The sequence below is a fragment of the Phyllobacterium bourgognense genome (genome assembly GCF_003337575.1).
GTDB classification, from domain to species: Bacteria; Pseudomonadota; Alphaproteobacteria; order Rhizobiales; family Rhizobiaceae; genus Phyllobacterium; species Phyllobacterium bourgognense.
Window position 1 is genome coordinate 457,169 of record NZ_QPJM01000002.1, and the last position, 55,109, is coordinate 512,277.

Genomic DNA, 55,109 nt, shown 5'->3' on the forward strand with positions numbered 1-55,109 from the left:
GCTGGAATTCAGGTTCATCAGTCTTTTCACATGGGTGCCCAGCACCTCAAATTTCAAAATATACGGTTGGATTCCCGAAACAACGGGCCTTGAGGAAGGGGTCTATACGGATACTGTTCAGGCCACGTTCCGTTATGATGAATCCGGAGGATGGTTCTTTCCTTCAGGTTGCAGCTTCTCAGGCGGCAAGACAGCAACGACAACGTTGCAGGTCCGCGTTCACGTCAAGTCATTTTGTACATTGGATGTCAGTCAGCATATCGATTTCGGAAATTGGCAAGAACTGGACCAGCCTCGCGATCAGCAGGGTGCCGTGACGGTGCATTGCGACGCAAGCACGAAATATGCTGTCAAACTCGGATGGGGTGGTCAGGGCGACGTTAACAAGACCCGCAACATGGCGAATGGCAATGAGAAGATCAGCTATAATCTTTACAGGGACGACAAGCGAAGCCAGCCTTGGGGCGACAACGCAACGACAGGTTTTTTGAAAGACCAGCAAGGCGAGGGCAAAAAAAAGGTAATTCCGATCTATGCGCGCGTCCCGAAACAGGCGACTCCTTCGCCGGGAACCTACGCGGATAATGTAGTCGTTACGCTCGAATACAATTGACGGAAAGACGATGCGCAGGCGAGTCGGGCGTCATCGAACTGTGGCGATTGAAAAAGCAAAAGGCCGGGAGCTACCCGACCTTCCTAAGCTTACCTCGACACCAGTGCCAGTACATCCGTGGTCAAAAATGGAAATAAGCTATTCGCTATGTGTAATCATTAGCCTGCCATTGCGACGAATTGATGACGAGATTCACGCCATGGCGGCCTGCAAACGGCGCTTTTCTGTGTTCCGGTGCTCACGTACCAAAATGTACGCCGCTCCGCGCTCGAAAACCACCGTTTTCGCCTCGCCCTGACATGAATCTCGACACAACTTTGGAAATTGGAAGCGCGTACGCCGTACAAATCGCGCTTGAGAACAAGGTGAATGATCAAGGTAAAGACAGGGTTAATGGATCAATACAAATCCAAACTATCCGGGCCGGGCAGGGCCGAGCAATACATCGGCAGGTCCGCGCGTGCGGTCACAACGATAGCGCACCTCGTAGCGTGGGTCGAGGATAAGGGTGACATCCTGCGCGGTGCAGTTGCGCTCGGTAGACCGCAAATACTGTTCGGCAGCATCGCGGTAGACGACAGGAGGTGTGGAACCGAGACCAAGACCTTTGACGAACCCTTCAGTTGCAGAAGCGCTGCCTGCCGGCCCGATCATCAATCGGCTTTGCGCGATATTGTCATAGATGGTGTATCTGTCGCCATTGGCTGCTTTGTACTGCTGGGGTGAAATCCCCGCATAATTATCCTTGGCATATGAAATTGCGGCGCATCCTGCCAATGCAGCCATTAACATCGGGGCAATCGTTCGAAACAATATTCTCATAGTCAATCTCCTCAATCCCAAGGTTCGCGCTCTGGCGAATTGCAAATGGCGTTTTTCTGCGCGTCGGTGCTCGAATACCACCATTTTCGCCACTTCAGAGCGCCAATCTCAACAGTCCTGGTTGCGTTGCTGGAACCATCACTCCTGAACCAAACTCCCCAACAAATCTGAAAGAACAAACGCTGCTGCTGCAGGAAGATCCTCGGCAATCATGCCAAAACGCAGGCGGCGTGCCGCAGCGCCGTGAATGAAGACCGCCGCACAGGCGGCCTCGAATGCGGGCATACCCTGCGCCATCAGACCTGCGGCAAGTCCCGCGAGAACATCGCCCGACCCGGCCGTCGCCAAAAGCGGAGTTCCATTGGTATTGATTGCGGCGCGTCCATCAGGCGATGCGATAACAGTGTCGGCGCCCTTGTAAATGATGATCGCATGGGCACGGGCAGCGGCGGCGCGGGCCCGTTCGACCTTTGAAGGCACGTCTTTCTCGTCAATATCGGGAAAGAGACGCTTGAACTCGCCGTCGTGCGGCGTCAGCACCAGACGGATTTCCGGTGCGTTGCATGAGGCGTTGAAAAGGATGTCCGGATGATCCCGAAACGATGTGATCGCGTCGGCATCGAAGACCAGTTTCGCATCCTGGTTCCGCAGCAGGGCAAGGGCAAAGTCGCGGGCTTTTTCACCAATACCGAAACCAGGTCCGAGGACGAAACTTGAGGCCCTCCGTGTTTCGATAAAAGATCGCAAATCTTCCGGGTGGTCGCAGCGGCTGAGCATGATCGAGGTGAGATGGGCGGCATTGACGCCTAGCGCTTCCGCCGGCGACAGAAGTGTCACAGCGCCCGCACCACTTCTTGCTGCCGCCAACGCCGATAGCCGCGCGGCGCCTGTTGCGGTTGCACCGCCGGAAAATACCGCAACGTGACCACGCTTGTACTTGTGGGTATTGGCTTCCGGCGCAGGCATCTGGCCTCGCCAAAGGTCGGGCGTGTTTTCAAAACAGCGTGGCTGGATATCGTGCAGGACGTCGTTGCTTATGCCGATATCTGCGACGGTCAACTCGCCGCACAGATGCCGCCCCGGATACAGCAGGTGGCCGGGTTTCTTGCGAAAAAACGTTATTGTGCTTGTCGCCCTGAAGACCGGACCGAGCGGCTGGCCCGTCAAGCCATCGAGCCCCGAAGGCACATCGACAGCAACGCGCCTTACCGAAGCTTCGTTGGCACGCCCGATTGCGGCGGCCGCTTCGCCTGTTACCTCTTTGTTCAATCCTGCGCCGAACAGCGCATCGACAACGAGACTGCCGGAGTTTGGCCGGAACTCCCCGATGGGACGCGGCTGGAGCGGACACTCCTGGAGCACTCGTGCGGCGTCGGTCTGCGGCTTCGGTGTGCCGGATGACCAGACATCTACCGTCGCACCGCTCTCGGCGAGCAGCCTTGCAACGACATAGCCATCACCGCCATTGTTTCCGGGTCCGCACAGGACATGAAACCCGGAGGTGCCGCCATGTTTGGCGAGAAGGTGGCGGGCAATAGCCGCCCCGGCATTCAGCATCAGCCCGTATCCATCGCAAGGGCCGGCCGCGATCGACCGCCTGTCCGCTTCACCCATCTCTCCGGGCGTCAAAATTTCGTGGGTCATTTAGGGTCAGGACCTATCGGTATGATCGAAATGGAATTTCTGCGAACAAAGTAGAGGTTTCGCAACTGCCGCGTAACCCTTCAACGCAGCAATGCATCCAAAGTTCATTTCGAGCGTTCCTGTCGTGCAACTTCTGGAGGTAAGTCATGGCTGTAACAGGCATCAAAGAAAATATGGAAGTCATCGGAGCGGATGGTGTCCATGTAGGTACAGTGGATCACGTCGATGGGGCCCGCATCAAACTGACGAAAAAGGATAGCGGGGAGGGCTCGCACAGGGGCCATCATCATTATATTTCAACGTCGCTGGTGGCGGAAGTGGAAGGCAACAAGGTTCGGCTGTCGGCCAATTCGGATGTGGCGGTGATGTTTGAAGAAGAGAAATCCGAAAAGTAATCTTTATCGCCTGAAGAGCTCTTCAGGCCTGTCAGGCAGCACCGAGCCGCGCCAGCACCGCACGTGGAATGCCGTAGTGGCGGATTGCGTCGTCGTGATTGCGCAAGCCGCATAGTTCACGCTGGATGAAATATGCGTGGACTGCTCGCGCCGCGGCTTTAAGCTCGGGCAGTCGCTCCGGTTCCGGTGCGGCGTGAAGCTTTTCCAACGTCTGTTCGACCTTTTCTCCAGCACGGCCAAGCGCGGCGGCCATTTCCGCCATGATTTCCATATCAAGCGCGTTTGGCGGGCTGCCCCGGTCGAACCTGGCGGCTATGCTTTGCGGTGGTCTGAATGACATGGCGGTCTATCAATTTTTGGCTACGGGATGACGGCGATTCGAGCATAAAGCTCATGCGCGCGCAAGAAGCGGCGGAACATTAGCGGACGCGTTGGATTACCTTTGAAAGGAAGGAGGTTACAATATGGGCGATCCAGCACCAATTCCGAAGCCAGGACCAGACACGAACCGGCCGGTTGATCCGGGCCCCGTGCCGCGGCCCGAAGAACTGCCCCCCGAACCCAATCCGCTGCCAGGCGAGATTCCGGTGGAAGAACCGCCTCCCGACCGCTTGCCCGACGAAATGCCGGTGCCTAACCCCGACGAGGTGCAGGAACCGCCAAAGCACGTGTGACGGTTCGGGCGCCGTGGATTTTCGCGACGCCCAGCTATCATCTCAACTAGCGTTGCTCATTGCCGAAATATCCGCCTGGCCTGCTGACTGGAGGAATGTAGATATCGGGCTGGCTTGGTGGTCGACTGTCATTTCGCGATGGCCTTGCAGGACGCGGCGTATCGGGACGGTCTGCACGAGCTTGTTGCCTGCGGCGCCAGTCATCACGGCTACCTGAATTGTCGCGCCAGTCATTGCGACGGCGGTAGTCATACCGGTTTCCATCATAACGGCGGTAATTGTAGCGGGGCCTGTTATAATAACGAGGGCCGTTATAGAAACCGTCATCATAAATCGTTGTACCGTAATAAGCGCCATATCCGCTGTACCCGCCATAGTAGGGACCGGTCGTTTCGACGCAACCTGAGGCGGACAAGCCCGACAGGCCGACTACGGCGGCGATCATAAGTGATTTTATTGACATCATGAGTCCTCCCGACTGGTGCTCAGTCGCTGTGATTTGTTCAACAAATGCACGACAAAAAGGTTCCAGCGTGTTCATTGGTGAAAATGCGGTCGGTTTCGAGCGGGCGAGGTTCTATCCTGTGGCGTTTACCCGCAAATCTATGGCTTTGCCAAGCTGCACGCCGGGCCGTTCGATAAAGATATGCACTGCGAGTGCGCTAACGACCAATAGTGCCAAAGTCCCGAACACAACAACCCAGTGTCCCGCGTCGGATATCTGGGTGAACCGTCGCACCGGAGCGATGGCAAAAACAAGGTAGAGAGCGGGTCCCTGCAGGAGGTAGATACCGTAACTGATATCGCCCAGCCGGACTGACGGTTTTGCAGTCAGCAAACCGAAGAGGGTAGCACCGCTTACAAGCAAATAGAACACGACACCTGCGAGCACGGCGACCCCTGGCTGATAGGCGGTGGAACAGGTCCAGAATATCGTTACGAGAATGGCGATGCCTATGGAGGAAAGGGCGGCCGGAGGAAGTTTCAACAGGACGTCTTCAAATTCAAGAGATGCACAGACCATGCCCAGTCCGAACAAGGTAAACAAGGTCCAATCCGGAGCCGCGCCCATCAATGCGAAAACAGTACAGAAAACAGCGAGGAAGATCGCAAAGGGCAGATGTGTGCCGTTGCTCCTGGCAAAGAGCGCGAGGACGGGCAGGGCGAAGTAAAAGTACCATTCGTACCGGAGCGTCCAGGTTACACCCGCAACGATTGTGTAGGAGCCGGTGTCACCATTCATGTCGACGAGTGGAAAAAAACCAAGTGCCAGATTATTTGCCACCTGAAGAAAGTATGCTTCGGGCGCAATGTTCAGCTGACCGCCTGCGCGGTAAAACGCAATGCAGACAGCAAACCCGATCGCGAAAAAATATACGGGCCCAAGTCTGAAAAAACGCCCCATCATCAGTTTGGGAAAGTCAAGCAACCCCTTGGCCCGGATGATTTTTCTCCAGAAAAGATAGCCGGTGATGATGAAGAAGAAAGATACGCAGACCTGCCCGACAAGGGTGTAAAACTGCGAAGGCGGCGCAGCCCAAAGGCCGGTCCGGAGAAACTGGTAATAGATAGCCGAATGATGAAGCGCCACGCCAAGGGCCAAAAATCCGCGAACTCCATCGATTGAATTGACCCTGAAGCCAGTCGACGCAAAACCAGCCCTGCCAAAGACAGGAAGACGGGCCAAAAGCAAAAGGAGCACCGTACATGCAAACGCCGGCCAGATGTCATAAACGCTCATTGTGCCCCCGCGTTTGAATTGCAAGGGCTCTAGCTGAATGATTGCCGGTGTCAAGATCGGGAAGCGCGATAGATCCTGACTACTCCGGACTTGACAGGCTTTGCGTTTTCAGAAGTGATTCGCTACCATGCTTTTTTCGTAGGAGTGAGTGCCATGCGTATTGCATCCCCGCGATCTGCCGAAGACGATGAACAGCGCGAAGCAGAATGGCGCGAGGCACTGCGCGACCAGTTCCTCGACAAGGTTTCATCGAAAGAGATGTACGCCATCGCACAAGACGCGCTGGCTGCCGGATGGGGATTGCAGGAGGTTCAGCGCGCGATCGATGCTTTGGTCGAGGACAAGGCTCGCGAGGCAGGCGCGGGCTCCTGTTGAGGAGCTCGCCTGTTCACCCCGTCATCGGCCCTGAGACGTGTCCTTTCGATCGGGGTACAACTCCGGAATTTTTACGACCTTTACCTTGCGGAAGGCGGTGTGCTTCTTGATGGAGTAAGCGCCCTTCGAGCGTTTCAGAACGTCGGATAACCTCTCCGGTTCATGTCTGGTCTTGGGCATGTGCTGCTTGCTCGCATCCATAAGATGCCCGGGTGCAGTCGGCATTCTCCGGACAAAATGTTGTGATGATCCTCCCATGGCAGTCACTCCTTCCCAAATTGCAATATTATACAACGCCGGTGGCCGGTGAAAGTTGCCCGTTTTCTTTATGAAAGCCGCCGCCGTGCCCTGTGGGACTTCTTCGCTTTGCCTGCTGGTGGCAACCGCTGCGGTTCATCGACGTAGTTGCCAGCTTCTTTTGCGGCTTCGATGAAGGCGACGCGTGCGGCTCCGGGGGAGAGCTTACGTTCAAGACAGGACAGGAGGGCCTCCCTCGCGACGGAAAGTTTCTTTCCCTGCTCGATCGGCCAGTCGTTCAAAAGACACTCGGCAGCGCGCAATGCGGAGGTGACCACGCGCATCCTGCCGGGCTGGCTTGTCATGATCCTCACGGCGTTGAACGGTCGATCATCCATCGACCCGAACGGAAAACCAACGGACCGAGTTCCGCACGTCCCGGTAGTCAATTGGTACTAATCAGGACGATTCCGCCCCCGCTTGGGCAACATTTTTTTCATCGCCCGACTGATCCGCCTCAGGGAATTTCGCAAGCGCCTTCGATGTTTCATCCTCAAATAACTCTGAAGGTTTTTGCCGTTGTCCGCCATATCTCGCCCTCGTGTCAGCCATCAGCATTGCCGCCCTGTGCCCTGAGCAATGGGGAGCAGGGTACCAGCCAAACAATGCCCAACGCAAATCCACAAGCAGAGGCGCATTGGGGAAAACATTGGGATAGCAGGCCCGGAATGTAAAAAAACCTAGCGCTTTTCAAGGCACTAGGTTTTGAAACTGGCTCCCCGGGCCGGATTCGAACCAGCGACCGATCGGTTAACAGCCGATTGCTCTACCACTGAGCTACCGGGGAATAGCTGCTTATTTCATCAGCGAAGTGGCCTATAGCAAAAGGGTTTCGCTTTTGCAAAGGACCATTTCGCTTTTTTTCGACTTATGTGCATAACAGAATGATGACATGGGGCGAAAGCGTTCCTACATCAGCCTTTTGGTGCGATTTAATCGAAAGAGAAGTTTTTTGTCGGAAGACCGGAAAGATAACGAAAACCAGGCGAATTCCGCGCATCACGGCCACCGGAGGCGCCGGCACATGCGCCTTTTTGGCCGCCATATACCCGTTCCACAATCGGTGGCGATGCGTCGCACGCTTGGCGGCGCTCTGGTTGCGGGAGGTGCGCTCGGGTTCCTGCCTGTTCTCGGTTTCTGGATGGTCCCGCTCGGTCTGGTCGTCCTTTCACAGGATTCGGCGCTGGTACGACGTAAACGCCGTCAGATCGAAGTGAAACTCGGCCGTCGCTGGAAAAGCGGCTGGTTTGCATCGGACAAGGACAAAGGCTGAACGCTTCTGTGGCAAGCAACGCCGAGACAGCTACGATTGTTTCGCGGCGTCTCATTTTACGTATTGCGGCACAAAACAAAAACGGCTATTCGGAATGCCGCAAGTGACGCTGTTCGGAAATGAATTTTGTCACTTCCACAAGTAGTTAATTTCATTAGCTATTTTGACTTTGAGGCCTCGTGGCGGAGTGGTTACGCAGAGGACTGCAAATCCTTGCACCCCGGTTCGATTCCGGGCGAGGCCTCCATTCACCAAAACCTTTCCCATAAGTAATTGATTTTCTCAGGTGTGGCGGGATCAACCCACTCAACTGGACGTGACAGCACCCCTATTGAAGCGTGCGGTCAACGCAACCGTCCCGTCGTCGAGCCGGTTTAACGGATAGAACAAAAGAGTTCGCCGCCGTTCTGCGGAGTTTCCAAGAGAGTCGACCAATCGAACCAAAATGCCTCCCAAACGTTGGCTTGATGTTTGAAGGGAGGCGCAAAAATGTTCATTGTTCTAGGTGCGACCGGTCACGTTGGATCCGAGGTTGCAAATGCACTTCTCGCCGACGGCGAAAGCGTCACGGTGGTTACGCGCAGCGAAAAAAAAGCCAGGGATTGGCAAGGAAAGGGCGCAAACGCGGCGATAGTCGACGCGCTCGATAGAGAAAGACTCGCTGCTGTTTTCCGGCGTGGAAAGCGGGCATTTCTGCTCAATCCCCCTGCGGCCGTCTCGACAGATACGGACGTGGAAGAGCACGAGACCGTCCAAGCTATCGTAGCTGCACTTGACGGCTCGGGACTGGAAAAGATTGTCGTCGAATCCACCTACGGCGCGCAGCCCGGCGAACGGTGCGGCGATCTCAATGTTCTTTACGATTTCGAACAGGCGCTGACGAAGCTGCCGATCCCGGTGACGGTTCAGCGCGCCGCCTACTACATGAGCAACTGGGATGCGATGTTGAAGCCCGCCAGCGGCGGTACGCTTCCTTCGATGTTTCAGGAAGAATTTGTGCTGCCGATGGTCGCGCCTGCGGACCTTGGCAAGGCGGCCGCCCGCTTCCTGAGGGAGCCGCCGGAAAAGACAGGCATTCACTATGTCGAAGGCCCCCAACGCTATTCGATTGGCGATGTGGCCCGTGCCTTCTCAAACGTCCTTGGAAAACCGGTGAAGGTTGTGGTGACGCCCCGCGAGGGATGGGTGGGTGCTTATCGAAAGCTTGGTTTTTCCGAGGCCGCAGCCAGGTCCTACGCCCGAATGACAGGCGCCACGCTCGATGGAGCTGCGATGCCGGATCATCCGGTGCGAGGCACGACTTCCCTTCAAGCTTACATAGCTGGCCTTGTTCACGGGTCGCATCATCTGGAGAAGGCGTACCAAACCCAATGAATCGCCTCGAGCGCGTATCGCGCTCTGGAGCTTTCTTGACGTGAGTTCAGAAGGTGTCATACTTTCGTCTATAGGCATCTTTCCTGGGGGTAGTGCCATGCAACACGTAGGGGACAAGCTTACGAGCGCCGTTACGCAGATTACACAGCGTGAGAGGGGGCCTTCCTCATATCTCGCTTGCCGGTGGTCTGCGTTCAAGACTGCTTCTGTATCTATCTATTGCCGGCTGGTTGACGCTTTATACTGATATTTATATTCAGTCTGAAAGAGTAGGCCTTCCTGGCAGACGACTGCACCTGTATTGCACCTCGGCTGGACGGCGATCCTTGAGAAGGTGGTGAATGTTCGTTTCTGTCGAGAAGAATTTTATATTCGTCCATGTTGCAAAGACCGGTGGTCAAGCGTTGAAGCGGGCGCTGCGTCCCTATGCGGTGAAGAAAGCCTCCGGCCAATGGCGACGACTTCTGTCGCACCTGCCTGTCGCGGAAGATGTCGACATCCAGTTCGGCCCGCATGCGTCTGTGCGCTGGGCAAAGCTGAAGCTGCCACGCGCTTTCTTCGAAGGGGCCTTCAAATTCGGGCTCGTGCGTAACCCTTACGACCTTGCTGTCTCGCGCTACGCTTTCGTTCGCAGCCAGGGCAACCATCATCGCCACAAAGACGCCCAGAAGCAGAGTTTTGCGGATTTCCTGCGCCAGGAGCGCCGCCGCGCGTTGTGGCGCCCCCGCGATCAAAGCTCGATGCTGTGCGATTTCGACGGCAAGCTGCTGGTGGACAAGGTTTATCGCTTCGAACGAATGGAAGAGGCGTTCGCCGATATCGTGACCCGGCTGGACCTGGACGAGCCGCCGGAACTGACGCGCAAGAATGCCAGCAAGCGCGGTGCCTATCAGGACTATTATACGCCCGTCGAACGCAAGCTCGTCGAGCAGATATGGAAGAGAGACCTCGAAAAATTCGAATACGAATTTTAGGGCCTGTTCTATTCACGCTCTGACGGCCTGCAAATGGCGTTTTTCTCCACTCCGGTGCTCACATACCTTAAAGTACGCTGCGCTCCGGTGCTCGAAAACCACCATTTTGGTCGCGTCATAGCACGAATTTCAACGCCCCTTGAGCGGAGAACCTACAAAGGGAAATCGTTCTGCCAGAGGGAATCTGGTTCAAGACTAGCTGGAACGCCGCTCCGAATATCGGCGATAGACGCCTTTGCCGGCTTTCTTGGCAATATAGAGCGCAGCATCACCGCACCAGAGCAGGCTTTCCGGCGTATCGCCGTCACGCGGTGCGAGGGCTGCTCCAATCGTGACACTGATGGCCACAGGCTCGGGACCGCCGAGATCATAGGGTTGCGACACCGATCCGATAATACGGTCGGCAACGCTGGCGACCTCATTGGATGTCGCCTGCAACAGCACAATGGCAAATTCATCGCCGCCCATGCGATAGACAACATCATTCTTGCGCAGGCATGATTGCAGACGATCTGCCACAAGTTTTAAAAGACTATCGCCTTCGGCGCGTCCGTATTGATCGTTGAATTTCTTGAAGCCGTCGAGATCAATACAAAGAATAGCAAATTGCAAACGGTCATCGAAGTCACTCTGGGCATAGGAACCACAAAGACTGTCGAGATGGTCTTCCAGTGCAGCTCTGTCCGCCAGCCCGGTCAGCTCATCCTGGCTTATAGGGAAGTCATTGAATCCCTTGATCTCAATCATCTGCTTTGCATTCCTACCGTTCGCAGAACGACTCCCATCTGCAAGTATAGAATGACAGGTGCGGCCGATCTATTCAATCCCGGAATAATCCTACGGTTAAAGCAACTATCACAGGGTGGTGCGCGGATGCCTCATCAGGAAATTATCGCAAGCCGGATCAGCGTGCGGCGTTAGTCATTCATTGACGCTGATGGAAATTTTTGCCACATCCTCTGATAATTATCGCTTCTGGTCACGGATGGGTAACCATAAAGGCCGTAAGGTCTGTACCTATCGTCAGGAGCATGTCACGCGCTTGCAAGCGCTTTGCGTTGCGAGTGCCTTGAAGAGAGCTTGTAGACCATGACGCTGAATTTTGAAGACCTGCGGATCAAGATGGTCGACAATCAGTTGCGCACGACTGATGTTACCGACAAACCCTTGCTCCAGGCCTTTCTTGACGTGCCGCGCGAGAAGTTCGTGCCGAGTTTCCGCATGCCTCTCGCTTATATCGACGATGACGTCCTGGTTTCGGCTGGCCGTTATCTGATGCAGCCTTCGCCTTTCGCCAAGATGGCACAGCTTGCCAATATTCAGCCGGAAGATGCCGTGCTCGATATCGGATGCGCTACCGGCTACTCCTCGGCAGTGCTGTCGCGGGTCGCGCGTTCGGTCGTAGCGGTCGAATGCGACGCCGAACTTGCGGGGCAGGCGGTCTCGAATCTGGCGAGCCTCGGGTTCGATAACGTCGTCGTGGTGAATGCGCCGCTCGAAGGCGGCTGCGCGTCCGAGGCGCCCTATGATGTAGTGCTAATTGAGGGTAGCGTTGATCACGTTCCTGCGTCATTATTTGATCAGTTGAAGAACGGGGGACGACTCGTGGTTGTTGAGGGGGCGGGAAACTCTGGAAAATCAATGATTTACGTGAAAAATGACGGAATCGTTTCGGGGCGCCGTGCATTCAATTCTGCGGTCAAGGCGCTTCCCGGCTTCGAAAAAATAGCTGAGTTCGAGTTCTGAAACCCGTTGCATATGAGACAAAAGTGCAACGGTCGGCCACTTTGTTTGCATTTTAGGAATGCCGCTGTGGCCAACCCGGAAATTGACAGCTATCTAAGGCGCACTGTCGAACCGAATGGTTCGGTCGGAATATTGAGAGAATGAAGGGGTTTATAGTGTTCATAGCGGGCAAGCGATTTTTAACCGCAGCGCTGTTGTCAGCCACGGTACTAACCTCTACGCCTTCGATGGCTGAGACAATATTCGGGGCAATGGCCAAGGCCTACGAGAGAAACTCCACCGTCAACGCGGACAGGGCCGGCGTACGCGTCACCGACGAAGGTGTTGCGGTTGCAAAATCGGCATATCGTCCGACCATATCGGGAAACGCCTCCCTGCAGTCGACCTGGACCAAGCTGGATGAGGCCACCGGGCTGAGCGGACGGCGTTCAGGGCGCAGCGACACCGGGACGTTCGGCATCAGCGTCAACCAGCTGTTGTTTGACGGGTTCACCACAAAGAACAACGTTGCTTCGGCGAAAACACAGGTGCTGGCAGCGCGCGAAAACCTGCGCAACAGTGAACAGAACACTCTGTTTCAGGCCGCACAAGCCTTCATGGACGTCTACCTCACCCGACAGATTGTCATCTTGCGGCAGAAAAACCTCGAGTTCCTCGACGAACAGTTGCGCGCAGCGCGCGCACGTTTCGACGTGGGCGAGGGAACGCGCACGGACGTTGCACAAGCCGAAGCTTCCAAGGCCTCTGCCATCGCCACGCTAGCTGCGGCGAAATCCGACGAAAAGAACGCCGAAGCCGTGTATATCCAGATTGTCGGAGCGGAGCCTGGCCGTCTTACGGCCGCGTCTATGGCATCGAAATCGCTGCCGAGATCAATGGATCAGGCATTCAGCATCGCCGCCAATAATCATCCGGCGATCCTGGCTACGCAATATGCGGTCGATGCAGCCGGATACAATGTGAAGGCGCAGGAAGGTCAGCTCCTGCCGCAGATCGGTCTTGTAGGATCGGTTACACGCGACGAGATTTTCTCGCCTGGCCTGAGCACCACCACCACGGATTCGACACAGGCCTCTGCCGGCATCCAGATGACGATCCCGATCTATAGCGGCGGCAGGACATCGGCGCTGGTTCGCCAGTCCAAGGAAACGTTGGGACAGCGGCGTATCGAAGTCGATGTACAGCGCGACGCAGTCCGTCAGGCGATCGCCAACGGCTATTCGACCATGGAATCGGCGAAAGCGCAGATCGTTGCACAAAGGTCGGTGGTTGCGGCGGCGGAGCTCGCCTTGAACGGCGTCATCGAAGAACGCAAGGTGGGGCAACGCACGACACTCGACGTGTTGAATGCCCAAGCTGATGTGTTGACCGGACAGGTCAGCCTCGCGCAGGCCGAACGTGACAGTGTCGTGGCGAGCTACGCTGTCCTCCTCGCCGTAGGTCGCCTAAACCCGGGCCAAATCGGCTTGCAGGTCGCGGAATACCGTCCTGAAGAGCATTACGACGCTGTGAAGGACAAATGGATCGGCCTGCGTACGCCCGACGGCCGCTGATCATCACGTCATTCGACCAGGAATAATCTTTGCCGTCAGGTCAGACCTGGCGGCAAATTTGCTTTTCGGGGCCTGTTTTCAGAAAAGTCTGTGGGTTAGCCCCAAACAATCCTCGCGGGGATTCTCAAACACAATGCAAGCCTCTACACTGGATACAGATTCGTTGCAGCGCAATGAAACAAGATGTAGTGGGCAAAAGTATCATGGCACAATCATCCAGCGTCGCCCGGGAACCCTCCATGGAGGAGATTCTCGCATCGATCCGCCGTATCATCGAGGAGAGCGATACGGGCCGGCCGGACGAAGGCGCGCCTCAGCCGGTCAACTCCGATGAGCCGCCACGTGCTACCGTTCCAGAGCCTCAGCCTACGGCGCAGTTGAGCGAAGAAGCCGAGCTTTCGCCGCGCGAAGGTATCGCCGTCACGCCACCCGCAGCCCGGTCCTATGAGACCGCATTGGGACGCCCAACGTCGCCGCCGCAATCGAAGATTGCCGAGCAGGAATCTGCGCGGTCAGCACCTGCGGCTGAGAGTCGGAAATTGCCAACAACTCCCGCTGGACCGCAGACAAATCCAGTCGAAGATACCGTCACGCCAGCCGCAGATATTCCGGAGGGTTTTCTGGCGCCAGAAGCAACCCCGGAACCGGCGCCAGAACAGGAGTTCATTGCTGAACCTGTCGAGGTTGCGAGCGAAATCGATTTCGCGGAACCGGACGAGCCCAAGGCGACCGAACCGTCAGTCGAGAGCGCAGATGACGGAGTGTCGCTCGATCTGCAGCGCGCTCTTGAGCCGATCCTGTCCGAGACCGCCGAACGTCAGGTCAGCGCCGCGTTTGACGATCTCTCATTCGCGGTCAGGAGCGAACAGCGGCGCTCATTCGACGAGATCGCGCAGGAAATCATGCGGCCTCTGCTGCAGGACTGGCTCGACAACAATTTGCCGACACTGGTTGAACGCCTCGTGCGCGAAGAGATCGAACGCGTGGCGCGCGGCGGCAGGCGGTAAGCCAACCCGCGCGCATTCGCCTGGCTAGTTGCGCTCAGCGGCCCTGGATTACTTTGAGCATATTGGGAGTGAGATTCCCCTTGTAGACAGAATTGATGTCTTCGCGGGTCATTTTCCCGCTCGCCACTCCCTGTGCAAGCCGTCTGCAAAAGGTTTTGGGCATGTTTGCAACCGACGTGCCCGCCAGTGTAGCGAAGGTCTGACGGCGCTCCGGTGACATGTCACCCATCGTTGTCGAGCAGCTTGCAATTTCGGCCCTCTGCTGGACAGGGTTTTTCATGGTCGTCTGTAGCTGAGCATAGCGGTTTTCGGACATGGTACATCCCGCAAGCACGAGCGATACGAGACATGATACAACCAGATTGAATGTTTTCACTTAGATCCCCCAAAGATGCGCCACTGTTGCGCGGCTCATTGGTCGAGCGTCCATCGTGATTCGTCAAGCCGTTGCGGTCGCATTCAGCACGTCAGCATTGACTTATCTCCGGCCATTGGGTTTACACCGTAACCAATCCCCTTTCCGCAAATGACGGACACTTTCGCATGCTTGAGAAGACGTATGATGCCGCGGCCGTAGAGCCTGAAATCGCAAAACGCTGGGACGAGGCCGGCGCCTTCAAGGCCGGGGCCGGTTCCAAGCCGGGCGCCGAGGCATTTTCCATCGTCATACCGCCGCCAAATGTGACTGGTTCACTGCATATGGGCCATGCGCTCAACAACACGGTCCAGGATATAATGGTGCGTTTCGAACGCATGCGCGGCAAGAACGTGCTTTGGCAGCCGGGCATGGACCATGCCGGCATTGCCACACAGATGGTTGTCGAGCGGCAGTTGATGGAGCGGCAACAGCCGGGCCGCCGGGAAATGGGCCGGGAAAAATTTGTCGAACGGGTGTGGGAATGGAAGTCGGAATCCGGCGGCATCATTGCCGGCCAGCTCAGGCGCCTTGGCGCATCGTGCGATTGGTCGCGTGAACGCTTCACCATGGATGAAGGCTTGTCGAAAGCCGTGCTTGAGGTTTTCGTCACACTCTACAAGCAGGGCCTGATCTATAAAGACAAGCGGCTGGTCAATTGGGATCCGAAGCTTCTGACTGCGATTTCCGACATAGAAGTCGAGTCGCGCGAAATCAAAGGCCATCTATGGCATTTCCGTTATCCGCTCGAGAACGTCGCGTTCGACCCGGAAAACCCGCATACCTTTATCGTAGTCGCAACGACGCGTCCCGAAACCATGCTAGGCGATACAGGTGTTGCGGTTAATCCCGATGACGCGCGCTATCATGCGTTGGTCGGTAACAATGTGGTCCTGCCGCTGGTCGGGCGTCATATTCCGATCGTTGCCGACGATTATGCCGATCCGGAAGCGGGTTCCGGTGCGGTCAAGATAACGCCGGCGCATGATTTCAACGACTTCGAAGTCGGCAAACGCAACGATTTGCGCCAGATCAATATCCTGCACACGGATGCCTCAATTTTCCTCAAGGAAAACAATGAGTTTTTCGAAGACCTTGAGAAATCGAGTCTTCTCGACCAGCTGGTTCATGCCCTTGATGGCAAGGATCGGTTTGTGGCGCGCAAGCTGATCGTCAGCATGATGGACGAGCGCGGCTACCTCGAAAAAGTCGAGGATCATACGCATTCGGTTCCGCACGGCGATCGCGGCGATGTGCCTATCGAGCCCTATCTTACCGATCAGTGGTATGTGAATGCGGGCGAACTTGCCAAGCCGGCGATTGCCAGCGTGCGCGAGGGCCGCACCAACTTCGTGCCCAAAAACTGGGAAAAAACCTATTTCGAATGGATGGAAAACATCCAGCCCTGGGCTATTTCGCGGCAGCTCTGGTGGGGTCATCAAATCCCGGCCTGGTATGGACCCGATGGACAGGTGTTCGTGGAACGCACGGAAGCAGAAGCACTCGACGCTGCCGTCCAGCATTATCTGGCGCATGAAGGGCCGATGAAGGCTCACGTTCAGAACCTTCTGGAAAACCTCAGGCCAGGTGAAATCCTGACCCGTGACGAGGATGTGCTCGACACCTGGTTTTCTTCGGCGCTCTGGCCTTTCTCGACACTTGGCTGGCCGGACAAAACTCCCGAACTTGCGACCTATTATCCGACAAGCGTTCTCGTCAGCGGCTTTGACATCATCTTCTTCTGGGTCGCCCGGATGATGATGATGGGCCTGCATTTCATGGGCGAGGAGCCGTTCCACACGGTCTATATGCATGCTCTGGTTCGCGACAAGAACGGCGCGAAGATGTCGAAGTCGAAAGGCAACGTCATCGACCCGCTGGAACTGATCGACGAATATGGCGCGGATGCGCTGCGTTTCACACTTGCCATCATGGCGGCGCAGGGGCGCGATGTTAAGCTCGATCCGAGCCGCATTGCCGGTTACCGCAACTTCGGCACCAAGCTGTGGAATTCGACACGTTTTGCCGAAATGAACGGTGTTGCCCGCGATCCCTCGTTCCGTCCGGAAAATGCCAAGCTCAACGTCAATCGGTGGATCCTGACCGAACTCACCAATGCCGTACGCGATGTCACGGATGGTATTGCCAGCTACCGCTTCAACGAGGCGGCAAGTGCGGCGTATCGCTTCGTCTGGAACCAGTTCTGCGACTGGTACATCGAGCTGTTGAAGCCGGTGTTCAACGGCGAGGATGCGGAAGCCAAGGCAGAGGCGCAGGCCTGCGCGGCCCATGTGCTCGACGAGATTTACAAGCTGCTGCATCCGTTCATGCCGTTCATGACGGAAGAGCTTTGGGCGCTTACAGCGGGCGAGGGCAAAAGCCGTGAGACGTTGCTGTGCCATGCAGGCTGGCCGGATCCGGATTTCGTCGACGCCGAGGCGGCGGCTGACATCAACTGGCTGATCGACCTGGTTACCGGTATTCGCTCGGTCCGTGCCGAGATGAATGTCCCGGCATCGGCGGTTGCGCCGCTCGTCATCATCGGCGCCAATGGAGTGACGAAGGAACGCTTGCAGCGCCACGATGCTTCGATCAAATGGCGCGCACGCGTCGAGACGATTACCCTTGCAGACGACGCGCCAAAGGGCTCGGCGCAATTCGTTATCGGCGAGGCGACGGCTTCACTGCCGCTCGGCAGCCTGATCGACGTCAATGCGGAAATCGCGCGTCTGACCAAGGAATCCGGCAAGATTTCCGATGAGAGCGACAAGATCAGCAAAAAGCTCGGCAACGAGAAATTCGTCGCCAATGCCAAACCGGAAATCGTGGAAGCGGAACGCGAACGCTTGGCTGAACTACGGGCAGCTGCAGAGAAAATCGAAATTGCGATCCGCAGGGTTCGCGAAGCGGGCTAGGTGCCTGGCGCGCCGGAGCGAATCCGGCGCGCGTCCAACGGGTTTTCCCGCCTCTGAAAGACCGTAACTTCCCCAATTCAGCCCGGCAAAAGCCCCAATTCCGTCATTTTTGGCCGCCGTTGCATTTGAGCAACAAGAGGGTTTTTCGGTCGAAAATCCATCGATTTGGTCGCTAATCATTTCGGATTAGCGGCAAATACGCAAAATTTTGGCCGCGTGCTTGCGATTTTGCGGCTTTTTCCGGTGTTGGAGTGTTCAATACACAAAACCAGTGATTTTCTGGTGATTGCGTGCACGCCGCGATTTGTTAGGTATTACGTATTGGTAACAATTTTCCTGAACTGTGTGGGGATCAGGAAGTTTTTAAGGCTTCGGGAGGGACTTAATGTCTAAGGCTATTTCAACGATTTTGGGTGGGGCGTTGCTTTTGACAAGCGTGGCTTCTGCTGCACAGGCCGGGGGGCTGGAGCGCAACGGCTACAATTGGGACCTGCTTTTCGATCAGGACCGTTTTGCTTCGGAAGCCGGTGTGATCTATGTCATGCCGGATCGCAAGATCAAGAATGCCGTTGATACAGACCCGAGGGACGGTCTGGGGGCAAACGGTATCGGTGGCGGCTCCACATCGACACACGAGACCCCGAACTATACGGTTCCGCGCTTCGGCGCAAAGGTTGGCCTCACACCCGACGCCGATTGCCTGGCCTCCTACAGCCAGCCATGGGGCGTCCATACCAATCCCGGTGCGGATTGGGTCGGCGCAAACCAGAACATCGAGACCGACATCAGGAGCAATGATTACGGACTGACGTGTTCGTACAAGTTTGATGTTGGCAAGGGTCAGCTCCGTGCAATTGGTGGTGTTTCCTACCAGGCAATTTCAGGCTACAAAAACCGTCTGGTCGTGGGGCCGGCAGCCTTCGGGCCGGCAGCTGCATTGTTCGATGGTCAAGGCAAGCTTGACCTCGAGGCGGACGGCGTCGGCTGGCGCATTGGTGCTGCTTACGAAATTCCGGAAATCGCGTTTCGTGCCAGCTTGATCTACAACGCCGAGATCGACCTTGGCCAGATCAATGGTACTGTCGACCTGACCGGGCTGCCGCCAATGTCTACGGGGCGCCTGGCACCCTTTGCGAACCGTATCACGGACGTTTACGGCACTGCTACCATGCCGCAGTCGCTCGAATTCAAGCTGCAGACCGGCATCGCACCTGACTGGCTGGCATTCGGTTCGGTCAAATGGGTAGACTGGAGCGTTCTCAACGTCGTCTCGTTCTGCCCGACGTCGACCAAGGGCATTGTCAGTTGCGGCCCGACATCGCCAGTTCTGCTGACAACACTCGATCTCATGTTCCAGGATGGCTGGACGGTCGCTGCCGGTATCGGCCACAAATTCAATGAGCAATGGAGTGGATCGGCGCAGCTTAGCTGGGACCGCGGCACTTCGACGGGTTTGACCACACAGACGGATACCTACCTGCTTTCCGGCGGTGTCTCTTACGCTCCCAGCAAGAATGTCGAACTGCGTTTGGGTGGAGCTGTTGGCATGCTGACAGCTGGTTCCTATGGCCCGACGTCTTGCCCCAAGACCGGCGGCTGCGGCAACGACGTGACCTATGATTTCGGCGACGATTTCGTTGGCGCGTTATCGCTTTCAGGTAAAGTCAAGTTCTAAACCAAATGGTGAAAATTGAAGAAGCCCGGCCAAGCGCCGGGCTTTTCCATGTGCGGCCCCTTCGGAGCGATCAAATTTTGTGACGATTCAGCAACACTGTGGCGCGATGATCGTCCAGGCTCTGATGGAGACAGAATTTGCCCATTTTGCGCCACAAACCCGGAGCAACTCGAAAGGGCGGCAACCTTGGGTGGTTGGTACCATCGAGTAACGGTACAGATGTTCCGCTTGGGGAAGTGATGGACACGATACTTGTTTCACAGGCAAAAACTTCAAGCCGTAAGTTGATACACGGCCCTTCCACGTTTGTTGCGTCATCACGCCGTTCATATGCTTTCGACACAAGTGTTTTCTCTTGTTCTAGCCGTACTATCGCCGGAAAGCGGTCAAATGTTCGCTGGAATGGCATGCAAGATTTGGATTTCCCTTTGCTGGCTGGCGCAATGACGCGCTCTGGCGGGATTTGGGCCCGAGCCGTTCGTATGGCGCGCGGTAACGCTGCGACACCTACGGTGAGGGTAAAGGAAGACTATAGTCATGCTCATCGCTGATCGTTTTTTTGGTCCAATTGTCGGGTTTGGTCTTTTGATGAGCGCCATGACCATGCCTTGTTTTGCGTTCGATACGCAAAATGAGGTGAAGGAAGACTCCAGCCCGTTCGCACTCTTCAAGTTTGGTTTCTCTGCATATAAAAACGGCCATAAGGACGAAGCGGTCAAGGCACTGCGGTTTGCCGCTGAAAAGGGACATCAGGGCGCCAACTGGAAGCTTGCGCGCATGTATGCTGAAGGCGACGGCGTCAAGGAAGACGATTACCAAGCCTACAAGATGTTCGAGCAGGTCGTCCATGAAGGCGCCGATCAGGGCACGGAGAACGAAAGCTACGTGGCCGATGCGCTGGTCGCGCTGGCCGGTTATGTCAAACGCGGCATCCCGAATTCGCCCATCAACTCCAACCCAAGTGCGGCGCGTGATCTTTACCTGCAGGCAGCATCGAATTTCGGCGATTCCGACGCGCAATTCGAGCTCGGCAAGATGCTGATGAAAGGCGAGGGCGGACAACCCAGCCCCAACCAGGCTGCACGCTGGTTCCGTCTTTCGGCGCAAAAGGGCCATGCGGGTGCACAGGCCATGCTCGGCAATCTGCTGTTCCAGGCCGGCAAGACCGTGCGTGGGCTTGCCATGATGACCGCCGCTCTCGAGCATGCCAACAAGCAGGATCGCGCCTGGATCCGTGATGTGCAGGAACAGGCGTTTTCCATATCCGACGAGGCCGACCGTCGCACCGCGATGGTGCTGGCCGAGGACATCATCAAGACCGGCGATTTCTGAACCGGAATAGATGCTTGCCGGCAAGACCTGTCAATTCACCGAAGGTCTAAGCCAAATCGCCATAAATTTGTTGCAGATCAGGCGATTGAAATCGCGACCGGCACGTGGTCCGATGGCTTTTCCCAAGCGCGGACATGCTTTTCGATACTGGCGGATTCGAGCATGTTCGCCGCTTCCGGCGATAGCATCAGGTGATCTATGCGAATGCCGTTGTTCTTCTGCCAGGCACCCGCCTGATAATCCCAGAATGTATAGACGTCGCCTTTGTCGGTAACGCTGCGAACCGCATCGGTGAAGCCGAGATTTTCGAGCCGTCTGAATGATTGGCGGGTCGCCGGCTGGAATAGGGCATCATTGACCCAGGCTTCCGGCACCTTCGCATCTATAGGCTCGGGGATGACATTGTAGTCGCCAGCCAGGATAAGCGGCTCTTCAAGCGCCAAGCGCTCTTCGGCCCAACGCTCCAGCCGCGCCATCCAGCCTATCTTGTATGGAAATTTCTCGGTATTGATGGGGTTGCCGTTGGGCAAATAGAGCGAAACAACGCGCAGCGGGCCCTTTTCGGTGGAAAATACGGCTTCTATGAAGCGCGCATGATCGTCGGCATCGTCGCCGGGGAGGCCGCGATTGACCTCGTCGGGGGATTGCTTCGACAAAATGGCAACGCCGTTGAAGCCTTTCTGTCCGTTCGTCTCGACATGATAGCCCAGCGCTTCCAGTTCGAAGCGCGGAAAACCTTCATCGACGGATTTGATTTCCTGCAGGCAGACAATGTCCGGATTGGACTCCTGCAGCCATGTCGTCAGCACCTCGATGCGGGCTTTGACGCCGTTTATATTCCAGGTAACGATTTTCATGGATTTGCGCTCTGGTTGCAACGGCGATAAATTCAAGAAGAGGTCAGACGGAGAAGCTTGTCCCGCAACCACAGGAAGAGGTCGCGTTTGGATTGCGGATCTGGAATGACTGGCCCATCAGATCGTCGACGAAATCAATCTCCGAACCGCCGATATAGGGCAGGGAAATCTGATCGATCAATACCTTGGCGCCGAGTTTTTCGATGACGATGTCATCGGCATCCTGCGCGTCAACCAGATCGTATTTGTAGGAAAAGCCCGAGCAGCCGCCGCCCTCGACGGAAATGCGCAAGGCGGTCTTTTCCGGATCTGACTGCAGAATCGCCGAGATGCGCTTGGCAGCGGCATCGGAGACGGAAACACTTAGCACTTCGGTCATTCTTTATGGTTCCTTCGCGGATTGCTCCGCCACGCTCGACAAAGCATTGACATTGTAATGTCACGCCTTGCCGTTCATCATACACCATAGCTAAGAATTGGCGACTGTGAAGTCAACGTCGTGAGTGGATGGCAGATAAGATGTGCGTGGTTCGACAAGCTCACCATGAGGGATGTGGTTCACTGCAATGACAATCGCCAACATTGCAGATACTGGCACTCTGCACCTACTTCCCTCATGGTGAGCTTGTCGAACCACGCACATAGTCATGCAACCCGGGCTAAGCGCGAACGAAAGAATAGTCGAGTATGTCCATGCAGGGTATCGGTTTCGGTTACAGGGAGAGGGCGCCATACGCCTGTGATCCCGAGAAAAGCCGCGGACGGCTGGTGCCCGAAAGCGAAAGCCCGACGCGCACGGTGTTCCAACGTGATCGCGACCGCATCATCCACTCAACGGCGTTCCGGCGGCTGAAGCACAAGACGCAGGTTTTCATCGCGCATGAGGGCGATCATTACCGCACGCGGCTGACACATACGATCGAAGTGGCGCAGATCGCCCGGGCGCTTGCACGGTCCATGCGGCTCGACGAAGATTTGGCCGAAGCAATCGCCCTGGTGCACGATTTCGGCCACACACCGTTCGGTCATACGGGTGAGGATGCGCTCAACGAAAAAATGCATGATTTCGGCGGTTTCGATCACAACGCGCAATCCCTGCGCATCGTGACAAATCTCGAACGGCGCTATGCCGAATTCGATGGGCTGAACCTGACTTGGGAAACACTGGAGGGTTTGGTCAAGCACAATGGTCCGCTGACCGGCAGCAAGGGCAAGGGTCTGGAGCGCCCGGTGCCTGCTGCAATCCTCGAATATAACGCGCAGCATGATCTCGAACTTGCACGCTTTGCCTCGCTGGAAGCGCAATGTGCGGCCATTGCCGATGATATCGCCTATAACGCCCATGACATCGATGATGGGTTGCGTTCAGGTCTGCTCACACTCGACGCGCTTGAATCCGTGCCGATAATCGGGGATATCCTGCGCGCCGTCCGGCAGAAGTATCCAAGTCTCGATGATGTGCGCACGTCGCACGAGATCGTCCGGAGGCAAATTACTCTTATGGTCGAGGACGTTATTCGCAGTGCGCAGGCCGATCTGAACACATTGAAGCCTCAGACGCTCAGCGATATTCATGATGCAGGACGAACGCTAATAGGATTTTCCGTACCTCTGCGTGATCAGGAGAAGATGCTCAAGGCGTTTCTCTACGAGAACCTTTATTTCCACGAGAGCGTTGTGCGGGTGCGCAAATCCGCCGACCGAATTGTGAGAGAGCTGTTCGACGCCTATCTTGCTGATGAGCAATGCATGCCCGAAGGATGGCGCGATGGCCGGACAAAGGGCGATTTGACCTCACGCGCTAGGCTGGTAGCGGATTTTCTGGCGGGCATGACCGACACCTATGCTGTGCGCGAACACCGACGGTTGTTTGACGACACGCCCGATTTGGCCTAGAGACCTCTGCAAATCCACCCCGATGGCCATCTGATGCGATTTTCTACGCTTCCGGTGCTCACGGACCAACAAGTCCGCTGCGCTCCGGTTCTCGAAAATCACACCACCTGCCTCACCGGGCTGAATTTTCAAATGGTCTCTGAAGGCGATCGCAACGTCGGCAAATAGCCGGTAATTTTATACAAACCCCGAATGAGTATGACGTCATGAACATCTTCGCCGATTTCGACGCGCGGATTAAGAACGCCCTGCAAGCACTTGATTTGAAAACCACAAATGGCGCTGCAGTGGATCTGTCTCGCGTCGGCGTTGAGCCGCCGCGCGATCCCAGCCATGGTGATATCGCGACGAATGCTGCAATGGTGCTCTCCAAGGCAGTTGGCCAAAACCCGCGCGAACTTGCTGTCAGAATCGCAGATGCACTGAAGAATGATCCCGACGTCGGCTCCGTCGATGTTGCGGGCCCCGGTTTCATCAATCTGCGGCTAAAGGATGTGTATTGGCACCGGCAACTTGCCGTAATGCTGGGTGCCGGGCTTGATTATGGCCGGTCAAAGCTCGGCTACGGCCACCGGGTCAATGTCGAATATGTATCGGCCAATCCGACCGGCCCCATGCATGTCGGTCATTGCCGGGGGGCGGTAGTTGGCGATGCGCTGGCCAACCTGCTCAAATTTGCAGGTTATGACGTTGCCAAGGAATATTACATCAATGATGCCGGCGCGCAGATCGATGTGCTGGCAAGCTCTGTGATGCTGCGGTATCGCGAGGCGCTCGGAGAGCAGATCGGCGATATTCCTGCAGGGCTCTATCCTGGCGACTATCTCGTGCCGGTCGGGCAGGCGCTCGCCGCCGATCATGGGACGAAACTACTCGAAATGCCGGAGGACGAAGCTCTTGCCATCGTCAAGGACCGGACGATCGACGCGATGATGGCCATGATCCGGGATGATCTCGCCTCGCTCAACGTTCATCATGACGTGTTCTTTTCCGAGCGGACGCTGCATGCCAGCAATGCCAAGCTGATCCGGTCTGCTATTAACGACCTGACGCTGAAAGGGCATGTATACAAGGGCAAGCTGCCGCCGCCCAAGGGCCAATTGCCGGAAGACTGGGAAGATCGGGAGCAGACGCTGTTCCGCTCGACTGACGTTGGCGATGATATCGACCGGCCGCTGGTGAAATCGGACGGCCAGTTCACCTATTTCGCAGCCGACGTTGCTTATTTCAAGGACAAGTACGACCGGCACTTCGACGAAATGATCTATGTGCTCGGCGCAGACCATGGCGGTTACGTCAAGCGGCTCGAGTCCCTGGCGCGTGCCGTATCGGGCGGAACGGCGAAGCTGACGGTTCTGATCTGCCAGCTCGTCAAGCTCTACCGGAACGGCGAACCCGTGCGGATGTCAAAACGGTCGGGCGAGTTCGTCACCTTGCGCGACGTTGTGGAAGAAGTTGGCCGGGATCCGGTGCGGTTCATGATGCTGTACCGGAAGAACGACGCCCCACTCGATTTCGACTTCGCAAAAGTCACCGAACATTCCAAGGACAATCCTGTTTTTTATGTTCAGTATGCTTCGGCCAGATGCCATTCGGTTTTCCGCCAGGCAATGGAACAATTGGGGATTGGCGAAATCCAGTTGGCGGCGAGTTCACAGCACTTCGATTTGCTGACGGATGAAAGCGAAATCGCGCTTATTCGCAAGCTTGCCGAATACCCGCGATTGATCGAAACAGCGGCTTTGCATCAGGAGCCGCACAGGCTTGCTTTCTACCTTTACGATCTCGCGAGTTCGCTGCATACGCAGTGGAATAAGGGAACCGAAAACCCGGACTTACGTTTTATTAAGGTTAACGATCCAAACTTGTCCCAAGCCAGGCTAGGGCTGGTGCAGGTTGTTTCGAAGGTCTTGACGTCCGGATTGTCCATAATAGGTGCGGACGCCCCGACCGAAATGCGTTAGTAAACGCTGAAAAGCGTAGCAATCCTGTCAACTTTTGCCCACATTGCGCTGGTAGGGCCAATGCGGTGGCGATTTCGGTCGTCCCACAGTTGAGAGTACAGGATTAACGCTATGGCGGACAACTATCTTCAGCGTTCTCACCGGCAGGATGATTCGCGATCAGGTAATAACGACCCTCTGATGGAGCTTTCCCGTATCATGGGAACGGTCGAAGCAGAAGGGCCGGCTACCGAATCCAACGATGATTTTGCTATGGATCTCGAACGCGAGCTGATGGGGGGCTTCGATGAACAAGCCGCGCCTCAGTCCGCTGCCAATGATGCCGACGATCAGCTTGCCGCTCAGGATTTTCAGGAATCCATCGAGCGCGAGTTGGCCGCGGAACCGTCATACGAATTTCACGAAGCCCCTGTCGAATCCGTGGCCGCCTACGAAGAGCCGGATTACGCCGATTACGAGCCGGACCCGGTTTACGTGGACAGCGAAGCGGGCGAGGGTGCTGGTGCTCCGATAGAGCAGGCCGTCCCCCACTACGAGGAGCGTCCGGCTGTCGCAGCGCCATCACTCAGTCTCGAGGATGAGCTCGAAACCTTGCTTGCCGGATCGGCGCAGCCGGTCGTGCAACGTTCGGCAAATGCTTCCTGGGGTTATGGATCGCAGACGCAGGTCCCCGGACGAACAGAAATTGCCCCGTCGATCAGCCGGTCGACGTCATACCAGCAACCATCCCATGCGCCGGAATCGGTTACCCAGGTCCCCGAGCCGGAGCCTGTAGCTTACGCAGCTGCCGAAGAAGAGCAGGTTCAGGATGCGGCGATCGAGGATTTCGACACCGACGAACTGATGGCAGCGTTTGATGATTTCGACGTAACGTCTGATCAGGACGAGGATAGTGAGCCGGTTGCAGAAGCAGCCCCGGTTTTCCCGCTCTATCAGAGCGTGGAGCAGTCCCCGGCGCCGGTTCATGAACCAATCGAAGTGCCTGTTGCCACCCCTGTTGCCAGCGCACCACGATTGCCCGAGGTCCACGAGCTCAGCGACTATGCCGACGAGCTCGATCGCGCCGCGTCGGCGATCACCGCCGCCCCCGATGTGGATACGGTAGCGGTTACAGAAAACCGGGTTGATTATACCGAGTCGCTCGATCTTCCGGCCGTGAACTATGAGGACGATGTTCCCCAGCACAATGGACTGAACGAGCTGGATAATGAATTTGCCGAGGTGTTCGGCTCGATCGAAGCGGACGATTCGCGCGGCGCCTATGTCGCCGCGGAAGATCCTGGACCGCAAGAGCCCGAGAAGGACCAATACGCGGAAATTTTCGCCGATGTCTTCGGCAACGAAGCAGATCAGAACAAATACAACCCGGCAGGCTATGCGACAGCGGCAGCCGGCGCTGCGGCCATGGCCGCTGCCAGCTCCAAACAAAGCCGGGCCACTCCGGCCTATGGTCCGGAAGAGGATCTGGATTTTGGCTATGATCCTCGCCAGGACAATGTCGATATAGCCGCAACGCCCTATGGGCAAAAGGAAACACCTGCGCGTCGTCGCAGTAACCTGTTTGTTCCCGGCGTGGCAGCGGCTGTTGTTTTGCTCGCGGTCGCCGGTGCCGTCGCCTATAAATGGACAGGCGGTTCGAACGGCGAACCTGTGGTCATCATGGCAGACAAGACGCCGATCAAAGTTCAGCCGGAAACCGCCAGCACGGCCGTTGTGCCAAATCAGGACAAAGCGGTTTACGACAAGAGTGCGACGGCTGCTCCGGAAGCACCGAAGCAGGATCAGCTCGTAACAACGCGGGAGGATCCTATCGATCTTCCAGCCGATGAGGATGGAGGCGCGTCTGTTGCGGATATGCTCGCCGCCGATGCGCCCCCCACCGATGCGCCTGGCGCGGGCGACAAGGTGGAGGCGCGTGTTGATCCTGCCACCGCAGACGATACGGCCGACGCCGCACCAGCGGAACGCAACAGTGCGATTGCACCGCGCAAGGTGCAGACCATGGTCGTCAAACCGGATGGCACGATGGTCGCCTCCATTCCAGAACCGGCTGATCCGGTGAGTGCCGGCCCTGCCGCTGCCCCGGCTGATCGCCCCGCTGCTCCGCTCGACACAAATGCAACCGCGGCGCCGGCAACAACTGGCGACGACGAAATTGGCGCATTGATGCAGGACGCCCCGGCAGCTGCGCCTGTGCAGACTGTACCGCCGGCACCCGAAGCACCTGCTGCAACTGCAGCGGCGAAACCGGCGCCGGCTGCTGGCAAGTTGCCTCCGAAGCCCGTTGCGACCAAAAAGATCACTCCCGAAACGGTTGCTTCCGTTACGCCGAAGAATATTCCGGTGGTTGAATCGCGTCCGGCAGATCAACCGATCGATATTGTCGATCGCGTTCCGCCAAAGAATGCAGCGGGCCAGCAGGTCGCCTCCGCCGCTCCGGCAGCGGGTAGCTATCTGATCCAGATTGCCTCGCAACCGAATGTCGAGGGCGCGCAGAAGACATACGCTTCGCTCTCCCAGAAATATGCGGGTGTGATCGGTGGCCGCGGTGTCGATATCAAGCAGGCCGAGATTGCCGGCAAGGGCACATTCTTCCGTGTTCGTATTCCGGCTGGCTCCAAGAGCGATGCGAACGCTCTGTGCGCCAAATACAAGACTGCAGGCGGCAGCTGTTTCGTTACGCAGTAAAAACCTCGCGCATCTCATTGAAAGGGCTCCGCCATTGGCGGAGCCTTTTCTGTTTGCGCAAACCGAAGTTAACGCTATTCTTCCCGAATATTTCGGCGGTTTAAGCCGCCCATTGATATTTCGTATCTATTCGGATACACAATGTATACTGTACGAAGAACAGATGAATTCGACGGTTGGCTTCATGCTCTTCGTGACAGAGAAGCCGCATTTCGTATTCTTAACCGTTTGAGAAATATGGAGCGTGGCAATTTTGGTATGGTTGCGCCAATTGGCGAGGGCATATCAGAAATGAAAATCGATTACGGTCCTGGGTATCGCGTGTACTACACACGCATTGGAGAAGTAGTTTTTCTCCTGTTGGCAGGCGGAGATAAATCCTCTCAACGACGCGATATCGTCAAAGCCAAGCGGATGGCAAAAACAATACGGAGTGCCACCAAATGAAAACAACCATCAAAACAGCACCTTTCGACGTCTCGGAATACTTGGTCGATGAGGAAATGATTGCGGGATATCTTGCAGTTTCGGCTGAAGATCCTGATCCTGAGATATTTATTATGGCGCTTGCCGATGTGGCCAAGGCACGAGGCATGACGCAAATTGCGAAGGATAGCGGATTGGGTCGCGAGAGCCTCTATAAGGCTCTTGCCCCCGGTTCGAAAATTCGTTTTGAGACTGTCCGCAAGATTATGAATGGGCTTGGGGTTAAATTCACCGTTTCACCGTTGTAAAAATGCCAGACAGCTTCCTCATTGGCGGTTGACACACTAGACTTGTCCCATGAGCGAATCAAAAGCATGGATTGCCGGGACGACCGGTTTGAAACTGACCCCAGACGAAATCGCGTTCTTTCGAGACGAGAGGCCGTGGGGTTTTATTCTTTTTGCCCGCAATATCAGCGAGCCAGCACAGATCGAAGACCTGTGTGCGCATTTGCGTGATCTGGTGGACCGCGATGACGCACTGGTGCTGATTGACCAGGAGGGCGGGCGCGTCCAACGACTACGGCCGCCGCTCGTGCCGGATTACCCTTCAGGATCGCAGCTCGGCGCGCTTTTCCGGGAAAATGAGGAACTCGGATTGCGTTCCGCATGGCTCCTGTCGCGCCTGCATGCATTTGATCTCCTCAAGCTCGGCATCAATGTCGATTGCCTGCCGGTGCTCGACGTTCCCGTCGAGGGCGCCAATGACGTTATCGGCACGCGCGCCTATGGCAAGCATCCGGAGATCGTAACGGCCATGGGCCGAGCCGCTGCGGACGGCCTGCTTGCAGGCGGCATGCTGCCAGTGATCAAGCACATACCGGGGCACGGCCGCGCCTTCGCCGACACACATCACGAATTGCCGACGGTTGCGACGCCGCTCGAAGAACTCGCCGAACATGATTTCGCGCCGTTCCGGGCTTTGGCTGACCTGCCGATGGCGATGAGCGCGCATGTGATCTTTTCGGCCGTCGACCCGAAGAACCCGGCGACGACCTCCGGTAAGGTGGTCGAGGAGATCATTCGGGACTATATAGGCTTTGACGGGCTGCTGATGAGCGACGATGTCTCCATGAATGCACTTTCTGGGGATTATTTCGACCGGACCAAAGCAATCTTTGCGGCGGGGCTTGATATAGTGCTTCATTGCCACGGCATCATGGATCAAATGAAAGCCGTTGCGGCTTGCACGCCGGAGCTCGAGGGCAAGGCGTTCGAGCGGGCGCAGCGCGCAATCGAATATCGAAAAGAACCGGATACGTCCAACGAGGAAGAACTCCGGGAAGAGTTCCAGCGCACTTTCGAGGCGGTGGCATAGAAGCGAGAGAAATTTGGCGAACGAGCAAAAGATAAATGGCAACGACACGGCACCCATGGAGGCGCTGTGGGAAAGTCAGGTCGATCGCGCTGCCAGCGAACCATCGCTTGTTATTGATATCAAGGGGTTCGAAGGTCCACTTGATCTCTTGCTGCATCTCGCGCGTAACCAGCGGGTCGATCTTGCCCGCATTTCCGTGCTTGCGCTGGTCGAGCAGTATTTGATCTTCATCCGGCAGGCGCAGGCATTAAGGCTTGAGCTTGCCGCCGACTATCTGGTCATGGCGGCGTGGCTTACCTATCTTAAATCCAAGCTTCTCATCCCCAAGGCGCCCGGCGACGAAGGGGAAAGCGGCGAGGAATTGGCGGCAACGCTGCAGTTCCGGCTGAAGCGGCTGGAAGCGATGCGCGACGCGGCAACGAAGCTCATCAACCGCAACCGGCTCGGCCGCGATGTCTTTGCCCGCGGCATGCCCGAGGCTGTGATTGTCGATCGGACCAACGCCTATGCGGCGACGCTCTACGAGCTTTTGACCGCCTACGCTTCACAGCGGCAAAAGCGGGCCACTTCGCATGTACAGATCGCGCGGCGTACGGTCTGGTCGCTGAAGGACGCGCGCACGATCCTGATGCGGCTCGTAGGTGAGATGAAGGACTGGACGGCGCTCGATCATTACCTGCTGGAATTTATCTTTTCGCCGGCGGAGCGGGCGACCGCCATGGCCAGCTCTTTTGCCGCCAGCCTGGAAATGGTCAGGGAAGGGCATCTGGAAATCCGCCAGACCGGCGCGTTCAACCCGATCTATCTGCGCAACAGGCTTGATAAGCAGACCGAGCCGCTGAAGGATGTGGCAAATGGCTGACAGCATTCATAACATCGACGATGACGAGGTCGACTTGCCGGCTGGCAACTGGAACTCTGCGGTTTCGCTTTCCGATGCGCTGCGTATGGCCGAGGCCATATTGTTTGCATCGGCGGAGCCGGTAACGGAAAAGGCCCTGCGTGAGCGCCTGCCGTCCGGTGTCGACGTGGCTGCGCTGCTTGGCGAACTGCAGGAGATCTATTCAAAGCGCGGTATCAATCTGCGGCAGACCGGCGGCGCATGGGCGTTCCGCACGGCTCCCGATCTCGCTTTCCTGATGAACCGTGAGGCCGTGCAGCAAAAGAAGCTGTCGCGTGCAGCACTCGAGGTCCTTGCGATCATCGCCTATCATCAACCAGTGACACGCGCCGAGCTTGAAGATATTCGTGGTGTCGAGACTTCGAAGGGCACACTCGATGTGCTGATGGAAACCGGCTGGATCAAGTTCCGTGGGCGCCGGCGCACCCCGGGCCGCCCCATCACCTATGGCACCACGGCCTCTTTCCTCGACCATTTCGGCCTGCAGGAAGTACGCGACCTGCCGGGGATTGACGAATTGCGCGGTGCAGGTCTGCTTTCGACGCGCATGCCGACGAATTTTGCCATCCCGATCCCGGTCAATGATCCGGATGAACTGACCGAAGATGAAGATCCTCTGACGGATATCGACCTCGAGGAACTCGGTCTTTTGACACCCCGCGTCGAACATGATTGAGACAAGCTTTCTGTTATAATCGCTTGCGAACATCAAAATTCGTGGCGCAGAGTTCACTTCGGACTTGCGCTGCGTTTACATGAATGTGAAAGAGCAGAAGAGACTTGTGTTTGAAAAGCACGGGGAAAAGACATAGATCAGCCCAAACTGTTGGGTGAATGTGAGGATCAAATGGGTAGTTTTTCAATCTGGCACTGGCTTATCGTGCTTGCGGTCGTGCTTCTTCTTTTCGGTCGTGGCAAGATCCCGGAACTCATGGGTGACGTTGCCAAGGGTATCAAGAATTTCAAGAGCGGCATGAGCGATGACGATGCTGACACTGCCGACAAATCGAAAACAATTGATAATCAGACAAGCCAGCCGGTGAATTCGGTCAAGGAAAAGACCACAAAGTCTTGAGACCAAGGATAATCTTGTCCTGCGCGCGGCTACATTGCCGCGTTGTGGCTGGAGCATGATGAATGTTTGAAGTTGGTTGGTCGGAAATCCTGGTGATCGTGATCGTCATGATCGTGGTGGTCGGACCCAAGGATTTACCGAAGATGCTGCGTGCCTTCGGCAAGGCGACCGCAAAGTTTCGGGCAACTGCCGGCGAATTCCGCAAACAGTTTGACGAGGCCTTGAAAGAGGCCGAGCTCGATGATGTGCGCGATATCGTCAATGAGGCCAAGAGCCTCGATCCGCGCAGTGATATCCGCAAGGTCTTCGATCCTGTCCGGACTATCGGTGAGGAAATTCGCTCCAGCTTGAAAGATGCCGCGGTAACAGCGAAGGACAATGTCGCTATACCAGATCCCGCCGCGCCGGGGGCAACACAGTTGCAACCGCAGGTGATGGAACCTTTGGCCGCTCCGGCGACGCCTGCCGCTGAAACAGTGATAAAGAAGCCCGCAAGGTCGAGACAGAAGCCGGTTGCGGCTGCCGCTGAAACCAAAGCCAAGCCGACAGCGCCAGCCAAGAAAGTCGCAGACGCTTCGAAGACTGTGTCCAAGAAGAGCGTAGCGCCGGCCGTAGAAGTCGCAACGGCTGCACCGATCAAAACACCAACAAAAAGAACAGCGAAGCCGAAGGCCAAGGCTGTCGACACGGGGAAAAAGAGTTGAGCAGCGCTGACGACGAAATCGATAAAAGCTCGGCTCCTTTGATGGAGCACTTGATCGAGCTACGCCGGCGCCTGATCTGGGCACTTCTGGCGTTCTTCATCGCGTTTCTCGTATGCTTCCATTTCGGCAAGCAGTTGTTCAACCTTTTGGTCATCCCGTATCAGTGGGCTACCTTGTGGGCGGGACTCGATCCTGCCAAGGCGCAACTCATCTATACGGCCCCGCAGGAGTTCTTTTTCACCCAGGTCAAGGTCGCCATGTTCGGCGGTATCGTCATCGCATTCCCGGTCATCGCATCGCAAATCTACAAGTTCGTAGCGCCCGGCCTTTATCGCAACGAGAGAATGGCGTTCTTGCCATTCCTGATTGCATCGCCGATCCTTTTTCTCATGGGCGGCGCGCTGGTTTATTTCTTCTTCACGCCAATGGTCATGTGGTTCTTCCTGGCCATGCAGCAGACTGGCGGAGCGGGTGAAGTCCAAATCTCGCTTTTGCCGAAGGTTTCCGAATATCTCAGCCTCATCATGACCCTGATTTTCGCATTCGGGCTGGTGTTCCAGCTTCCGGTCGTGACGACCCTTTTGGCACGGGTCGGCCTCGTTGGCTCCGAGGGACTGAGGTCGAAGCGCAAATACGCCATCATCATTGCGTTTATCGTGGCCGCCGTTATCACGCCGCCCGATCCGATCAGCCAGATCGGTCTTGCACTCCCGACGATCCTTCTCTACGAGGTTTCGATCTGGATGGCGCGTCTGGTCGAGAAGAAGCGTGCGGCAGATGAGGCTGAAGCAAATTCAGAGTCCAGCGAAGCCTCGTCCTGACGGTGTCCAGTGAAAAAGAGCTTGCGTAGCCATTGTGCGTGGTTCGACAAGCTCACCATGAGGCATGTGGTTGATGGCAGGGAGACAAGAGCTGCAACGTTAGCGATTAGCCTTGCAATCATCTCTCTCCCTCATGGTGAACTTGTCGAACCACGCACCATAGAAATGCAAATTCATTATTCAACAGAACCCGGCACATAACTCCAACACGGCTTTATTCCCATGCTCGATATCAAATGGATCCGAGAGAATCCGCAAGCGCTTGACGCAGCTCTGGCCAAACGGGGCAACGAGCCGGCATCGTCCCGTTTGATCGAGCTCGACGAAAAGCGCCGTCATCACATAGCTAAATTGCAGGAAGCGCAGGAACGCCGCAACGCCGCCTCGAAAGAGATCGGCAAGGCGATGGGTGCCAAGGATCAGGCAACCGCCGACCGTCTGAAGGCCGAAGTTGCGGAGATCAAGCTGTTCCTGACGTCAGCGGAAGAAGAAGAGCGCCAGCTCGATCGAGCGCTGAACGATGCATTGTCGGTGCTTCCGAACATACCGCTTGCTGACGTGCCGGTCGGCAAGGACGAAGCCAGCAATGTTGAAACGCGCCGCGTCGGACACCTCAAGAATTTTTCGTTCGAGCCGAAAGAGCATTTCGAGATCGGCGAAAAGCTCGGCTACATGGACTTTGAACGTGCAGCCAAGCTTTCGGGCAGCCGCTTCACGGTCCTGAAAAGTCAGCTGGCGCGGCTGGAGCGTGCGCTTGGCCAGTTCATGCTCGATCTGCACACGACCGAACATGGCTATACCGAAGTCAGTCCGCCTCTGCTGGTCAATGACGAAGTGCTCTACGGCACGGGTCAGCTGCCGAAGTTCGCAGAAGATCTGTTCCGGACCACGGACGGCCGCTATCTGATCCCGACCGCCGAGGTGCCGCTTACCAATCTTGTGCGCGAAGAGATCCTCGATATTCGCGATCTGCCGATCCGCATGACGGCGCTTACGGCGTGCTTCCGTTCGGAAGCCGGTTCTGCGGGGCGGGACACGCGCGGTATGCTGCGCCAGCACCAATTCATGAAGGTGGAACTGGTATCGATCACCGATGCCGAACATTCCATCGAGGAACATGAGCGGATGACGTCGTGTGCCGAGGAAGTTTTGAAGCGGCTCGACCTGTCGTTCCGCACCATGACGCTGTGTACCGGCGATATGGGCTTTGGCGCGCAGAAAACATATGACCTCGAAGTCTGGTTGCCGGGGCAGAAGGAGTATCGCGAGATCTCCAGCTGCTCGGTATGCGGTGATTTCCAGGCACGCCGCATGAATGCCCGCTACCGGCCGGAAGGCGAGAAGTCGACGCGTTTCGTTCATACGCTGAATGGTTCGGGTACTGCCGTGGGGCGCGCGCTGATTGCCGTTGTCGAAAATTATCAGAATGAGGACGGCAGCGTAACAATTCCTGAAGCCCTTGTGCCCTATATGGGTGGACTGAAACGGATCGAAAAAGCAGCATAAGAGGGACCGGGGCAAATGCGCATTCTTCTGACCAACGATGATGGTATTCATGCGGAAGGTCTGAGCGTGCTTGAACGCATTGCCCGCCAGCTTTCGGACGATATCTGGGTGGTCGCGCCGGAAACGGACCAGAGCGGCCTTGCGCATTCGCTGACGCTTTCCAACCCGTTGCGCCTGCGCAAGATCGATGAGCGGCATTTTGCCGTGCGCGGCACGCCGACCGATTGCGTTATCATGGGCGTCAAGCATCTGATGCCGGACGCACCTGATCTGATCCTTTCCGGTGTCAATTCCGGCTCGAACATGGCGGATGACGTCACCTATTCAGGGACTGTTGCCGGCGCCATCGAGGGCACATTGCTCGGCATCAAGTCCATTTCCTTGTCGCAGGAATACAATCTGGATGGCGGGGCGCGTGTGCTGCCATGGGAGGTCGTGGAGGAGAGGGCGCCCGCGATCCTGAAAAAGGTACTTGGTGTCGAACTGCCAAAGACCGTTCTCATCAATATCAACTTCCCGAGCTGCAGCGCTGCGGAGATCGCCGGAACGCGGGTTACGGCGCAAGGCAAGCTTTCGCATGGCCTCACCATAGAAGAGCGCCATGACGGACGCGGCTTGCCCTATTACTGGCTGCGCTATGGCCGCGGCAAGGATGTGCCGGCTGAAAACAGCGATGTGGCCGCACTCGCCAAGAACTTCATTTCAGTCACGCCGCTGCAACTCGACCTGACAGCGCATGACACGCTCGCAACCCTTGCGAGTGCCATTGCATGAAGGTTGCGATGTCTGAACGCGAAGGATTGGCGGCTTTCGTACTGCGTATGCGCGCCTTGGGCCTGTCGGATCAACGTCTGATCAGCGCCTTTGAGGCGACGCCGCGTACGGCCTTTGTCAACGGCAATCTTGGTAACCTTGCCTACGGTGCGGGAACGCTGCCGATCGAATGCGGTGAGTTCATCGAAGCGCTCGATCTGCAGGCGCAGTTGATCAATTCCCTCGATCTTGAGCCGACGCACCGTGTGCTGGAAATCGGCACCGGTTCTGGCTTTACGGCGGCCGTTATGGCGCGGCTCGCCGGCCGTGTTTTATCGCTGGAGCGCTATCGCACGCTGGTTGAACTGGCGCATCAGCGGCTCCAGGCTCTGAAAATCGAGAATACCTTCGTCAAGCATGCGGATGGCAGGCATGGCCTCGTACATGATGGTCCGTTCGACCGCATCATCGTCTGGGGGGCTTTCGAAAGCATGCCGCGCCAGTTCGTAGATCTCCTGTCGTCAAACGGCGTCATGATCGCACCGATCGGCCCGCTCGATGGCAGACAAGTGATGGCGCGTCTGTCGAAAATCGGCAGCCGTTTTGAGCGCCATGATTTGATGTCGGTGCGCCTTTTGCCCCTGATGGAAGGTGTCGCCTCGGCGCTCTGACCCAGTTCCTGACCCTTTACGAGTTTGGTGAATTTTTTACAAATTTTATTCGCTCTTTAACGGTCGAGTAACATTAACGCGATCTAATGAGTCCAATATTCTTGTATTGAGTACGGGCGGGATATGCGATGCGTTTGAGTACACTGGAGCAAATTTTGTCTAAATGGAGCCAATTCTGTTTCTCGGATGGCAAGACGATCCACGCGGATGGTGGCGAGGCCGATGTGTTTCCATCGGACGACGCCGCCAGACAAAGTGGGTGGCTGTCAGCCGGAAACCCGAAGGGCCGGGTGAATTTGGACCAAATCCATCGAGCTTTGGCGTCGTCCGATGGAAAGACATCGGCCTCGCCAAACCTCTTGACCTTGTCCACAAATTCTCTCCGGCAGAATGTCTCCATTTGGACAAAACTTGCTCCTGACAAAGCGTCACGGCGGCTGGCTCTGAATGCCGCCATTCTCTCGATAGCCGGTATCGCGGCTGGCTGCAGCTCGGGCGTGCAGCGTTTCACCAGTGCCGATTTCAGTTCCGGCTATAGCGACAATCAACGATCAGTCATGCAAGCGTCCAAAAACACGCCACAACCTTATACACCTCCCGTCGATTCAACGCAGACAGCTTCTGTAAGCAGCGGCGGAGGTGTCCAGCGCAGCAGCCTGCCGCCCGTCGGCGCTGCAACCACTTCGGCGCTGCCGCCAGTCTCGTCGCAGCCGACGCGCCCGGCTCTCGCACCCGTTGCCAGCGCGGCGCCACCGCGTCAGCAGCAGGTCGCTTCAGCGCAGCCAATGCAGGCCGCACCGTTGGGATCGACTTCGGGTACGTTGAAAACTCCGGATGGCCGTGAAGCAAAGATGCCTGTAAAGGCGGCTCCGGTGCATTCGAACAACGTCGCCGTCATACAGACGCCACCGGTGAACAAGCAGGTAGCTGCCGCGACCACAGTTGCAAAGCCAACCGGCCAGGGCTCATACACAGTCCAGAGCGGTGACACGCTGCATGCGATTTCGCGCAAGACCGGCAGCAATGTCGAGGCGATCAAGCAGGCGAACAACATGAAGGATGGCACCGTCCGTGTTGGTCAGGCGCTCATCATTCCGCCGTCCAATTCGGCGCTTGCGCAGAATGTCGCCAACACCATGAAGCCGAAGGGTGGAACGGTCGATCAGGTCAAGACAGCTTCGACGCCGCCTGCAGAACAGCCGAAGGCGGTCGCAAGTGCCGCGACGCAGGCCGCTGCGGCTCCGCAGGCCGACACTTCGGCAAAGCCTTACACGCCGCCACAGGCCAGCGAGAAGGTGATCGAGAACGCGGATAAGGACAAGGATGTTGCCGCAGCACCGTCGGCTACCGGCGTCTCGGGTATGCGCTGGCCGGTTCGCGGCCGGGTCGTCGCCAACTACGGCAAGGGCAGCGACGGGATCAACATCTCCGTGCCTGAGGGTACCCCGATCAAGGCTGCTGAAAACGGCGTGGTCATCTACTCTGGCGATGGCCTCAAGGAATTCGGCAATACCGTCCTGGTGCGCCATGACAATGGCCTTGTGACCGTATATGGCAATGCCAGCAAGCTCGATGTCCAGCGCGGCCAGAAGGTCAAGCGCGGCGACCAGCTTGGAGTGTCTGGCATGACCGGCAACGCAACGACGCCGATGCTTCATTTCGAGGTTCGCAAGAACTCGACGCCGGTTGACCCTACGAAATATCTCGAATCCTGATCGATCAGCAGATTGATTGGAGCCCGCGCCGAAAGGTGCGGGCTTTCCATTTTTAACTGACAGTTATGCTAGCATTCTTTGCTTGCAAATATTATATTTTGAAAAGGCCAATTCCATGAATAGCAAGCATCGGCGAACCCTGATCCGGTTTCGGGTTTCATTGCATGGTCAGACATTGAAAATTTACTGCTTGGCGTTGGCGCGCGGACGATCGAGGGCAATGGCTCGCGTGTGAAGTTTGAAATAGACGGAGAGGTGGAAAGCTTTCATGGGTCTCATCCCTCCAAGGAAGCAAAGCGCTACCAGGTGCGTGCGGCTCGAGCCTTTCTGGAGAGAATTGGAATAAAACCATGAATGTCATGCACTACAAAGATTATACCGCGCGCATCGAATACGATGATGAGGATGAAATTTTCTTCGGGAAGATTGCCGATATCAGCGACGGTGTCGGTTTTCACGCCGATACGGTAGTGGACTTGAAAGTGGCATTTCACGAAGCTGTCGATGACTATATCGAGACATGCACTAAAATCGGCAAGCAGCCGCAAAGCCATACTCGGGAAAAATGATGTTTCGAGTAAAGCCTGAAATTCATCGCCGGGCAGCGCTCGCTGCAGAACGTGCCGGCAAGAGCCTCAACCAATGGGCTGAAGAAGCCTTGGATGAGGCGGCGGGCTGAATACCTGGCGGGCGCCTTACAGTTTCTTGCCGAGACGTCCGGCAAGATCCTGGATGAATTGCCAGGCGACACGACCGGACCGTGCCCCGCGTGTCGTGGACCACTCAAGCGCCTGCGCATGCAATTCCGGCTGCTTTATCGGCAGGTGGAAATGCGCCGCATAGCCATCGATCATCGACAGATAGTCGTCCTGGCTGCATTTGTGGAACCCAAGCCAAAGTCCGAAGCGGTCCGAAAGCGAGACTTTTTCTTCAACCGCTTCGGAGGGGTTGATAGCCGTGGAACGTTCGTTCTCGATCATATCGCGCGGCAGAAGATGACGCCGGTTCGATGTGGCGTAGAAGATGACATTGTCCGGCCGGCCTTCGACACCGCCTTCCAGTGCTGCCTTCAATGATTTGTACGATGTGTCGTCGTGATCGAAGGACAGGTCGTCGCAAAACAGGATGAACCGGTAATCCGTGTCCTTGATGGCCGCCATCAGCGCAGGGAGGCTGTCGATATCTTCGCGGTGGATTTCCACAAGTTTGAGCGGGTGGCCGCCGGTCGGTGCAGCAGCGTTGACAGAGGCATGCACCGCCTTGACCAGCGATGACTTGCCCATGCCGCGCGCGCCCCACAGCAGCACATTGTTCGCCTGCAAACCATCGGCAAAGCGTTTCGTATTGTCGAATAGGATATCGCGGACATTGTCGACGCCGCGGATCAAGGAAATGTCCACCCGGTTGACCTTGCTGACCGGGTCAAAGGTGAGCTTGTCCGGATTCCAAACGAAGCAATCCGCCACATCGAGGTCGACCGGTCGAGCTTTTGGCGGTGCCATGCGCTCCAGCACCGCAATCAGTCTGTCAAGTTTATCTGTCAACAATTCATCGGACATACTCATCCAGCCTTCGTTTTTCCCGCGTATATGCGACTATCATGTTGAAGATAATTCGAAAAGCAGGACACACAGTTTTGTACGGTTGCTTTTGACGCCCCAAACATTGTATTGCGCTGGCTCAAGTTCTTTCAAATCTGGTTTCTCTGGAGGTTGTCTCAATGTTCGTAACTCCCGCATATGCACAGGCAACGGGTGTCGGCGGCGCACCGGAAATGCTGATGAGCATCCTGCCGTTCATTCTGATCTTCGTGATCATGTACTTTTTGATCATTCGCCCACAGCGTACTGCTGCCAAAAAGCGCGAGGAGCAGCTGAAGAATATCCGACGCGGTGACACGATCATTACCGGTGGCGGTTTCATCGCCAAGGTAACCAAGGTCTATGAAGATACCGGCGAGCTGGATGTCGAAATCGGCGAAGGCGTCAAGGCTCGTGTCCTGCGGGGCATGGTGGCGGACGTCCGGGTCAAGGGCGAGCCGGTTGCCGACAACAAGAAATAAGGCATAGTGACGGGGCGGCGATCGAGCCGCCCCTCTGATTCTAGTTCCAAGGTTGCGACTGCATGCTCTATTTTAGCCGCTGGAAGACTGTACTCATCTGGGCTGTTGTTCTAGCAGGCGTTATTCTGGCGCTGCCAAATCTCTTCACACAGGATCAATTGGTGACCTTGCCGGACTGGCTGCCGAAGAAGCAGCTGGCGCTGGGTCTCGACCTCGAAGGTGGTTCGCGACTGCGCTTGCAGGTCGACCGGGAACATCTGCCGGACACCGACGCAACGATTGCAATCCTGAACCGCCGTCTCAGCGAGCTCGGCTACACCAATCCCAATGTCGAAGGCCAGCGGAATGGCCGTGTGCTCGTCGAAGTCCCCGGACTTTACGATTCGCAACTGCTCAAGGACATCCTGAGCCTCACCGGCGAACTGCATTTCCAGATGGTCGACGATTCCGTACCGGTTCAGCAGGCGATCGACGGCACGCCGCCGGAAGGCGATGAGGTGGTGTATTCGTTCGACGATCCGCCCGTTGCCTATCTGGTCAAGAAAGAGCCGCTCGTCTCGAACAAGAACTTCGTCGATGCGCAAGCCGGGATCGATACGACCACCCAAGAGCCCGTGATCACCTTCAGGCTGGACAGCATCGGCGCTGACCGGTTCTCGAAGGCGACCAAGGCGAATGTCGGCAAATCCTTCGCTATCGTTCTCGACAACCAGGTGCTTTCAGCTCCGGTCATCAGTGAGGAAATACCCGGGAATACAGGTCAGATTTCCGGCAATTTCGACCTTTCGGGCGCAAGTAACCTTGCGCTTGTGATGCGGGCCGGCGCGCTGCCAGCGAGTGTCACCGTGCTCGAAGAGAGAACGATAGGCACTGATCTCGGAGCGGCTGCTGTAGCTTCTGGCAAGATCGCTGCTCTTATCGGCGCAGTTCTCGTCATCGTTTTCATGCTTTTGACGTATGGCCTTCTCGGCGTCATCGCCAACATTGCCCTTGTCGTCAATGTGATCCTGATATTGGCTGTGCTGACGCTCTTCGGCGCGCCGCTGACGCTCGCGGGTGTTGCCGGTATCGTGCTTACGATCGGCATGGCCGTCGATTCCAACGTGCTGATCTATGAGCGTATTCGCGAGGACAGGCGCGCTGGCTTTTCCGTGATCCAGGCTATCGATTCCGGATTTTCACGGGCACTTGCAACGATCGTCGACGCCAATGTCACGACGCTGATCGCGGCACTCGTGCTTTTCATGCTGGGCTCCGGGCCGGTGCACGGTTTCGCGCTGACCGTTACCATCGGCATCGTCACGACGCTGTTCACGACCTTCACGCTGACCCGTTGGCTGGTATCCGTGTGGGTTCAATGGGCGCGTCCCAAGGAAGTTCCTGGCGCACTCCTGAAGCTCGTTCCAAATGATACGAAAATCCCGTTCATGAAGCTGCGTTTTCTGACGCTTGGCTTTTCGGCGCTGTCGAGCATTGCGGCGATCGTGCTTTTCGCCATTGTCGGCATGAATTTCGGTATCGATTTCAAGGGCGGCACGATGGTCGAGATTCAATCGCACGAGGGTGCGATCGATCTCGATGATGTGTATAGCCGACTGGAAGATCTGAATATTGGTGACATCAAGATCGAACCATTCAAATCCGATGATCGCGCGCTGATTACCGTGGGCAGCCAAGGTGAGGGCGAGGATGCCGAGCAGACTGTCGGTGTCAAAATCCGCGGTGAATTGCAGGACGACTTCGATTTCCGCCGCATTGACGTCATCGGCCCGTCCGTATCGACTGAACTGTCACACGCCGGAATGCTCGCAGTCGGGCTCTCATTGGCGGTGATCTTCGTCTATGTGTGGTTGCGCTTCGAATGGCATTTCGCACTTGGCGCCATTCTCGCAACAATCCACGACGTGCTGCTACTGCTTGGTATGTTCATCGTCTTCCAGATGGAGTTCAATCTCTGGAGCATCGCCGCGTTGCTCGCGATAGTCGGCTACTCGCTTAACGATACGGTCGTCATCTACGACCGCGTGCGCGAAAATTTGCGACGATACGGCAACAGCATGTCGCTATCGGCTCTTCTCGATGCATCGATCAACCAGACCCTGTCGCGCACGATTCTGACATCGCTTGCAACGTTTCTGGCGTTGATCGTTCTCTATCTCTATGGTGGAGATGACGTGAAATCATTCGCGCTGGTCCTCGGTGTCGGCATTATCGTCGCAACCTACTCGTCGATCTTCGTTGCCGGCCCGTTGCTGATGCTGTTTGGCCTCAAGGGCAGGGATGTCGCGGACAACGGACCTCCGGCGGTGTCCGGGCAGAGTGGAGCATAGTTAATTGGTCAAAGGCATTGAAATTCGGGATGCGCACTTTCCTGGGCGTGCACCCATCGATGCCTATGGCAATGGCGGCTTTCGCTTCGCTGACATGTCGCATCGCGGCTCCATACTCTGTCTCCCATCCGGCATTCATGGCTGGGAGCCGAAAACCCTGCCACTCCTGACGATCGCCGATTTCTCGCTTGTGCTTGAACAAGCTGACGATATCGAAATTTTGCTGGTGGGGATGGGGACCGACTTGCGGCGGCTGCCGCAGGAACTGCGCGACGAATTGCGCAAGCACCGTATATCGTCCGATCCGATGAGCACGGGTGCAGCAGTGCGGACCTACAATGTGTTGCTGGCGGAGGATCGCGCAGTGGCCGCTGCATTGATTGCAGTGGATTGAAGCTCTGTCGATATTTCGCGTCAAGGCGGCCTGCAAACGACGCTTTCCTCCGCTCCGGTGCTCACGTACCAAAATGTACGCTGCGCTCCGGTGCTCGGAAACCATCGTTTTCGTCTCGCCCTGACGCGAATCTCGCCAGACCAAATCGAGAGCGGCGTTATGAATGCAAATGAAACCCACTGCCTGCAATTGTTGCGAGCTGCCGATCCGGACCGCTACCTTTCTGTGCTGTATGCGCCGGAAGACAAACGCGGGGCATTGGCAGCGCTCTTTGCTTTCAACAACGAAATTGCCCGAATTCGTGATCTGATTCATGACCCGTTGCCGGGTGAAATCCGGTTGCAATGGTGGCGCGATCTCATCAATGCAACAGAGCTTGGTGAAGCGTCGGGGAATCCCGTCGCCGCTGCGCTTTTGGGTACGATCAAAACGTATGATCTGCCGAGCTCTGCCTTTGACAATTATTGTGAGGCACGGATATTCGACCTCTACAATGACCCAATGCCAAGCCGGAACGATCTGGAAGGCTACTGCGGCGAGACGGCTTCGGCGCTTATCCAACTCGCCTCCTTGATCCTGGATGCCGCCAAGGCGCCTGAACACGCCAACTTAGCTGGCCATGCCGGTGTCGCGCAGGCGATCACTGGTCTACTGCGTCTGTTGCCACTGCATCGCCGCCGCGGCCAGATATACATCCCCGCCGATATTCTGGCGACCGTTGGCTGCAGTGGGACGGTGTTGCTGGATGGCTCCGATCAATCAGCGGTCAAGCGTGCGATCGATGCGATGATCGCACTGGCCGGGGATCATTTCGCAAAATTCGAAAACGCTGTGAAGACGTTGCCGGCGACACTTCGCCCGGCCTATCTGCCAGCGGCGATTACTCCGATATATCTGAGGAAGCTGAAGGCCAGCGGCTTCAATACGGCAACGGAAATTGAGGAAATCTCTCCACTCCGCCGCCAATGGGCGATCTTTAGGGCATCAACGCGCTAATATATCGAGTTTGCGGTGTTCAATGCGTGGTTCGACAGGCTCACCATGAGGGATGTAGTGCGCTTCAGATCCCAGCGTTGGCGACCCTGGCACCCTGCAATTCACCACGCCTTCATGGTGAGCCTGTCGAACCACGCACAACTATTCCGCGGCTTCTGCAATTGCCGGTAGGCCGAGCCATGTACGGCAGTCAGCCAGCGCACGCCCGCTCATGGCGCATTTCTTGGCATTCGACTTCTCCTTGCCGCGCAGACGCTTGCCTTCAATCTTCGGCGTCTCCATTGGCGGAAACAGGCCGTAGTTGACATTCATTGGCTGGAACGAGCGCTTGCCCGGTTCTTCATCGGTCACAAGGTGCCCGCCGGTGATATGACCGAGGAGCGCGCCGAAAGCTGTCGTCAAGGGCGGAGGCGTATAGGCTTGGCCAAGCCTTTCAGCCGCGGTAAACCGGCCCGCGAGCAGACCGATAGCGGCGGATTCGACATAGCCCTCGCACCCGGTGATCTGGCCGGCAAAACGCAGGCCCGGCCGTGTTTTGAGCTGCAAGGTCGGATCGAGCAGAAGCGGCGAATTCAGATATGTGTTGCGGTGCAGCCCGCCGAGACGTGCAAACTCGGCGTTCTCCAATCCCGGGATCATTCTGAAGATGTCAGTTTGGGCGCCATATTTCAACTTGGTCTGGAATCCGACCATGTTGTAGAGCGTCCCGAGCGCATTGTCCTGGCGTAGCTGAACCACCGAATAGGCTTTGACAGTGGGATTGTGTGCATTGGTCAGGCCCATCGGCTTCATTGGGCCATGGCGCAACGTTTCGGGCCCGCGCTCGGCCATGACCTCAATCGGCAGGCAACCGTCGAAATAAGGCGTGCCTTCCCATTCCTTGAACTCGGTCTTGTCACCTGCAACGAGCGCCTGAATGAAAGCCTCGTACTGCTCCTTGGTCATCGGGCAGTTGATGTAGTCCTTGCCATTGCCGCCCGGTCCAACCTTGTCATAGCGCGACTGGAACCAGCAGACATCCATATCGATGGAATCGAAATGCACGATTGGCGCAATAGCGTCGAAAAAGGCGAGGGCGTCCGCGCCGGTTTCCTTGCCGATCGCTTCGGCAAGCGATGGCGCCGTCAGCGGGCCAGTGGCGATAATGACCTTGTCCCAATCAGCCGGCGGCAGGCCGGTGATTTCCTCGCGCTGGATGGTGATCAGGGGATGCGCTTCAATGCGGGCGGTGACGGCCTCGGCAAAGCCGTCACGATCGACAGCGAGCGCACTGCCGGCCGGCACCTGGTTCGCATCGGCAGAAGCCATGATCAGCGAATTGGCGAGGCGCATTTCCGCATGCAATACGCCGACCGCATTGGTTTCGGCGTCATCGGAGCGAAAAGAATTGGAACAAACGAGCTCGGCCAGATCTTGTGTCTTGTGCGCATCGGTGCCGCGAACCGGGCGCATCTCGTGCAGAATGACGGGAATACCGGCCTGGGCAAGCTGCCATGATGCTTCGGAACCGGCGAGACCGCCGCCAACGATATGAACTGGTTTGTGTGACATGCGCTTCCAATAGACTTTTTGGTGCTGCGCTTCAATGCAAAAGCCGCCGCGAGTTACTCGAGAGGCGGCGTTGACAATTTGAATCAGGCGCTGGCCTGGTCGAGGTCCGCCACGTCGTCACTGTCGAGCTTCAGTGCTGCGGCGCGGATAAGACTTTCCAGCTGTTCGAGGGAAGTGGCGCTGGCAATCGGTGCCGTGACGCCCTTGCGCTGGATGATCCACGCAATTGCGACTTCGGCCGGCTTGGCGTTGTGCTTGGCCGACACCTTGTCCAGCGCAGCGAGAATGCGGTGACCGCGAGGGTTGAGATACTGCTTGATGCCGTCGCCGCGCTGGCTTTTACCCAAGTCGGTTTCGCTGCGATATTTGCCAGAAAGGAAACCCTTGGCGAGCCCGAAATACGTGATGACGCCAATATTCTCGGAGATGCAGAGGTCGCGTAATTCGCCTTCGAACTCGCCACGATCGTAGAGGTTGTAGCCGGGCTGCAGCACATTGTAACGGGGCAGATCCTTTGTTTCCGAAACATCGATCGCGGCCCGAAGCTGATTCGCATCGAGATTGGAAGCGCCGATCGATTTGATCTTTCCCTCTCTCAGCAGCTTCTGGTAGGCGCCGAGTGTTTCCTCGTAGAGTGTATCGGGATCGGGCCAGTGCGACAGATAAAGATCGATTGCATCGATTTGGAGCCGTTTTAGCGATGCCTCGACTGCCTTGGCGATGTAAGCGGCAGACAGATCTTTCTTGCCTTGGCCCATGTCGGAGCCGACTTTGGTAATAATAACGACCTTGTCGCGCGCATTGCGGGATTTGACCCATTCGCCGATGATTGTTTCGGATTCGCCGCCTTCATGTCCGGGGACCCAGCGGGAATATCCATCCGCTGTGTCGATCGCGTTGAAACCGGCATCGACAAAACGGTCAAGCAGATCGAAGGAGGTCTTTTTGTCGGCAGTCCAGCCGAAGACGTTACCTCCCAAAACCAATGGCGCAATGGACAGGCCCTTGCGGCCAAGACGACGTTTTTCCATATTTTTTACTCCGGGAGATTACCGCTGGAATCGCGACTGTAGGCCTGATTTCCAGATGTTTCCAGCCTGACGGAAATCACTATCAGGCGAGTTACGGGGGACTAGCAGCGGTCGCACTACTTCGCTATCCACCATGCTCGATGCCAGTCTGAAAAAGGTCACATGCCTAGCGTGTTATTGCTTATAGCCCTTTGCCCGCATGCATGCATTGACAAGATTGGCCTCTTCTTTGCTCCTGGCAGAACTGTCGGCGGCTAGGGCGGCGGTCGAACCGGCGGCCTGGTACTTGCATTGCACCATGTCCTTGTCTGCAGGTGTGACAGGTTCTTCACTATGCACCCACTTCTTTTCGGGAGAGGCGCATGCCGCGAGCGCAACTACTGGAATTATAAACAGTAGAATTCGGGTCTTGGAGAGATTTTTGGAAGTATTGAATGAAACTGAAACGGCGTTGGACATTGTGAGAATCCCCTTAATTTATTAGCCTAATGACCAAAGTCAAACATCACCCTGTTCTAAATGCTCCAATGAAAGTAAGACCATACCAAGGCGGCAAACTACATTGCTTCTGGGGCCTGGCACAACCCCGAACAGGGTATTTGACGGGGAAGCCCATAGACGTAAGAAAATGGCTCGCACGGGTGGAGAAAGCTATTCGCCCGTCAGTATCAAGCCGGAACCCTGCATTCAGGCTAACGGGCCTTTGACTTGTTCAACGTGATTGCGGCGCCTACGAGTGCCTTGAATGCATTCTCATCGATTTCGTCAGCCTCACGTAAATCGATAGCGCGCCTCGTGTTGCCTTCAAGGCTGGAGTTGAATAACCCGGAAGGATCGTCAAGCGAAGCGCCCTTGGCAAAAGTCAGCTTCACCACGCTCTTATAGGTCTCGCCGGTGCAGATTATGCCGTTGTGAGACCAGACCGGAACGCCTCTCCACTTCCATTCCTCGACCACTTCAGGGTCGGCTTGCTTGATGAGCGCGCGGACATGGGAGAGCATCTTACCCCTCCAGTCGCTCAGTTCCTTGATTCTCGCATCTATCAGCTGAGACGGAGAGTGCCCTCGTTCTTCATCCTTCAAGTCGCTCTTCTTCATCGGTATCGCCTTCCTCTTGGTGGTGTCATGCAGTCAGGTCGAGGTTTTTTGCTCACATTTTTTCGCCGGGCAGTTGGCTGACCTGCTTCACCCAGTCGACGAACTGCGCTTCATCGAATTGGCCTTCATAGATATCGAGATACCGCACTTCCTTGTGCTTGGACGCGCCGGGCGGGACAGGACTGAGTGACGTGCCGCGAAAGAAGGTGACCTTGACGTACTTCGTGAAGCAATGAAAGCTGAGGAACCAGGTCTTTTCGTCCAACCCATAGAGGGGCGAGTTCCATTTGACCGCCTTGTGCACGCTGGGAACGGTGCGCACGATAAGCGCGTCGAGGCGGCGACCGAGGTCGCTTTTCCAGCCCGGCATGGCTGCAATGTAGGCCTGCACCGGGGCGTCGCCGTAGCCCTTCGCGATCTGAGGATTGCCGCCTGAGAGGAGGACCGGCTGTGTGGGTGCCACCGGGCTCTTGGTTTTGGCAAGCAAGGAAGAATTTTCGCTCTCTCTTGTTTTCATGTTGATTCCTCCACTTTGGTCCGGCAACCATAAACAGCGAATCCTGTAGGTTTCAAGGACAGGTCCCGCTACAGTCGCATAATGCGTATCATGCTCCGGTGGTTACCGCTCTTTCTCTTCGCCGCCTTGTGCGGGCATGCCGAGGCGCAAAGTTTCGGCGTCTGCCACGGCTATGGCTGTACCTTTCAGACGCGGGTGGGATTGACACCGGCGGATCGCTCGCGGATTGCTTCCATCATGGCGGGAGGACGCGCTTCGCCTGCGGCCGAGCGCGCTGCCCTTCGCCGTGCGGTGGAGGTATTCGAGCGGCGTAGCGTTGCTGTGATCGGGGTGATTGACCGGCCAAAGATGGATTTCGGCAAGGGCCGCGAGAAAGGTCAGATGGATTGTGTCGATGAGTCGACCAATACGGATCATTTTCTCCGCTATCTGCAGGGCGCCGGACTATTGCACCATCATCGCGTTGTACGGAGAGATTCGCGCGGGAGTTTCATCGACGGCCGCTACCCACATTTTACCGCCGTTCTCAAGGATGATTCTGGGACATCCTGGGCCGTCGACTCCTGGTATGAGCCGGGAGGCGGACCGCCTGATGTGATGCTTTTGTCGGAATGGCACCGTCGGGGTTACGGCGGGCAGAGATAGAACAAATTTCGTCTAAATAGAGCCAGAAACAACAACACCCACCGCGGGAGGAGGTGCGGTGGGTGTCGTTTTGTAAAGACCGGCCGGGAGGAGGAGTGCCGGTCTTCGATCGCGGGAACTTTGGGAGGAGGATAAAGCCCGGCGATATTCTTGTATTCGATTAGCGTACTGCAGACTTCTTGGCGACGAACGGGATGTCCGAACGTGCAATGCCCAGATCGCTGAGTTCGCGGGTCGACAGACGGTTCAGCTCGGAAACCGTGTCACGATAACGGCGCCAGTTGCTGTAAGAGCGGATAAGGTTCATTTCATTTCACCACTTCGGTTTTTTGTTTGATTGATCACTCTTGATCGTTGAGTGGAAGATAGTGGATGACGTCCTCAAGTTGGAGAGCCAAGTTTGCAGGTCAGCTATGCAATTGCTGCATTGCAGCATTAATTCGCGTTAATTGTTGCGGCGCACCAGAGGCGGTTTTGAGTTGAATTTGTGCACCGCCTTGCAATTGCGTTTTTGCAGTCAGTCGCGTTACCTTCACACCGGCGAGACTCAAGGGAGCATCCGTGGCACTCACCATTGGATTGAGGAAACATATTGCGCGCTGGCAGCGGGACGGGGTGATCGACGAGATCATCGCCGAACGGCTTCGCAAAGACCTAGACGATCATCGCTCCGGCTTTGGCCTTGGAGGTATCCTCGCGGTGCTCGGCGCGGTTCTTCTCGGAGCGGCGATCATCTCGCTCGTCGCGGCGAATTGGGAGGCAATGCCCCGGCTGTTTCGCGTTGGCCTGATCATATCGGTGCTTTGGCTTGGTTATGTTGGCGGCGCATGGCGGGAAAGTCTCGGCGACCGGCGCTTCGGTCAGGCGCTGTACTTGATCGCCGCGATCACGTTTGGTGCCGGAATTGCGTTGATTGGCCAAATGTACCACCTGTCGGGCGATGTATCGGATGCCGTGCTCCTCTGGGTCGCCGGCACGATGGTTGCGGCATTGTTCCTGCGCTCGCCCGTGCTTGTCTCGGCGGGCGTTGCCATTACAGGTCTTTACCTGTTCTCTTCGCTTGATCGGTCCACGGGAGAGCCTTTCAGCTATGTCTGGCTGGTGCCGGTCCTGCTTTTCATCAGTGCCGGTTTGGTCTGGTACGCGAAGGGCAGGGCCGCCCAGCATCTTATCGCGCTATTGCTCGTCACCTACGTGCTTGTCGTCCGAATTGATCTCGACGAGGTCGCGGTTTTATGGGTGGCCGGGCTGATCGGTGCCGTATGCTTCATGATGGACGCCGTGCGTCCCGGCCTCCTGGACCGGATGACCGGCTGGACAGAGCCCTTGGGCGCCTATGGCTTCTTCATGGTGCTCGTGGCGCTATTATTCTTTCAGTTCGATATCGCCAGCAATGAATATGCCGATGAAGCGATTCCCGGTCAGGTACTGATCGGATTTGCGATCCTTGGGTGCTCGATCGCGGGTCTCATACTTTCGGGCCACCGTAATCTGGCGGTGCGGTGGATTGCCTATACGGTCTTCTCGCTGGAGGTTCTCTATCTGGCCTTCGAGACTATCGGCACGATGATCGGGACCGCGAGTTTCTTCCTGAGCGCCGGTGTGCTGGTTCTGCTTCTCGCCGCCTTCGTCATTCGGATGGAGCGACGGCTTCAGAAAAGGAATCCGAAAAGGCAGGCAGCGGCATGAAAATAAAGATTAATCGCTTTCTCTGCCTTGGTGCCGCAGTGGCGCTTATGCAGTCCGGTGTGCTCTACGCCATGATCCAGCAGCACGTTTCGATCCTGCGCGATGGCACCGACATCACATTGCAAAGTGAACCTGTCGATCCGCATGATTTCTTGCGCGGCGACTATGTCATCCTTCGCTATGCCATCTCAAATATCGAGGCCGGCAAGATCAGTGGAACTGTTCCCGCAACCGATGGACCTGCCGATGTCTACGTAACTGTGAAAGAGGGCGACGGGGGCGTGTGGACGTTCGCTGGCGCCTCTTGGCAGGAGCTCAAGGACGTGCCGTCTGGCGAAGTGCAACTGCGCGGCCGCACATCCAGCTTTGCCAACGCGGCGGCTTATAGCCCCCTCCGCATCACCTATGGCATCGAGCGCTATTACGTGCCGGAAGGTCAGGGACGGGCGATCGAAGCTCAGCAACAGGAACGAAAGATTGAGGCGGTAATTGCCGTATCGAGCGCGGGAGACGCGCAGATCCGCGCATTGAAGGACAATGGCAACGTGCTTTACGAAGAGCCAATTTACTGAGTTCGGTAACTGAACGTTGCCAACAAAATATATTCTGCCGGAAGCCGGGCTTTTTCCTTTGACGCTGGAAGAGAGGGTGATATAGGGACCGGCGCTTGAGGCTTATGCTTCATCTGCGGATATGGCGAAATTGGTAGACGCACCAGATTTAGGTTCTGGCGGGAGACCGTGGGGGTTCGAGTCCCTCTATCCGCACCACCTCCTTACCCCGACGTCATATTCACCTCAATTTTGTTCGACCAACTTGTCTATCACGGGCGCAAGGGAGACGTTCCATTTTGGCGCGCGCCAATCGAAAACGTCAAAGAACTTGTCCGTCGACAATCTGGAATTGAGCGGGCGAATGGCCTTTGTCGGGTAGTCCGCCGTGAGAATGTCCTTGACCTCGGCATAAGGACCGCCTTTTTTGCTGCTCTCGGCAAAGATTTCCCTGGCGAACGAACTCCAGTTCGTATTGCCGGTGCCCGCAAGATGATAGATGCCGAATGCATCGAATGCTGCGTCTGTCTGCAGACGATCCGCAACTCGCAAAATACCGTCTGCTATGTCGAGCGCCGATGTGGGATTGCCCCATTGATCCGAAACCACCGACACGGTCTCGCGGCTTTCCGCCAGCTTCAGCATCGTCTTGACAAAATTCTTGCCGAACGGGCTGTAGACCCATGCTGTGCGCAAGATCAGATGGTGGGGGTTGGCGGCGGCGACGGCTATCTCACCATCAAGCTTCGACCGGCCATAAACGCTGCGCGGTCCGGTCGGATCGGCTTCCATATAAGGCACTTCACCCTCGCCAGAAAAGACATAGTCCGTAGAGAGATGGATTACCGGAGCGCCGGTCGCTGCAGCCGCTTGGGCCACAATTCCCGCGCCGACTGCATTAGCGGCATGCGCCAGCTCCGGTTCGTCCTCCGCAAGATCGACTGCCGTATATGCTGCCACGGAAACAACGAGATCGGGCCTGGCGGCATGAATGGCATCGCGTATCGTTTCCGGTCGCGTCAGATCGAGTTCGGGACGCCCAAGGGCAACGAGTTCGATTGAAGCCTGATGCGCTGCCCGTTCGACGAGGCTGCGTACGACTTGTCCTTCTCGTCCCGTAACGACAATCCTCATGACGCTCCTTTGTTCGCTGCGCCAAGCCGCTCGCCAGCATAACGCTCGCCGCGAATCGGCTGCCACCACCACTCATTGTCGAGATACCACTGCACCGTGCGTGCAAGGCCGGTCTCGAATGTTTCCACGGGTGTCCACCCGAGCTCACGCTCTATCTTGGAGGCATCTATGGCATAGCGGCGATCATGGCCCGGCCTGTCGGTCACAAAAGTGATCAGGTCGCGGTAACGCCGGCTACCGCTCCGGGGACGTTTCTGGTCGAGAATATCGCATATCGTTTCGACGACGCTAAGGTTGGTGCGTTCTGCGCGACCTCCGATATTGTAACTTTCGCCGGATTTGCCCTTGGTGACGACCAGTTCCAATGCGCGAGCATGATCTTCCACGTACAACCAGTCACGTATATTGGCACCGGCGCCGTAGACAGGCAGGGGTTTGCCATCGAGAGCATTGAGGATGACCAGCGGGATGAGTTTTTCCGGAAAATGGAACGGGCCGTAATTGTTCGAGCAATTCGACAGGACCACAGGCAGGCCATAGGTCTCATGCCAGGCTCTCACGAGGTGATCGGAAGCAGCTTTGGAAGCGGAATAGGGTGACGATGGTGCGTAAGGCGTCTCTTCGGTGAAGATACCGCTGTCGAAGGGCAAATCGCCGAACACTTCATCGGTAGAAATGTGATGGAAGCGGAAAGCAGATTTTTCCGGCTCCGAAAGTTCCCGCCAATAGGTGAGCGCCGCATTGAGCATACGGAATGTGCCAATGATGTTGGTTTCGATGAACGCGGCCGGACCATCGATAGAGCGATCGACATGGCTCTCAGCTGCCAGATGCATGATCGCATCGATCTTCTCGCTGCGGAGAATGCCGAGGATCGTCGTATCGTCGCAGATATCAGCCTCGACGAAGCTGTAATTGGGATGGTTTTCGAGCTGGCGCAACGAAGCGAGATTGCCCGCATAGGTGAGCTTGTCGACATTGACGACATGGTTCTTCGGGTTGGCAGCGAGATGACGGCAGACCGCTGATCCAATGAAGCCGGCCCCGCCGGTAACAAGTATCTTCATGAAACTGATTGCTCCTCAGGGAAAAATATCGGCACCATCGAGCAAGGGCGCTTTCCGGTCCTTGTCAGACAGCTGAATAGCAGCGGCCTCGAAGGGCCATTCGATACCAATTGAAGGATCGTCGAAACGGATATTGCGATCGTGTTCGGGGGAATAATAATCCGTCACCTTATACATGACTTCGGTGTTTTCCTCCAAAGTCAGAAACCCGTGTGCGAAGCCTTTTGGAACAAGGATCTGGTTCCATTTCGTCGCCGATACCTCTAGTGCGAGCCATTTCCCGAATGTAGGCGATGACTTCCGGATGTCGACGACAACATCGAGTATCGAGCCACTCACCACGCGCACCAGTTTATCCTGCGCGCGTGGCGGCAACTGGTAATGCAACCCGCGAAGAACACCCTTGGCAGCCGAAAGAGAGTGATTGTCCTGAACAAACTGCAGATCGATCCCGGCTTTGGCCAAGGCTTGCGCATTATAGGTTTCGGAGAAGAAACCTCTGTCATCGCCGAATTTTGGCGGCTTGATCTCGAACACGCCTGTGAGGGCGAGAGGCGTGATTTCAATCATCGTTTCCGACCTCCGCTGCGCGGCGGCGCAAATATGCGGCATATTCCGTCTTGCCCATTTTCGCGGCTCGCTCCAGAACCTGTCCGGCGTCCAGCCAACCCCATTCCAGGCCGATTTCTTCCGGGCAGGCGATCTTGATGCCTTGGCGGTGTTCGATGGTGCGCACGAACGAAGAGGCCTCGTGCAGACTGTCGTGGGTCCCCGTATCGAGCCAGGCATAGCCGCGTCCCAATCGCTGGACCCGCAAATCGCCGCGCTCGAGATAGACGTTATTGACGCTGGTAATCTCCAGTTCGCCGCGGTGGGAAGGCTTGATGGATCTCGCGATGTCGACAACTTCGTTGTCGTAGAAATACAGACCAGTGACGGCCCAGCTGGATTTCGGTTTGACCGGCTTTTCTTCGATGGAAAGCACCCGACCCGAGGCTTTATCGAACTCGACGACGCCATAGCGTTGCGGGTCCTCGACGTGATAGGCAAAAACCGTTCCACCCTTTGCGCCGGATGACGCCAGCTGACAGAGCTTGGAGAGACCATCGCCGAAATAGATATTGTCGCCAAGGATCATCGCGACGCTATCATCTCCGATGAAATCCCGACCGATAATGAACGCCTCCGCGAGGCCATTTGGACTTGGTTGTTCAGCATAGGAAAAATTCACGCCGAAATCGCGGCCATCCCCCAAAAGCTTCTGGAACAGCGGCAAATCATGCGGTGTCGAAATCACCAGGATGTCGCGTATCCCCGCCAGCATCAGCACGCTCAGCGGATAATAGATCATCGGTTTGTCGTAGATAGGAAGCATTTGCTTCGACACGGCGATGGTCAATGGATACAGACGCGTACCGCTTCCACCTGCGAGAATTATTCCCTTCATCTAATCGAAAATCCTAATCCATGGAAAATACCGTCGAACCGTTAGCCTATTCGTACGTGTTGGACAACCTCTGTGTCGTTGAACACTCAATGGAAGTTGCTGATCGTTCTCCGCCAAATTGACATCCGTCCGAGGGTCACATATCGACCAATGGAAAATGCACGTCTCTGATCCTCTGGGAAATGATGCCGAAGCGACCGACAGCGAAAACATTAGAAGTCGCGGCCAAAATGGACGGTGACGCCGAAACTATAACGAGCGTATATTTTTGGCCGTTGGTGGCGCCCGACAGATAGTTCGAATATCTTCCACCGAACAGTAGACGGATTGGTAAAGGCATGAGTTTCAAGCGCGCCGTGAGCGCATTTGTTCGTATTACACACATTCTCGTTGAGACGCTGCCTTTCGCCACCAGAAAG

59 protein-coding genes, 3 tRNA genes and 1 pseudogene (2 of these 63 running past the window's edge) are annotated in these 55,109 nt (G+C 56.4%); 39 read left to right on the top strand and 24 right to left on the bottom strand.

What is annotated here, in order from left to right:
• Window positions 1–613, top strand: the 3' portion of a protein-coding gene (locus C7476_RS05860; RefSeq protein ID WP_114428941.1) for a Csu type fimbrial protein. The gene continues 380 nt to the left of window position 1, outside the view; the window shows 613 of its 993 coding nt (coding positions 381–993); its start codon lies beyond the left edge, outside the window; it ends in the stop codon at window positions 611–613.
• A gap of 414 nt (window positions 614–1,027) precedes the next feature.
• On the opposite strand, the gene C7476_RS05865 is transcribed toward C7476_RS05860, so the two are convergent.
• A complete protein-coding gene (locus C7476_RS05865; protein WP_147274621.1) occupies window positions 1,028–1,435 on the bottom strand; it encodes a hypothetical protein in 408 nt (135 codons plus the stop codon).
• Between the two features lie 138 nt (window positions 1,436–1,573).
• On the bottom strand, window positions 1,574–3,079 hold the full coding sequence (locus C7476_RS05870; RefSeq protein ID WP_114428943.1) for an NAD(P)H-hydrate dehydratase: 1,506 nt from the start codon (window positions 3,077–3,079) through the stop codon (window positions 1,574–1,576).
• Window positions 3,080–3,225: 146 nt separating this feature from the next.
• On the opposite strand from C7476_RS05870, the gene C7476_RS05875 reads away from it, so the two are divergent.
• Window positions 3,226–3,474 carry a DUF2171 domain-containing protein gene (locus tag C7476_RS05875; protein ID WP_114428944.1) on the top strand — a complete coding sequence of 83 codons (249 nt, stop codon included), beginning with the start codon at window positions 3,226–3,228 and terminating at the stop codon, window positions 3,472–3,474.
• Window positions 3,475–3,505: 31 nt separating this feature from the next.
• On the opposite strand, the gene C7476_RS05880 is transcribed toward C7476_RS05875, so the two are convergent.
• The gene (locus C7476_RS05880) at window positions 3,506–3,814 is read right to left on the bottom strand and encodes a DUF6665 family protein (RefSeq protein WP_114428945.1); all 309 of its coding nucleotides are present in this window, start codon (window positions 3,812–3,814) and stop codon (window positions 3,506–3,508) included.
• A gap of 124 nt (window positions 3,815–3,938) precedes the next feature.
• Here C7476_RS05880 and C7476_RS05885 point away from each other — a divergent pair, with 124 nt between their 5' ends.
• Window positions 3,939–4,148, top strand: a complete 210-nt coding sequence (locus C7476_RS05885; RefSeq protein ID WP_114428946.1) for a hypothetical protein — start codon at window positions 3,939–3,941, stop codon at window positions 4,146–4,148.
• Window positions 4,149–4,194: 46 nt separating this feature from the next.
• On the opposite strand, the gene C7476_RS05890 is transcribed toward C7476_RS05885, so the two are convergent.
• Together C7476_RS05890 and C7476_RS05895 are read right to left on the bottom strand one after the other, a co-directional pair.
• Window positions 4,195–4,614 carry a hypothetical protein gene (locus C7476_RS05890; protein ID WP_147274622.1) on the bottom strand — a complete coding sequence of 140 codons (420 nt, stop codon included), beginning with the start codon at window positions 4,612–4,614 and terminating at the stop codon, window positions 4,195–4,197.
• A 111-nt stretch (window positions 4,615–4,725) separates the two neighbouring features.
• The gene (locus C7476_RS05895) at window positions 4,726–5,889 is read right to left on the bottom strand and encodes an acyltransferase family protein (protein ID WP_114428948.1); all 1,164 of its coding nucleotides are present in this window, start codon (window positions 5,887–5,889) and stop codon (window positions 4,726–4,728) included.
• Window positions 5,890–6,042: 153 nt separating this feature from the next.
• On the opposite strand from C7476_RS05895, the gene C7476_RS05900 reads away from it, so the two are divergent.
• A complete protein-coding gene (locus tag C7476_RS05900; protein WP_114428949.1) occupies window positions 6,043–6,264 on the top strand; it encodes a hypothetical protein in 222 nt (73 codons plus the stop codon).
• Window positions 6,265–6,590: 326 nt separating this feature from the next.
• Here the strand turns inward: C7476_RS05900 and C7476_RS05910 are convergent, their stop codons facing one another.
• Window positions 6,591–6,866: a DUF982 domain-containing protein gene (locus C7476_RS05910; protein WP_245426129.1), complete on the bottom strand. Its 276-nt coding sequence runs from the start codon at window positions 6,864–6,866 to the stop codon at window positions 6,591–6,593.
• Window positions 6,867–7,273: 407 nt separating this feature from the next.
• Window positions 7,274–7,348: transfer RNA gene (locus tag C7476_RS05915), tRNA-Asn, on the bottom strand.
• A gap of 237 nt (window positions 7,349–7,585) precedes the next feature.
• On the opposite strand from C7476_RS05915, the gene C7476_RS05920 reads away from it, so the two are divergent.
• From C7476_RS05920 to C7476_RS05935, 4 genes are all read left to right on the top strand, one after another.
• Entirely contained in the window at window positions 7,586–7,834 is a 249-nt protein-coding gene (locus C7476_RS05920; RefSeq protein WP_114428952.1) for a hypothetical protein, read from the top strand.
• A 173-nt stretch (window positions 7,835–8,007) separates the two neighbouring features.
• Window positions 8,008–8,081: transfer RNA gene (locus C7476_RS05925), tRNA-Cys, on the top strand.
• A 242-nt stretch (window positions 8,082–8,323) separates the two neighbouring features.
• Complete coding sequence (locus C7476_RS05930) at window positions 8,324–9,208, top strand: NmrA family NAD(P)-binding protein (protein WP_114428953.1); 885 nt, start codon at window positions 8,324–8,326, stop codon at window positions 9,206–9,208.
• Window positions 9,209–9,549: 341 nt separating this feature from the next.
• Window positions 9,550–10,182 (top strand): sulfotransferase family 2 domain-containing protein, encoded by a 633-nt coding sequence (locus C7476_RS05935; RefSeq protein WP_114428954.1) that lies wholly within the window; start codon window positions 9,550–9,552, stop codon window positions 10,180–10,182.
• A gap of 195 nt (window positions 10,183–10,377) precedes the next feature.
• Here the strand turns inward: C7476_RS05935 and C7476_RS05940 are convergent, their stop codons facing one another.
• Entirely contained in the window at window positions 10,378–10,929 is a 552-nt protein-coding gene (locus C7476_RS05940) for a GGDEF domain-containing protein (RefSeq protein ID WP_112530286.1), read from the bottom strand.
• A 342-nt stretch (window positions 10,930–11,271) separates the two neighbouring features.
• On the opposite strand from C7476_RS05940, the gene C7476_RS05945 reads away from it, so the two are divergent.
• The 3 genes from C7476_RS05945 to C7476_RS05955 all read left to right on the top strand — a co-directional run bounded on the left by C7476_RS05945 (window position 11,272) and on the right by C7476_RS05955 (window position 14,488).
• Entirely contained in the window at window positions 11,272–11,928 is a 657-nt protein-coding gene (locus C7476_RS05945; protein ID WP_114428955.1) for a protein-L-isoaspartate O-methyltransferase family protein, read from the top strand.
• 140 nt (window positions 11,929–12,068) lie between these two features.
• On the top strand, window positions 12,069–13,481 hold the full coding sequence (locus C7476_RS05950) for a TolC family outer membrane protein (RefSeq protein ID WP_114428956.1): 1,413 nt from the start codon (window positions 12,069–12,071) through the stop codon (window positions 13,479–13,481).
• Between the two features lie 203 nt (window positions 13,482–13,684).
• Window positions 13,685–14,488: a PopZ family protein gene (locus C7476_RS05955; protein ID WP_114428957.1), complete on the top strand. Its 804-nt coding sequence runs from the start codon at window positions 13,685–13,687 to the stop codon at window positions 14,486–14,488.
• A 34-nt stretch (window positions 14,489–14,522) separates the two neighbouring features.
• Here the strand turns inward: C7476_RS05955 and C7476_RS05960 are convergent, their stop codons facing one another.
• On the bottom strand, window positions 14,523–14,804 hold the full coding sequence (locus C7476_RS05960; protein WP_114428958.1) for a hypothetical protein: 282 nt from the start codon (window positions 14,802–14,804) through the stop codon (window positions 14,523–14,525).
• 227 nt (window positions 14,805–15,031) lie between these two features.
• Here C7476_RS05960 and C7476_RS05965 point away from each other — a divergent pair, with 227 nt between their 5' ends.
• From C7476_RS05965 to C7476_RS05975, 3 genes are all read left to right on the top strand, one after another.
• On the top strand, window positions 15,032–17,818 hold the full coding sequence (locus C7476_RS05965) for a valine--tRNA ligase (protein WP_114428959.1): 2,787 nt from the start codon (window positions 15,032–15,034) through the stop codon (window positions 17,816–17,818).
• A gap of 385 nt (window positions 17,819–18,203) precedes the next feature.
• Entirely contained in the window at window positions 18,204–19,493 is a 1,290-nt protein-coding gene (locus C7476_RS05970; RefSeq protein WP_114428960.1) for an OmpP1/FadL family transporter, read from the top strand.
• A gap of 537 nt (window positions 19,494–20,030) precedes the next feature.
• On the top strand, window positions 20,031–20,825 hold the full coding sequence (locus C7476_RS05975; RefSeq protein WP_114428961.1) for a tetratricopeptide repeat protein: 795 nt from the start codon (window positions 20,031–20,033) through the stop codon (window positions 20,823–20,825).
• A 77-nt stretch (window positions 20,826–20,902) separates the two neighbouring features.
• Here the strand turns inward: C7476_RS05975 and xth are convergent, their stop codons facing one another.
• Together xth and erpA are read right to left on the bottom strand one after the other, a co-directional pair.
• Entirely contained in the window at window positions 20,903–21,682 is a 780-nt protein-coding gene (gene xth / locus C7476_RS05980; RefSeq protein WP_114428962.1) for an exodeoxyribonuclease III, read from the bottom strand.
• 43 nt (window positions 21,683–21,725) lie between these two features.
• Window positions 21,726–22,061, bottom strand: a complete 336-nt coding sequence (erpA, locus tag C7476_RS05985) for an iron-sulfur cluster insertion protein ErpA (RefSeq protein WP_405044656.1) — start codon at window positions 22,059–22,061, stop codon at window positions 21,726–21,728.
• Window positions 22,062–22,369: 308 nt separating this feature from the next.
• Between erpA and C7476_RS05990 the strand changes: the two genes are divergently transcribed.
• The 17 genes and pseudogenes from C7476_RS05990 (at window position 22,370) to C7476_RS06070 (ending at window position 38,858) form a co-directional block, all read left to right on the top strand.
• Entirely contained in the window at window positions 22,370–23,578 is a 1,209-nt protein-coding gene (locus C7476_RS05990) for a deoxyguanosinetriphosphate triphosphohydrolase (protein ID WP_114428963.1), read from the top strand.
• A 206-nt stretch (window positions 23,579–23,784) separates the two neighbouring features.
• Window positions 23,785–25,542: an arginine--tRNA ligase gene (gene argS / locus C7476_RS05995; protein WP_114428964.1), complete on the top strand. Its 1,758-nt coding sequence runs from the start codon at window positions 23,785–23,787 to the stop codon at window positions 25,540–25,542.
• A 111-nt stretch (window positions 25,543–25,653) separates the two neighbouring features.
• On the top strand, window positions 25,654–28,230 hold the full coding sequence (locus C7476_RS06000) for an SPOR domain-containing protein (RefSeq protein ID WP_114428965.1): 2,577 nt from the start codon (window positions 25,654–25,656) through the stop codon (window positions 28,228–28,230).
• 141 nt (window positions 28,231–28,371) lie between these two features.
• Complete coding sequence (locus tag C7476_RS06005; RefSeq protein WP_114428966.1) at window positions 28,372–28,677, top strand: type II toxin-antitoxin system RelE/ParE family toxin; 306 nt, start codon at window positions 28,372–28,374, stop codon at window positions 28,675–28,677.
• Window positions 28,674–28,964 carry an addiction module antidote protein gene (locus C7476_RS06010; protein WP_114428967.1) on the top strand — a complete coding sequence of 97 codons (291 nt, stop codon included), beginning with the start codon at window positions 28,674–28,676 and terminating at the stop codon, window positions 28,962–28,964. The genes C7476_RS06005 and C7476_RS06010 overlap by 4 nt, the downstream gene beginning before the upstream one ends.
• 49 nt (window positions 28,965–29,013) lie before the next feature.
• Window positions 29,014–30,033, top strand: a complete 1,020-nt coding sequence (nagZ, locus tag C7476_RS06015; RefSeq protein WP_114428968.1) for a beta-N-acetylhexosaminidase — start codon at window positions 29,014–29,016, stop codon at window positions 30,031–30,033.
• A 55-nt stretch (window positions 30,034–30,088) separates the two neighbouring features.
• On the top strand, window positions 30,089–30,895 hold the full coding sequence (locus C7476_RS06020) for a segregation and condensation protein A (protein WP_114428969.1): 807 nt from the start codon (window positions 30,089–30,091) through the stop codon (window positions 30,893–30,895).
• Entirely contained in the window at window positions 30,888–31,610 is a 723-nt protein-coding gene (gene scpB / locus C7476_RS06025; RefSeq protein ID WP_114428970.1) for an SMC-Scp complex subunit ScpB, read from the top strand. Before C7476_RS06020 ends, scpB begins: the two co-directional genes overlap by 8 nt.
• A gap of 171 nt (window positions 31,611–31,781) precedes the next feature.
• Complete coding sequence (locus C7476_RS06030) at window positions 31,782–32,009, top strand: twin-arginine translocase TatA/TatE family subunit (RefSeq protein ID WP_114428971.1); 228 nt, start codon at window positions 31,782–31,784, stop codon at window positions 32,007–32,009.
• 62 nt (window positions 32,010–32,071) lie between these two features.
• Window positions 32,072–32,713 carry a Sec-independent protein translocase protein TatB gene (gene tatB / locus C7476_RS06035; RefSeq protein ID WP_114428972.1) on the top strand — a complete coding sequence of 214 codons (642 nt, stop codon included), beginning with the start codon at window positions 32,072–32,074 and terminating at the stop codon, window positions 32,711–32,713.
• A gap of 41 nt (window positions 32,714–32,754) precedes the next feature.
• On the top strand, window positions 32,755–33,534 hold the full coding sequence (tatC, locus tag C7476_RS06040) for a twin-arginine translocase subunit TatC (protein WP_425373950.1): 780 nt from the start codon (window positions 32,755–32,757) through the stop codon (window positions 33,532–33,534).
• A gap of 222 nt (window positions 33,535–33,756) precedes the next feature.
• On the top strand, window positions 33,757–35,040 hold the full coding sequence (serS, locus tag C7476_RS06045) for a serine--tRNA ligase (RefSeq protein ID WP_114428974.1): 1,284 nt from the start codon (window positions 33,757–33,759) through the stop codon (window positions 35,038–35,040).
• Window positions 35,041–35,055: 15 nt separating this feature from the next.
• Window positions 35,056–35,814, top strand: coding sequence for a 5'/3'-nucleotidase SurE (gene surE / locus C7476_RS06050; RefSeq protein ID WP_114428975.1), 759 nt, complete (start codon window positions 35,056–35,058; stop codon window positions 35,812–35,814).
• Window positions 35,811–36,464, top strand: a complete 654-nt coding sequence (locus C7476_RS06055) for a protein-L-isoaspartate(D-aspartate) O-methyltransferase (protein ID WP_114428976.1) — start codon at window positions 35,811–35,813, stop codon at window positions 36,462–36,464. Before surE ends, C7476_RS06055 begins: the two co-directional genes overlap by 4 nt.
• 155 nt (window positions 36,465–36,619) lie before the next feature.
• Window positions 36,620–38,179, top strand: a complete 1,560-nt coding sequence (locus tag C7476_RS06060) for a peptidoglycan DD-metalloendopeptidase family protein (protein ID WP_425373945.1) — start codon at window positions 36,620–36,622, stop codon at window positions 38,177–38,179.
• A 174-nt stretch (window positions 38,180–38,353) separates the two neighbouring features.
• Complete coding sequence (locus C7476_RS28640) at window positions 38,354–38,533, top strand: type II toxin-antitoxin system HicA family toxin (RefSeq protein ID WP_425373951.1); 180 nt, start codon at window positions 38,354–38,356, stop codon at window positions 38,531–38,533.
• A pseudogene (locus tag C7476_RS06070) lies at window positions 38,530–38,858 on the top strand (type II toxin-antitoxin system HicB family antitoxin). The gene C7476_RS28640 and the pseudogene C7476_RS06070 overlap by 4 nt, the downstream one beginning before the upstream one ends.
• Before the next feature lie 16 nt (window positions 38,859–38,874).
• On the opposite strand, the gene C7476_RS06075 reads toward C7476_RS06070, so the two are convergent.
• Complete coding sequence (locus C7476_RS06075) at window positions 38,875–39,738, bottom strand: ATP-binding protein (RefSeq protein ID WP_114428978.1); 864 nt, start codon at window positions 39,736–39,738, stop codon at window positions 38,875–38,877.
• Between the two features lie 161 nt (window positions 39,739–39,899).
• Here C7476_RS06075 and yajC point away from each other — a divergent pair, with 161 nt between their 5' ends.
• The 4 genes from yajC (at window position 39,900) to C7476_RS06095 (ending at window position 43,961) form a co-directional block, all read left to right on the top strand.
• Complete coding sequence (gene yajC, locus C7476_RS06080) at window positions 39,900–40,241, top strand: preprotein translocase subunit YajC (protein ID WP_112530327.1); 342 nt, start codon at window positions 39,900–39,902, stop codon at window positions 40,239–40,241.
• 62 nt (window positions 40,242–40,303) lie between these two features.
• Window positions 40,304–42,571: a protein translocase subunit SecD gene (gene secD, locus C7476_RS06085; RefSeq protein ID WP_114428979.1), complete on the top strand. Its 2,268-nt coding sequence runs from the start codon at window positions 40,304–40,306 to the stop codon at window positions 42,569–42,571.
• Window positions 42,572–42,575: 4 nt separating this feature from the next.
• Complete coding sequence (locus C7476_RS06090) at window positions 42,576–42,965, top strand: Mth938-like domain-containing protein (protein WP_114428980.1); 390 nt, start codon at window positions 42,576–42,578, stop codon at window positions 42,963–42,965.
• Between the two features lie 159 nt (window positions 42,966–43,124).
• Window positions 43,125–43,961, top strand: a complete 837-nt coding sequence (locus tag C7476_RS06095) for a phytoene/squalene synthase family protein (protein WP_114428981.1) — start codon at window positions 43,125–43,127, stop codon at window positions 43,959–43,961.
• A 141-nt stretch (window positions 43,962–44,102) separates the two neighbouring features.
• On the opposite strand, the gene trmFO is transcribed toward C7476_RS06095, so the two are convergent.
• From trmFO to C7476_RS06120, 5 genes are all read right to left on the bottom strand, one after another.
• Complete coding sequence (gene trmFO / locus C7476_RS06100; protein WP_114428982.1) at window positions 44,103–45,512, bottom strand: methylenetetrahydrofolate--tRNA-(uracil(54)-C(5))-methyltransferase (FADH(2)-oxidizing) TrmFO; 1,410 nt, start codon at window positions 45,510–45,512, stop codon at window positions 44,103–44,105.
• Between the two features lie 83 nt (window positions 45,513–45,595).
• Window positions 45,596–46,543, bottom strand: coding sequence for an aldo/keto reductase (locus C7476_RS06105; RefSeq protein WP_114428983.1), 948 nt, complete (start codon window positions 46,541–46,543; stop codon window positions 45,596–45,598).
• Between the two features lie 174 nt (window positions 46,544–46,717).
• Window positions 46,718–47,002, bottom strand: coding sequence for a hypothetical protein (locus C7476_RS06110; protein ID WP_114428984.1), 285 nt, complete (start codon window positions 47,000–47,002; stop codon window positions 46,718–46,720).
• Between the two features lie 233 nt (window positions 47,003–47,235).
• A complete protein-coding gene (locus C7476_RS06115) occupies window positions 47,236–47,640 on the bottom strand; it encodes a DUF1801 domain-containing protein (protein ID WP_114428985.1) in 405 nt (134 codons plus the stop codon).
• Window positions 47,641–47,692: 52 nt separating this feature from the next.
• Entirely contained in the window at window positions 47,693–48,157 is a 465-nt protein-coding gene (locus C7476_RS06120) for a DUF1801 domain-containing protein (protein WP_114428986.1), read from the bottom strand.
• Between the two features lie 81 nt (window positions 48,158–48,238).
• On the opposite strand from C7476_RS06120, the gene C7476_RS06125 reads away from it, so the two are divergent.
• Window positions 48,239–48,802, top strand: a complete 564-nt coding sequence (locus C7476_RS06125; protein WP_245426138.1) for a hypothetical protein — start codon at window positions 48,239–48,241, stop codon at window positions 48,800–48,802.
• A gap of 160 nt (window positions 48,803–48,962) precedes the next feature.
• Here the strand turns inward: C7476_RS06125 and C7476_RS06130 are convergent, their stop codons facing one another.
• Both C7476_RS06130 and C7476_RS28080 read right to left on the bottom strand, forming a co-directional pair.
• On the bottom strand, window positions 48,963–49,109 hold the full coding sequence (locus C7476_RS06130; protein WP_100001090.1) for a DUF1127 domain-containing protein: 147 nt from the start codon (window positions 49,107–49,109) through the stop codon (window positions 48,963–48,965).
• A 100-nt stretch (window positions 49,110–49,209) separates the two neighbouring features.
• Complete coding sequence (locus C7476_RS28080) at window positions 49,210–49,353, bottom strand: hypothetical protein (protein WP_181872356.1); 144 nt, start codon at window positions 49,351–49,353, stop codon at window positions 49,210–49,212.
• A 10-nt stretch (window positions 49,354–49,363) separates the two neighbouring features.
• On the opposite strand from C7476_RS28080, the gene C7476_RS06135 reads away from it, so the two are divergent.
• The 3 genes from C7476_RS06135 (at window position 49,364) to C7476_RS06145 (ending at window position 51,261) form a co-directional block, all read left to right on the top strand.
• On the top strand, window positions 49,364–50,491 hold the full coding sequence (locus tag C7476_RS06135; RefSeq protein WP_181872357.1) for a DUF2157 domain-containing protein: 1,128 nt from the start codon (window positions 49,364–49,366) through the stop codon (window positions 50,489–50,491).
• Complete coding sequence (locus tag C7476_RS06140) at window positions 50,488–51,063, top strand: GDYXXLXY domain-containing protein (protein ID WP_114428988.1); 576 nt, start codon at window positions 50,488–50,490, stop codon at window positions 51,061–51,063. The genes C7476_RS06135 and C7476_RS06140 overlap by 4 nt, the downstream gene beginning before the upstream one ends.
• A 115-nt stretch (window positions 51,064–51,178) precedes the next feature.
• Window positions 51,179–51,261, top strand: a tRNA-Leu gene (locus tag C7476_RS06145).
• A gap of 27 nt (window positions 51,262–51,288) precedes the next feature.
• Here the strand turns inward: C7476_RS06145 and rfbD are convergent.
• The 5 genes from rfbD to C7476_RS28085 form a co-directional block, all read right to left on the bottom strand.
• Window positions 51,289–52,176: a dTDP-4-dehydrorhamnose reductase gene (gene rfbD, locus C7476_RS06150; RefSeq protein ID WP_114428989.1), complete on the bottom strand. Its 888-nt coding sequence runs from the start codon at window positions 52,174–52,176 to the stop codon at window positions 51,289–51,291.
• On the bottom strand, window positions 52,173–53,243 hold the full coding sequence (gene rfbB / locus C7476_RS06155) for a dTDP-glucose 4,6-dehydratase (RefSeq protein ID WP_114428990.1): 1,071 nt from the start codon (window positions 53,241–53,243) through the stop codon (window positions 52,173–52,175). Before rfbB ends, rfbD begins: the two co-directional genes overlap by 4 nt.
• A 15-nt stretch (window positions 53,244–53,258) precedes the next feature.
• On the bottom strand, window positions 53,259–53,813 hold the full coding sequence (gene rfbC, locus C7476_RS06160; RefSeq protein ID WP_181872358.1) for a dTDP-4-dehydrorhamnose 3,5-epimerase: 555 nt from the start codon (window positions 53,811–53,813) through the stop codon (window positions 53,259–53,261).
• A complete protein-coding gene (rfbA, locus tag C7476_RS06165) occupies window positions 53,806–54,690 on the bottom strand; it encodes a glucose-1-phosphate thymidylyltransferase RfbA (protein ID WP_114428991.1) in 885 nt (294 codons plus the stop codon). Before rfbA ends, rfbC begins: the two co-directional genes overlap by 8 nt.
• Window positions 54,691–54,902: 212 nt before the next feature.
• Window positions 54,903–55,109 carry the 3' end of a hypothetical protein gene (locus tag C7476_RS28085; protein ID WP_181872359.1) on the bottom strand. It continues 432 nt past the right edge of the window, so 207 of the gene's 639 nt are visible here — the last part of the coding sequence; the start codon falls outside the window, past its right edge — the gene reads right to left on this strand; its stop codon occupies window positions 54,903–54,905.

Excerpts from the sequence above, each read along its gene's own strand:
- C7476_RS05865 (WP_147274621.1), bottom strand. The coding sequence starts at position 1,435 with ATGAGAATATTGTTTCGAACGATTGCCCCGATGTTAATGGCTGCATTG.
- C7476_RS05870 (WP_114428943.1), bottom strand. The coding sequence starts at position 3,079 with ATGACCCACGAAATTTTGACGCCCGGAGAGATGGGTGAAGCGGACAGG.
- C7476_RS05875 (WP_114428944.1), top strand. The coding sequence starts at position 3,226 with ATGGCTGTAACAGGCATCAAAGAAAATATGGAAGTCATCGGAGCGGAT.
- C7476_RS05880 (WP_114428945.1), bottom strand. The coding sequence starts at position 3,814 with ATGTCATTCAGACCACCGCAAAGCATAGCCGCCAGGTTCGACCGGGGC.
- C7476_RS05885 (WP_114428946.1), top strand. The coding sequence starts at position 3,939 with ATGGGCGATCCAGCACCAATTCCGAAGCCAGGACCAGACACGAACCGG.
- C7476_RS05890 (WP_147274622.1), bottom strand. The coding sequence starts at position 4,614 with ATGATGTCAATAAAATCACTTATGATCGCCGCCGTAGTCGGCCTGTCG.
- C7476_RS05895 (WP_114428948.1), bottom strand. The coding sequence starts at position 5,889 with ATGAGCGTTTATGACATCTGGCCGGCGTTTGCATGTACGGTGCTCCTT.
- C7476_RS05900 (WP_114428949.1), top strand. The coding sequence starts at position 6,043 with ATGCGTATTGCATCCCCGCGATCTGCCGAAGACGATGAACAGCGCGAA.
- C7476_RS05910 (WP_245426129.1), bottom strand. The coding sequence starts at position 6,866 with ATGACAAGCCAGCCCGGCAGGATGCGCGTGGTCACCTCCGCATTGCGC.
- C7476_RS05920 (WP_114428952.1), top strand. The coding sequence starts at position 7,586 with ATGCGCCTTTTTGGCCGCCATATACCCGTTCCACAATCGGTGGCGATG.
- C7476_RS05930 (WP_114428953.1), top strand. The coding sequence starts at position 8,324 with ATGTTCATTGTTCTAGGTGCGACCGGTCACGTTGGATCCGAGGTTGCA.
- C7476_RS05935 (WP_114428954.1), top strand. The coding sequence starts at position 9,550 with ATGTTCGTTTCTGTCGAGAAGAATTTTATATTCGTCCATGTTGCAAAG.
- C7476_RS05940 (WP_112530286.1), bottom strand. The coding sequence starts at position 10,929 with ATGATTGAGATCAAGGGATTCAATGACTTCCCTATAAGCCAGGATGAG.
- C7476_RS05945 (WP_114428955.1), top strand. The coding sequence starts at position 11,272 with ATGACGCTGAATTTTGAAGACCTGCGGATCAAGATGGTCGACAATCAG.
- C7476_RS05950 (WP_114428956.1), top strand. The coding sequence starts at position 12,069 with ATGAAGGGGTTTATAGTGTTCATAGCGGGCAAGCGATTTTTAACCGCA.
- C7476_RS05955 (WP_114428957.1), top strand. The coding sequence starts at position 13,685 with ATGGCACAATCATCCAGCGTCGCCCGGGAACCCTCCATGGAGGAGATT.
- C7476_RS05960 (WP_114428958.1), bottom strand. The coding sequence starts at position 14,804 with ATGTCCGAAAACCGCTATGCTCAGCTACAGACGACCATGAAAAACCCT.
- C7476_RS05965 (WP_114428959.1), top strand. The coding sequence starts at position 15,032 with ATGCTTGAGAAGACGTATGATGCCGCGGCCGTAGAGCCTGAAATCGCA.
- C7476_RS05970 (WP_114428960.1), top strand. The coding sequence starts at position 18,204 with ATGTCTAAGGCTATTTCAACGATTTTGGGTGGGGCGTTGCTTTTGACA.
- C7476_RS05975 (WP_114428961.1), top strand. The coding sequence starts at position 20,031 with ATGCTCATCGCTGATCGTTTTTTTGGTCCAATTGTCGGGTTTGGTCTT.
- xth (WP_114428962.1), bottom strand. The coding sequence starts at position 21,682 with ATGAAAATCGTTACCTGGAATATAAACGGCGTCAAAGCCCGCATCGAG.
- erpA (WP_405044656.1), bottom strand. The coding sequence starts at position 22,061 with ATGACCGAAGTGCTAAGTGTTTCCGTCTCCGATGCCGCTGCCAAGCGC.
- C7476_RS05990 (WP_114428963.1), top strand. The coding sequence starts at position 22,370 with ATGTCCATGCAGGGTATCGGTTTCGGTTACAGGGAGAGGGCGCCATAC.
- argS (WP_114428964.1), top strand. The coding sequence starts at position 23,785 with ATGAACATCTTCGCCGATTTCGACGCGCGGATTAAGAACGCCCTGCAA.
- C7476_RS06000 (WP_114428965.1), top strand. The coding sequence starts at position 25,654 with ATGGCGGACAACTATCTTCAGCGTTCTCACCGGCAGGATGATTCGCGA.
- C7476_RS06005 (WP_114428966.1), top strand. The coding sequence starts at position 28,372 with ATGTATACTGTACGAAGAACAGATGAATTCGACGGTTGGCTTCATGCT.
- C7476_RS06010 (WP_114428967.1), top strand. The coding sequence starts at position 28,674 with ATGAAAACAACCATCAAAACAGCACCTTTCGACGTCTCGGAATACTTG.
- nagZ (WP_114428968.1), top strand. The coding sequence starts at position 29,014 with ATGAGCGAATCAAAAGCATGGATTGCCGGGACGACCGGTTTGAAACTG.
- C7476_RS06020 (WP_114428969.1), top strand. The coding sequence starts at position 30,089 with ATGGAGGCGCTGTGGGAAAGTCAGGTCGATCGCGCTGCCAGCGAACCA.
- scpB (WP_114428970.1), top strand. The coding sequence starts at position 30,888 with ATGGCTGACAGCATTCATAACATCGACGATGACGAGGTCGACTTGCCG.
- C7476_RS06030 (WP_114428971.1), top strand. The coding sequence starts at position 31,782 with ATGGGTAGTTTTTCAATCTGGCACTGGCTTATCGTGCTTGCGGTCGTG.
- tatB (WP_114428972.1), top strand. The coding sequence starts at position 32,072 with ATGTTTGAAGTTGGTTGGTCGGAAATCCTGGTGATCGTGATCGTCATG.
- tatC (WP_425373950.1), top strand. The coding sequence starts at position 32,755 with ATGGAGCACTTGATCGAGCTACGCCGGCGCCTGATCTGGGCACTTCTG.
- serS (WP_114428974.1), top strand. The coding sequence starts at position 33,757 with ATGCTCGATATCAAATGGATCCGAGAGAATCCGCAAGCGCTTGACGCA.
- surE (WP_114428975.1), top strand. The coding sequence starts at position 35,056 with ATGCGCATTCTTCTGACCAACGATGATGGTATTCATGCGGAAGGTCTG.
- C7476_RS06055 (WP_114428976.1), top strand. The coding sequence starts at position 35,811 with ATGAAGGTTGCGATGTCTGAACGCGAAGGATTGGCGGCTTTCGTACTG.
- C7476_RS06075 (WP_114428978.1), bottom strand. The coding sequence starts at position 39,738 with ATGTCCGATGAATTGTTGACAGATAAACTTGACAGACTGATTGCGGTG.
- yajC (WP_112530327.1), top strand. The coding sequence starts at position 39,900 with ATGTTCGTAACTCCCGCATATGCACAGGCAACGGGTGTCGGCGGCGCA.
- secD (WP_114428979.1), top strand. The coding sequence starts at position 40,304 with ATGCTCTATTTTAGCCGCTGGAAGACTGTACTCATCTGGGCTGTTGTT.
- C7476_RS06095 (WP_114428981.1), top strand. The coding sequence starts at position 43,125 with ATGAATGCAAATGAAACCCACTGCCTGCAATTGTTGCGAGCTGCCGAT.
- trmFO (WP_114428982.1), bottom strand. The coding sequence starts at position 45,512 with ATGTCACACAAACCAGTTCATATCGTTGGCGGCGGTCTCGCCGGTTCC.
- C7476_RS06105 (WP_114428983.1), bottom strand. The coding sequence starts at position 46,543 with ATGGAAAAACGTCGTCTTGGCCGCAAGGGCCTGTCCATTGCGCCATTG.
- C7476_RS06110 (WP_114428984.1), bottom strand. The coding sequence starts at position 47,002 with ATGTCCAACGCCGTTTCAGTTTCATTCAATACTTCCAAAAATCTCTCC.
- C7476_RS06115 (WP_114428985.1), bottom strand. The coding sequence starts at position 47,640 with ATGAAGAAGAGCGACTTGAAGGATGAAGAACGAGGGCACTCTCCGTCT.
- C7476_RS06120 (WP_114428986.1), bottom strand. The coding sequence starts at position 48,157 with ATGAAAACAAGAGAGAGCGAAAATTCTTCCTTGCTTGCCAAAACCAAG.
- C7476_RS06125 (WP_245426138.1), top strand. The coding sequence starts at position 48,239 with ATGCGTATCATGCTCCGGTGGTTACCGCTCTTTCTCTTCGCCGCCTTG.
- C7476_RS06130 (WP_100001090.1), bottom strand. The coding sequence starts at position 49,109 with ATGAACCTTATCCGCTCTTACAGCAACTGGCGCCGTTATCGTGACACG.
- C7476_RS06140 (WP_114428988.1), top strand. The coding sequence starts at position 50,488 with ATGAAAATAAAGATTAATCGCTTTCTCTGCCTTGGTGCCGCAGTGGCG.
- rfbD (WP_114428989.1), bottom strand. The coding sequence starts at position 52,176 with ATGAGGATTGTCGTTACGGGACGAGAAGGACAAGTCGTACGCAGCCTC.
- rfbB (WP_114428990.1), bottom strand. The coding sequence starts at position 53,243 with ATGAAGATACTTGTTACCGGCGGGGCCGGCTTCATTGGATCAGCGGTC.
- rfbC (WP_181872358.1), bottom strand. The coding sequence starts at position 53,813 with ATGATTGAAATCACGCCTCTCGCCCTCACAGGCGTGTTCGAGATCAAG.
- rfbA (WP_114428991.1), bottom strand. The coding sequence starts at position 54,690 with ATGAAGGGAATAATTCTCGCAGGTGGAAGCGGTACGCGTCTGTATCCA.